The organism is Aquabacterium sp. (assembly GCF_029946005.1).
Taxonomy (GTDB): domain Bacteria; phylum Pseudomonadota; class Gammaproteobacteria; order Burkholderiales; family Burkholderiaceae_C; genus Aquabacterium.
In genome coordinates, this window is sequence record NZ_JAQSDR010000036.1 from 115,344 (window position 1) to 158,639 (window position 43,296).

Below are 43,296 nucleotides of genomic sequence, written 5' to 3' on the forward strand. Positions count from 1 at the left end.
GCGATGCTCAAGGCCCACCTGCACACGGAGCGTCAGCCTTCGTTCACGGCTTGACCATCACTGCTTGACGGCTTCGACCTGGATCACCAGCTTGATGTTGTCGGGCAAGGCGGGCACGCCGTAGCTCATGCCGAAAGCACTGCGCTGGATGGTGGTTTCAAAGTCGCCGCCGCACACTTCGCGCTTGAGGCGGGGGTTCTCGTAGCAACCATAGTTGCTGGCCGTCAGCACGGCGGGCTGGCTCTTGCCCAGCAGCGTCAGCGTGCCGGCCACCGAGGTCACCTTGTCACCGTCGAAGGTGAACTTGTCACCCGTGAAGGTCGCGGTGGGGAAGGCCTCGACGTTGAAGAAATCCTTGCTCTTGAGGTGGCCGTCAAACGGGCCGGTGCCGGTACTGATCGAGCCGGTCTCCAGCGTGATGTCAACCTTGCCAGTCTTGGCGGCCTTGTCCAGCGAGATGCTGCCGGACTTCTTGTCGAAGCGGCCCCGGTTGGTCGACGTGCCAAAGTGCTTGGCCTCAAAGGTCACGAAGGTGTGCGTGGGGTCGATGGCGTAAGTGGCGGGTTCAGCGTGAACGGCGGCGGCCGCCAGGGCGGCCGTGGCGGCCAACAGGGTCAGGGAAAGTGTCTTCATGGTCGGGTTCCTCAGGGGGTGAAAAAAGTGATCAAAGCGCGGGCACGCCTTGCAGGGTCAGCTTGAATTTGACTTGCACATCGTTGGCCACCACGGACGGGTCGGCCCAATCGCCATCGCCCACCTTGAAGTCCAGACGCTTGATGGCAAAGGTGCCGGTGGCGGTGGTCAACGCGCCAGCCTGGGTCAATTGCACGGGCACGACCAGGTCTTTGGCGTTGCCCTTGATCGCCAGCTTGCCCGCCACTTCAAAACGCCCGCCGCCCAGGGCCTTGATGGCGCTGGACTGGAAGGTGGCCTTGGGGAACTTGGCGGTGTTGAACCACTCGGGCTTGAGTAACTCGGCGTCCGAATCGGCATTGACGGCCACGCTGCCCAGGTCGATCTGAAAAGCGATCTTGCTGGCGGGCAATTGCTTGGGGTCGAACGCCACCTGGGCGGTGAAGCGCTTGAAGCGCCCGTCCAGCGGCACCCCCAGTTGCTTGGCCACGAAGGTGATCTCGCTTTGCGCAGGCACCAAGGCCTGGTCAGCACGGGCCAGTTGGGGCACGGCGGCGGTGGCCAGGGCCAAAGCGGCAGCGGTAAACAGTCGTTTCATGTCAAAAGGTCCTGGGGGTGAAGATCGGTCAGCGGCCAGGACGCATGCGCAGCAGCAGGCCATCCCGGTCAATGAAATGGTGCTTGAGGGCCGCGGCCACGTGCAGGCCAACCAAGCCAATCAAGGCAAAGGCAGAGATCTCGTGCCAGGGCTTGATGGCCTCGGCCAGGGCTTTGTCCACCGGCACGAAATCCGGCAGGGGCAGCACACCAAACCACACGATGGGATACCCGCGCGCCGAGCTGTAGGCCCAGCCAATCAGCGGCACCGCGAAAAACAGCACATACATCAGCCCATGGGTGCCGTGGTGGGCCACCTTTTGCCAGCTGGGCATGGCACGCTCGATGCTGATCGGCAACGGCGGCGGCCGGTGGCTCAGGCGCCACAGCAAGCGCAGCACCGACAGGAACAGGATGGAGACGCCCGCCCACTTGTGCCAGTTGATGAGTTTGAGCTTGGCGGGCGACATGCCCAGGCCGGTCATGTACAGCCCCACGCCAAAAGCCGTGAGGATGGCCACGGCCAGCACCCAGTGCAAGGCGATGGCAAAGCCGGTGTAGCGTCCTTGGGCGGTCATGTGCGTGGCCTTTGCGTGAGATAGGAGCCAAAGACCACAGCTTACCGTGTGGTTAATCACGGGGGTTGAACCTGGTTAACCGGCCATTTCAAGAAATTTGAACCATCACATGGCCCTTAAGCTGGCCCGGTTGCTGCCGAAATCCCCATATACAACATGTAAATCCCATGAGATCACCTGCACTCAAGTGGCTCTTCTTCCTTGCGTTCGGCGCAGACGCCAAGCAGCGCCTGCGGATCAAACGCTCGCTCATGGCCGCCACGGTTTACCTCCTGTGCATCGGCCTGCAGGTCTACGCCTACTACGTCGGCTACATGCACTTGGACGACGCCGAGCTGCTGTCGGCCGCCTGCATCGGCAACATCGTGTTCTGGTACGCCCTGCTGCGCTCAGGCATCAACCTGCGCTTCCAGGACCCGTCACTCACGCTGCCGCAGATCCTGTCGTCCTTGACGATCATCGTCGGGGCGTACTCCCTGACCGGGCCCGTGCACGGTTCGACCATGATGCTGCTGGCCCTGGTGCTGGTGTTCGGCATCTTCAACCTCAAGGCCAAGGGCGCCATGATCGCCGGGGCCTACACCGTGGTCATCATGGGCATCGCCATGGCCATCAAGGTTCAGACCGACCCAATCCACTACCCTTTCAAGCTGGAGTTCGCCCACTTCTGGATGACCGTGGCCATCGTGCCCACGATCTCTGGGCTGGCGGTGCAGCTGAGCAACATGCGCGAGAAGCTCAAAGCGCAAAAGAACGAACTGGCCGAGGCGCTGACCCGCATCCAGGTGCTGGCCACCCGCGATGAGCTGACTGGCCTGGTCAACCGCCGCCACATGCTGGACGTGCTGGGCCAGCACCAGAAGCGCCTCGAGCGCTCGGGCCACCACCGCTTCTGCCTGGCCATCCTGGACATTGACCACTTCAAGCGCGTCAACGACACCTATGGCCACGGCGTGGGCGACGAGGTGCTGCGCCACTTCGCCGAGGAAGCGCAAAAAGTCATGCGCGACACCGACGTGCTGGCACGCTGGGGCGGCGAAGAATTCTTGCTGCTGCTCAACGACACCTCGCCCGCGCTGGCCAACATCGGCCTGGAGCGCATTCGCACTCACCTGGCCTCCATCGTCATGGCGCCCAGCCAGCCCGGCCTGACCGCGACCTTCTCGGCCGGCCTGACCGGCTACTGCGACAGCGAGCGGCTGGACGTGTGCATTGAGCGCGCCGACAAGGCGCTCTACAAGGCCAAGCGCGACGGGCGCAACCGCACGGTCATCCAGGCCAGCCCGGTTGAACTGCAAGACAGCCAGGCTGCCAAGGAGAACGCCGTCCAGCCCAGCGCCTCCAACACCGTGAGCTGACGCGGGCACGAACCACCGCCCACCCATGCACCCTGCCCTGACCCGCATCGGCGACCTCGTCCTGGGCACCGAACGCAAGGTCCGCCTGCGCGTGACCTTGGCGATGATCGCCTTCTATGGCTACAGCGTCAGCTCAATGCTGCTGCTGTTCGCCATCGACATCGGCTTGGTGGCCCGTCAGCCAGGCCTGTGGCTGCTGACCTACATGTGGGTGGGCATGACCACCTTCTACGTGCTGGTGCGCACGGACTGGTCTTCGCGGCTGGGCAATCCGGGCATGGACCTGCCGCAATGCCTGTACGCCACCGCAGCCATCTTGTGGGCCTACATGATTGCTGGCGAAGTGCGCAGCTCGGTGTTGATGCTGGTGGCCCTGGTGCTGGTGTTTGGCATGTTCTCGCTGAAGGCGCGCGAGGTGGTGATCCTCGGCATCTTCACCGTCGCCAGCCTGGGCGTCATCATGGCCGGCATGGCGATGCACGACCCCAAACTGGATGCCCGCCTGGAGTTCATCCGCTTTGTGCTGGCCGCCGGTACCCTGCCCGCTGTATCCGGCGTGGCCTATTACGTCAGCCAGATGCGCGCGCGGCTCATCGAGCAAAAGGGCGAACTGGCCCACGCTTTTGCCCTGCTGCAGGAGGTCGCCTCGCGCGACGACCTGACCCGCCTGGTCAACCGCCGCCACATGCAACAGCGCATCGAAGAAGAAGCCTTGATGCAGCTGCGCAGCGGCGAGCCCTTCTGCCTGGCCCTGATCGACCTGGACCATTTCAAGCGCGTCAACGACCTGCACGGCCACGCCGTGGGCGACCAGGTGCTCAAGGAGTTTGCCGGGGCCGCCCTGCAAGCCCTGCGCCAAACCGATGTCCTGGCCCGCTGGGGTGGTGAGGAGTTCCTGCTCCTGCTGCCCAACGAACACCCCGACAGCGCCCAGGCTGCGCTCATGCGCATTGCGAAGTGCCTGCGGACTCACCAGCACAGCCCAGGTGCCAGCGGCCTGCCCGTGACCTTCTCGGCCGGCCTCACCGACCACCCCAGTGGCGAACCCCTGCGCGAAACGCTGGAGCGCGCCGATCAGGCCCTGTACGCCGCCAAGGCACAAGGCCGCAACCGCACAATCGCCCACTTCGCCACCGCCCTAACCCCTGCTCAGGCAAACACCTTGGCCGACGCCCGGCAAGTGTGAGACAGTTGGGCCTGAGCCCCGGGGTACACCACCTCCCGGGGCCCGGCTGTAAGCCCCGGTGGTGTCTGTCTTTCAGATCCATGCACAGCCCTTCAGCTCCCGCCTGCGGCGACCCCATCGTCCAACTTCTCAACCGCCTGTCCAGCGTGGACGGCCCGGGCATGTCAGGCTGGGACCTGGTCCAGGCTCAGCTGACCGAGTTGATGGTCTTCACCGGCAGCCCTTGCGGATTCATCGGTGACATCGTCGATGCGGCCTGCGGCCAACTGCAATTGCACAGCGCAGGCCCCCTGAGCTGGCCCAACGACCCTCGCCAGGCTCCCTCCACCCTTTGGGCAGCCGTGCTGGACACCGGCGCTCCGGTGGTGAACAACCAAGTGAATGCCCAGGTCATCCAGGGCGTGCAAAGTTTCATGGGCTGGCCACTGCTGCGCGGCGGCCAGGTGATCGGCATCGTCGGCCTGGCCAACCGCTCGGGCGGGTACAGCGACCTGCTCCTCCTGCAACTGCCCCCCGCGCTGGCCCTGCTCGCTGGCAGCATCGCGACTTGGCAGGCCGAGCACCGCCAACGTGAGGCGCTGACCGCCCTGGCCTTGTCGCGTGAGGCCGTGCGCAGCACCGAAGCGCAATACCGCCAGTTGTTCGATGTCGCCGGCATTGGCATCACCCGCTTGTCGTTGAACGGTCGCTTCCTCGACGTCAACCACCGCTTCACCGAGATCACCCGCCGCACGCGAGAACAGCTGCTGCAGCTGAACCACCAAGACATCACCCACCCCGAAGACCTGGCCACCGACGAAGCCCTGGAAGCCTCGGCGCTGGAAGGGCAACGTCAGCGCTACAGCCTGGAAAAGCGCTACGTGCGACCCGACGGGCAAGTGGTCTGGGTGATGCTGTCGGTCACCCTGGTGCGCGATGCGCAAGGCCTGCCCCTGCACTTCGTGACCGTGAGCGAGGACATCAGCGAGCGCCGCCAGTTCGAAGAAGCCATGAACTCGGCCAAGGCCGCCGAACGGGCCAACAAGGAAAAAACCGATTTCCTGTCGCGCATGAGCCATGAGTTGCGCACGCCGCTGAACGCCATGCTGGGTTTCGCGCAATTGCTGCGCGTCGACCCCACCAATCCGATCAACGACGTCCAGCGCAAGAAGGTCGGCCACATCGAACGCGCTGGCGCCCACCTGCTGGCGATGCTCACCGATGTGCTGGACCTGTCCCGCATCGAGGCCGGGGGCTTGCCCCTGAACCTGGCGCCGCAGCGGCTGTCAAGCGTGCTGGAAGAGGCTGTGGCCCTGGTCAGCAACCAAGTCACCCAAAGCGATGTGCAACTGCTGCTGACGCCGCCCACTGAAGACCTCTTCGTCAAGGCCGACCAGGTCCGCTTGCGCCAAATCCTGGTCAACCTGATGACCAACGCCGTCAAGTACAACAAGCCGGGCGGGCGCGTCATGATCGAGGCCCAGGGCGTGCGCTCCTACGTCGTCATCACGGTCAGCGACACCGGGCGCGGCTTGAGCCAGGAGCAGCAATCCCACCTGTTCGAGCCCTTCAACCGCCTGGGCGCCGAGCGCACGTCGGTCGAAGGCACCGGCATTGGCCTGGTCATCGTCAAGCGCTTGATCGACCTGATGCGCGGCCGCATCGAGATCAGCAGCCAGGTCGGCATCGGCTCCAGTTTCCGGGTGTGGTTGCCCGCCGCCCTCGACCCCCAACCCTCGGCGGCTGACTCAGTCCATGGGCGCCTGGGCGCCCGCTCGGGCTGGAGCGCCTTCGATGCGCTCAACCCGGGCACCCTGACCCTGCTGTACGCTGAGGACAACGTCGTCAACGTGGAGCTGGTGCGTCAGGTCATGCACATGCGGCCCAAGTGGCACATGGACGTGGCGCGCAATGGCGCCGAGGCCATCCAGATGGCGCGCGCCAGCCAGCCCGACCTGCTGCTGCTGGACATGCACCTGGGCGACATGAGCGGCCTGGACGTCTCCGATGTGCTGGCGCGCCAGGCGGAAACCGCCGGCATCCCGCGCGTGGGCCTGTCGGCCGACGCCATGCCCGATCAGATCGCCGCGGCCCGCGAGCGCGGCTTCCTGGACTACCTGACCAAGCCCCTGGACGTGTCACGGTTGCTCACCTTGCTGGACCGCTATGCCGAGCAGTTGATCGCGCAGGGCGACGAGGAAGAATCGGCCGAAGGCTGAATGGCGCCCAGCGCGTGGTCACCAGTTCAGGTCGCTGAAAAATCGCCCGCCGTGAAACACCAAAGGCGCCGCTCCGATGCGGCGATTGCAATGCGCCACCTGGCTGACGAAGATGACGTGGTCGCCCGCGTCGTGGTGGCTGCGGTGCGCGCATTCAAACACCGCCACGGCCCCGGGGATCACGGGCGCGCCGGTCAAGCCTTCGCGCCACTGCACGCCTTCAAAACGGTCGATGCCCTTGCGCGCGAAGCGCTCGGCCAGTTGCCGTTGGTCCGCCGCCAGCACATTGATGGCGTAGTGCGTGGCCGACAAAAAGGCCGACAGCGACGACGATTGCCGCGCCAAGCTCCACAACACCAGGGGTGGCGACAGCGACACCGAGTTGAAGGAATTGGCCGTGAGCCCCACCAGCACGCCTTCGGGCGTGCGGGCCGTGACGATGGTCACCCCGGTGGTGAATTGCCCCAGGGCCGCGCGAAACTCTTCGGGGGTGAAGGGCGTGCTCAAGGGCTCGGGCGTGTCGGCGGCAGCGGGGTCGGAAGGCAGGGACATCGGGGCGTTGATCGGGTCATTTGGCCAGGCAAGGCCACAGTGTAGACGCCCGGCCCGGCGCGCGTCACAGCGTGGGACGGTACATCCACACGGGCCGCCCGCCTTCCAGCGTCAAACGGGCCTGCGGCTTGAGCGGCACACCGCTGGCATCCACCGCCTCGAACTCCAGGCTGACCAACCAGGCGCCGGGCTTGAGTTCACGGCGTGCCTTCTCTACCGCGCGGGGCATGGACTCGGGGCGCTGGAACAGGTAGACCATGTCAAAGCCGGACCAATCGGCCGCCCACATGTCGGCGCGGCGCACGCTGGCCCAGGGGCAGCGCAGGCCACACACCAGGCGCCAGGGCCAGCTCCACTCGATGCCGTGCAGCTCGGCCCCCGGGTAGGCGCGGTGCAACTCGGCCAGGCCATCGCCCAGGCCACACCCGGCGTCCAGGATGCGGGCCTGGGCGGGCAAGGGGGCGTGCTTGGGCAGATCCGTCAGGGCACCGCGCGGGGTGGGGAACACCGGCGCATCGCGCCAGGCGTTGACGGGGTAGGCCAGCAGCAACAGGCCCAAAGGCGCCAACCAGGCCCAGGCGGGCAGACCGCTGCCCTGCCCCAACGCCAATGCCGACAGCGGGAAGCCACCGGCCACGAACACGCGCCGCCAAGGCGTGGTGGCCACCTTGGGCAGCAAGGTGAGCAAGGCGCCCAGGGCGGTCGGCAAAGCCAGCACCGCCCACAGGGGCGCACCCGCAAAGCGCAAGGCAAAGCACAGGCCCCAGGCCAGTGCCCAGCTCAGCAAGGCGGGCAGTGGCCAGGGCCCCATGCCGGTCGTGTCTTGGCGTGCGTGCTGACGCGTCAGGCCTGCGGGCCGCCGCGCAGCTTGTCGATCAAACCGTTGAGCTCTTCCAGGCTGCCGAACTGGATGGCCAGCTCGCCCTGCTCACCCCGCTTGGTGCGCTTCTTCACGCGGATCTCCAGTTGCGCGGTCAGCAGGTCGGACAGCTCCTCTTCCAGGCGCAGCACGTCGCGCGACTTGTCGCCCTTGATGCGCATCAGCGGCGTCTGCCGCCCTGCCCCAATCTGCTTGTTGACCAGTTTTTCCGCATCGCGCACGCTGAGCTTCTTGCCCGCGATCTCGTGCGCGGTGGTGACCTGCTGGGCCTTGTCGAGCGACAGCAGGGCGCGGGCGTGGCCCATGTCGATGTCACCGGCCATCAGCATGCCTTGCACCGCGTCGGCCAGATTCAGCAGGCGCAGCAGGTTGCTGGCGGCGCTGCGTGAGCGGCCCACCGATTGGGCGGCCTGTTCGTGGGTCATGCCGAATTCTTGCGTCAGGCGTTGCAGGCCTTGGGCTTCTTCCAGCGGGTTCAGGTCTTCGCGCTGGATGTTCTCGATCAGCGCCATCACGGCGGCCGATTCGTCGGGCACATCTTTGACCAGCACCGGCACTTCGGTCAGGCCGGCCAGCTTGGCGGCGCGCGAGCGGCGTTCACCCGCGATGATCTCGTAGCGCCCCTCGCCGATGGGCCGCACCAGGATCGGCTGCATGATGCCCTGGGTGCGGATGCTCTCGGCCAGCTCGTACAGCGAGCCCTCGTCCATGCGCGTGCGCGGCTGGTACTTGCCGGCCTGCATCAGTGACAGCTTCAAGGTCGTGGGGGGGCCTTCGGCGGCCGGAGCTGCGGGAGTGTCGCTGACTTTGGGGCCCAGCAAGGCCTCCAGGCCCAGCCCCAGGCCTTTGGATTTTTTGGTCGCCATAGCGGGGGATTGTCCGTCAGTTTCCGAGTGAACCGCGTCAGCCACTTCAACTCACCAGCCGGACACCGTCGCTTGCAGATCGCGCCAGCCGTCGGGCCAGTCGCCATGGCCGGAGGCTTCGTTGACATGGCCTGCGTCGCCCAGGTCCTGCAGCTCTGCGCCCCAATCCTGAGCGAGCACCTGGCTGCGCTCAAACGCGGCGTAGGGATCGGTGCGCGATGCCAGGACGATGGCTGGAAAAGGCAGCTGCCGCCGCACCACACTGCGCCAGCTCTGCAATTGCGGCGCGGCGGTCGCGGCATTGGGCGGCCCATCCAGGTCGGGTGGAGCCACCAGCCAAGCCCCTTTGACGCGGTGCGTGTGTTGGGAATGGGCCGCCCACGCCGCCACCAGGTGGCAGCCCAGACTGTGGGCCACCAGGATGGCAGGTCTTTGCGCCAAGCCCGGGCCGGCCAGCAAAACCTCGTCCAGGTTCATCATCCAGTCGCCTCGTTTGGGCCACACCCAGTCGTCTTGGTCCACCTTCAAGAATGGGACTTGCTGCCCGTGAAGCTGTGGCCAGCGGCTTTGCCAGTGCTTCGCCCCCGAGTCGTGCCAGCCTGGGAGGATGAAGAATGACGTCGTCATGCCCGGATTCTGGCTTGTTCAGACCAACGACTTGTTCGCCACCCGCTCGACCACTTCCTGGGCAAAGGCCACGAAGGCCTGGGCGCCCTTGGAGCTGGGGTCGAACACCACGCCCGGCACACCATAGCTGGGCGCCTCGGCCAGGCGAACATTGCGCGGGATCACGGTGTTGAACACCTTGTCGCCAAAGTGGGCCTTGAGTTGATCGCTCACTTGCTGCTGCAGCGTGATGCGCGGGTCGTACATCACCCGCAACAGGCCGATCAGTTGCAGATCACGGTTCAAGTTGGCGTGCACTTGCTTGACGGTGTTGACCAGGTCGGTCAGGCCTTCCAGTGCGAAGTATTCACACTGCATGGGCACGATCACGCCATGGGCGCAGGTCAGGCCATTGAGGGTCAACAGGCTGAGTGACGGGGGGCAGTCGATCAGCACGAAGTCATACTCTGCGGCCACGGCCTCAAGCGCGGTTTTTAGGCGCCGATCGCGCCGCTCCAGGGGCACGAGTTCGATCTCGGCACCGGCCAAATCGCGGTTGGCGCCCAACACGTCATAGCCGCCCTTGGGACTGCGCTGGCGCGCCTCGGCGATGGTCACGTCTTCCAGCAGCACGTCGTAGACGGTGTTCGCCAAGGTGCGCTTGTCCACGCCTGAGCCCATGGTGGCGTTGCCTTGCGGGTCAAGATCGACGATGAGGACGCGCTGGCCGACTTGGGCCAAGCCGGCCGCCAGGTTGACGGTGGTGGTGGTCTTGCCGACCCCGCCCTTTTGGTTGGCAATGCAGAAGATGTGCGGCATGCCGCCATTATCCCTTGCTACTGGCGCATCCAGACCAAGCACCGCTCGGCATCCAGCCCAGGAACCTGCAGTTGTTCCACGTGAAACACACTCACGCCATCAGGCAAGGCGGTGATTTCATCCACGGGATGCTTGCCTTTCATGGCCATCCACACGCCCTGTGGTGCCAGCAAATGCTGGGTCAAGGCCACGAAGTCATGCAACGAGGCGAAGGCCCGCGAAGTGATCACCTGCCAGGGTTTTGCCTTGAGGTCTTCCACGCGCGAATGCTCGGCCTTGAGGTTGGGCAGGCGCAACTCGGCCGCCACCTGTCGGACAAAGGCGGCTTTTTTGGCCACGGAGTCCACGCAGACCACCTCCAGTTGCGGCATGGTGATGGCCAGGACCACCCCAGGCAAACCGCCACCACTGCCCACGTCCAGCACGGCAGCCGACTGCCCTTGCAGGTGCCGCCAAAGCGGCGCGCGCACCACCAAGCTGTCCAGCAAATGCAGGCTCAGCACTTCGGCCGGGTTGCGCACCGCCGTCAGGTTGTAGGTCTTGCCCCATTGGCCCAGCATGCCCACATAGGCCAGCAACTGCTCAATCTGGTGGTCGGTGAGTGCCGGGGCGGCGCCCAGGTCCAGCCCCACCAAGGCACGGCGAAGTTCTGCGGCCAAGTCTGGCCCCGATCCGGGGGCGGGTGAAGGTCTGATGTGGTTATTCATGTGCACGCGGGGTCAGGTCAGGCTGGCTTCTTCGGGCACACGGCCGAAGCCTTTGAAGCGCCCTTTTTTCAGGTGAATCAGCAACAGCGAGATCGCCGCAGGCGTCACGCCGGAGATGCGCGAGGCCTGGCCCAGCGTCTCAGGCCGATGCTTGCTCAGCTTGTGGCGCACCTCGAAACTCAAGGCTGGCACCAGCTGGTAATCCAACTCGGCAGGCAATTGCAAGCTCTCAAAGTGGGCCGATCGCTCCACCTCGTCGTTCTGCTTGTTGATGTACCCAGCGTACTTGATGCTGATTTCGACCTGCTCGATCACGGCATCGGCCAGGGTCTTGCCAAGTTCGGCCTGCAGTGTGGCGCGCGATACCGGCACTGTTTCACGTGAAACAGTGCCCTGCCCTGCCGCCACCTTGTCGGCATTCAACATGGCTTGCGCTTGGTGCGCGATGGCACTCACCTCGGCCACCACATCAAAATGCACTGCCGGGCGGCGCAACAAATCGGCCAAGCTGTACTCGCGCTCCAAAGCCTTGCCCACCAGGCGCTCTGCGTCGGCGGCCAGCAAGGTGGCCGGGCGAACCCACTGGGCGCGCAGGCGCTCTGTTTCACGTGAAACAGCGTCGCGTTTGCGGTTGAAGGCCGCCCAGCGCACATCGTCCACCAGGCCCAACTCGCGGCCTGCTTCGGTCAGGCGCATGTCGGCATTGTCTTCACGCAGTTGCAGGCGGAACTCAGCCCGGCTGGTGAACATGCGGTAAGGCTCGGTCACGCCCTTGGTGATCAGGTCATCGACCAACACGCCCAGGTAGGCCTGGTCGCGGCGGGGTAACCATGGGTCTTGATCCTTAGCCTGCAAAGCCGCATTCAGGCCTGCGAACAAACCTTGCGCGCCAGCTTCTTCATAGCCGGTGGTGCCATTGATCTGGCCGGCGAAGTACAGCCCACGGATGGATTTGGTCTCAAAGCTGGACTTGAGCTCGCGCGGATCAAAATAGTCGTACTCGATGGCGTAGCCGGGGCGCAGGATGTGCGCGTTCTGCAAACCGGGCATGGACTGGAGCGCGGCCAACTGGATGTCGAAAGGCAGAGAGGTGCTGATGCCGTTCGGGTAGAACTCGTGCGTGGTCAGACCTTCGGGCTCCAGGAAAATCTGGTGCGTGTCCTTGTCGGCAAAACGATTGATCTTGTCTTCGATGCTGGGGCAATAACGCGGGCCCACCCCCTCGATCACGCCGGTGAACATGGGGCTGCGGTCAAAGCCGGAGCGGATGATGTCGTGCGTTTGCTGGTTGGTGTGCGTGATCCAGCAGGGCAACTGCGCGGGGTGCTGGTCGGCCGAGCCCAAAAAACTGAACACGGGCACGGGGCTGTGGCCGTCCATGCCATCACCGGGCTGCTCGGTCAGCTGGCTGAAGTCGATGCTGCGGCCATCGATGCGCGGCGGCGTGCCGGTCTTCAAGCGGCCTTGAGGCAGCTTCAACTCCTTCAAGCGCGCCGACAGCGACACCGCTGGCGGATCACCTGCCCGCCCAGCGCTGTAGTTTTGCAGCCCGACGTGGATCTTGCCGTCCAGGAAGGTGCCGGCCGTCAGCACCACCGTCTTGGCCCGAAAGCGGATGCCCACCTGGGTGACGGCGCCCACCACACGCTCATTCACCCCGTCCGACTCCACCATCAAGTCGTCCACCGCCTGCTGGAACAGCCAAAGGTTGGCTTGGTTCTCCAGGCGCGTGCGGATGGCGGCCTTGTACAGGATGCGGTCGGCCTGAGCGCGGGTTGCCCTCACCGCGGGCCCCTTGGAAGAGTTCAGGATGCGAAACTGAATGCCGGCCTCGTCAGTAGCAGCCGCCATGGCGCCGCCCAGCGCGTCGATCTCCTTGACCAGGTGCCCTTTGCCAATGCCGCCAATGGACGGGTTGCAACTCATCTGGCCCAGCGTCTCGATGTTGTGGCTCAGCAGCAAGGTGGCGCAGCCCATGCGGGCGGCGGCCAAGGCGGCTTCGGTGCCAGCATGGCCACCACCCACCACGATGACGTCGAATTCTTTGGGGTACAGCATGGGCCACCTCGCGCAAGTCAGGACAGTTGCCTCATTTTTGGGCAACCTGGGATTGTACTGAAATAGCCACTGACGCGGGGCATTTGCATCCCCTTGGCCAGTAGTCCGGAAATTGGGTAATCCCGAATGCCAAAGATCGGTCCCGCCCATACCATCGCATTCAACATCCCATGTTCATGGGGTGTTTTCCACAATTCAGGAGGACTCATGAAAGCATCACCCATCAAACAAGCCGTGGGCATCGTGGCCCTGGCCCTGTGCGCACAGGCGCACGCCCTGGTCGAAGCCGGTCATTGGCAGCTCTCTCCCTTCACTGGTTCGGTGGGCGACAATTTTTCCGTCAGCGTGGACCAGACGCCCGAAGGCGACTTCACGGGCGTGTTCATGAGCTACGCTGCGGGCAAGCTCAACGGCGTCACGGTGAATCTCGACGAAGGGGCGGTCATGTACGTGGTGAAAGCCGGCGACGTGTTCACTCAGGCCTCCAGCGCATTGGCCGCCAATGTGTTCAGCAACCCACCCCTCACGGTGGGCAGCGACTTCTACCTGGCCGCCAAAACCCGCAGTTACACCGACCCCGGCTTCAGCTACGACGATTCGTTCTACACCTCTTTCGGCTGGGCGCACTTCAAGGTCGATGCCTCGGGCCTGCCCAAACTGCTGGACAGCGCCATGGCTTTCCGTGAGGGCGGCATCATCGTCGGCACCTTGCAAGCCGTTCCTGAACCCGGCACCTGGGCCTTGATGGGCGTCGGCTTGGCCGCGCTGGCCTGGCGCACGCGGTCAGCCCGTCGTCAAACCAGAGCGTGAAACTAGGGGGTTTGCAAATCTAGCCCGCGTCGCTAGGATTCCCATCCAACAAGCGCTGTCATCGCGAAGAACATTAAAACAGGGCTTTTTTTCCAAAACCAGCGCGGTGACCGACAGACAATGCAGGCCATGAACTGCCGCCCAGGCTGCGCCGCGTGTTGCATTGCCCCCTCCATTTCATCGCCCATGCCGGGCTTGCCACAAGGCAAGCCCGCAGGCATGCCCTGTCCGCACCTGGCGGCTGATTGGCGTTGTCAGTTGTTTGGCCGGCCTGAGCGGCCCGCCGTGTGCGGATCGCTTCAGCCCTCAGCCGAGATGTGCGGCACCGATCGGCAGCACGCCATGCGGTGGCTCACCCGGCTGGAAGCGGACACCACCGCCTGCTGACCGGCCGTAAAACGCCAAATAAAGCTCAGCGGACGGATTTGAATGCCAGCTCGGCATCGTCATCAGCCGCCAGGGCGCCCCGGGCCATGGGCCGGCGGTCCAGCAACTCGTCAGGGGGCACGCCCGTGGGTGAGCCGGTCAGGGCCTTCATCTCGCGGCGCAGGTCTTCGGTGGTCAGGCCCCGGCCGTCAGGCGCCCAACCTGGCGGCATGAACATGTAGCCCAGCGCATCACGCACGCGCCGCGCGCGGAACACATCCTTGAAAATGCCGATCCATTCAGCGAACAAGATCTTGATCGCGCTGTTGGTCGTCACCTGCTTGACCAGGCCATAGCGGATCGGCACGCCTTCTTTTTCGGGCACGTAGGTGCCAAAGAGCCGGTCGAAGACCATGATGGTGCCGCCGTAGTTGGCGTCCAGGTATTCAACGTTGGCGGCGTGGTGCACGCGGTGGGCCGACGGCGTGTTCAGCCAGCCCTCCATCCAGCCCATCTTGTTGATCAGGTCGGTGTGGATCCAGAACTGGTAGGCCAGGTTCACGCCATACGAGATCAGCACGGCCTCCGGCGAGAAACCCAGGAAGCACTGAGGCGCGAAGAACACGAAGCCGCCCGAAATCTTGCCGGTGACCGACTGCCGGAAAGCCGCCGACAGGTTGTACTGGTTGCCCGAATGGTGGATGGCATGCGAAGCCCAGTACCAGCGCACCCGGTGGCCGGTGCGGTGCAACCAGTAATAGAAGAACTCGGTGCACAAGAACATGGCCACCCAGCCCCACCAGGTGTCCATCGGCACGGTGAACAGGCGGTGCTCATAGGCCCAGGCGCCGAAGGGCAAGGCCACGCCAATCACGACGCCCATGGGGATGGATTCCACGATGGCCCGGCACAGGTTGATGCGGATCGTGGTCCAGAACGCCTTCCAGTCGTAGGCCTCAGGCCCCCGGTTGTGCGCGATCAGCACCCCCTCAAGGGCAGTGATCGCCACGGCTGATCCGCCAAGGATCAGCATCATGGTTTTGACTGGGTCGAGGTCGAATGAGGGCAACATGTGATGCGCTTCGTCTAATGCGTGGACTACAAGTTCGGACCATACGGATTTGCCCAGAACTTGTCTTGCGGGGAAGCCCTTTTAGTCTGGCATTAACCCCGCATTTGGGGGGGCATCGACGTAGTACCAGCGCCCCCCTTCCCGGACAAAGGCGCTGATCTCGTGCAAACGGTGCGCGCGGCCACCCAGCTTGCTGCGCGCCACGAAGTCCACCGTGCCCCGGTCTTGCCCCGCCATCCCGGCCTGGCGCACCGTCAGACCCAGCCATTTCAGGCCGGGTTCGGGCGCCTCGATCCTTGGCGGGCGGGTGGAGGGATGCCAGGTGCTCAGCAAGTAATCGCGCAGGTCTTTGACAAAGGCGCTGTACCGCGAACGCATCAAAGCCTCGGGCGTGGGCGCTTGTCCGGCCAACGGACCCGCGTGGTAGCGCCCGCAGCATGCCAGGTACGTGGCGGGCAATCCGCAAGGGCAAGGCTCGGGCATCATGGTCATGGCAAAAAAGCCCTATCGTATCGGCCATGCCCCTCGCCCACACCCCGCCCCACCCCTTTCGCCTGGATGGTCGCCTGGCCCTGGTCAGCGGTTCAGCCCGCGGCCTGGGCCTGAACATGGCCCAAGCCCTGGCCCAGGCCGGCGCGCAGGTGCTGGTCAATGGCCGCCACGAAGAGTCTGTCAATGCGGCCGTCCAGGGCATCCAGGCCTTGGGCGGCCAGGCCCACCCCGCCGTGTTCGACATCAGCAACGCCGACGCGGTGGCGCGCGCGATGGACCAATTGCACCAGCGCCACGGCGCCTTGCACATCCTGGTCAACAACGTGGGCCAGCGCGACCGCCGGCCCCTGGACGATTTCGCCCTGGCCGATGTGCGCCGCCTGCTGGAGGTCAACCTGGTCGCCCCGCTGGAATTGGCCCGGCGGGCAGCCCACCTCATGCCCACGGGCCAGGGCAGCGCTGCGGGGGGTCGCATCATCAACATCACCTCGATCGCTGGCCCGATTTCGCGCGCGGGCGACGTGATTTACACCACGGCCAAAGGCGGGCTGGACGCCCTCACCCGCGCCTTGGCCGCCGAGTTGGGACCACGCGGGATCACGGTCAATGCCGTGGCACCGGGCTACTTCGCCACCGAAGCCAACCAGGCCATGGTGGACGACGCCACGGTGGCGGGCTGGCTGGGCCAACGCACCTCGCTCGGCCGCTGGGGCCGCCCGGATGAAATCGCCGGGGCGGTGGTGTTTTTGGCCTCAGGCGCCGCCAGCTACATCACCGGCCAGACCTTGGCGGTCGATGGCGGTTACCTGGCTCATTTTTAAGCGGGCCAGGTGCGCGTCGGTGTCGAACATCCGCTCGCGCAAAGTCACGTAGATTTCGCACACCCCCCGCAGGTAGACCAGGGTGGGCAGCACCAGGCCCAGTGCGAACACCACGCCCCCGCCCACAGAGGCCGCTGAGATGTACGGCACCGCATCGGCGGGCACACTGGCCACCGGCACGCCGCGCAGGCTGTGGCCGAACAGGCCGGCCATGAACAACTCGGGCGCCACATCCACATCCAGCAGCCAGATCGACAGCAAGGCCATGACGCGCCCGCCGGCAATCACCACGAAGCTGGCGCCCGCGCCCACCAGGGCTGTGACCACGCTCAAGGACGCCATCAGCACCGCCGCCTGCAGCAATTGCTCGCGGATCAGTCGCCACAAGATGCGCGGGCTTTCGAGCGACGAGGCCCCGGCCCAGACCGAGGGCCCTGCCAGCGGACCCACGATGGACGCCCCCGCCACCAAGGCCAGCCCCAGCACCACCACGGTCAGGGGCACGACCACCACGAACAGCCAGGGCCCGACCTTGGGCAAGGAACACAGCCAGAACAGCCCGAGCACCGCGCCCGCCAGCACAGCAGCCGCCAGCAAGATCACCACCAGGGACACCAGCAGACGGTGCGCAATGCCCAGCGCATCTTCCAGCGCCTGGGCCACGTCACGGTCAGGCCGACCCATGGCCCGATCCATCAGCATCAGGCCCGCGGCATTGCTGCCGTAAAACGCGATGAACAAGGCGGCGGCACCTTGTCCGATGGCCCAGGGCAACTCGCTGCGGGCCATCGAGGCTTGGGCACTGGCCACCGCCAACCCGGTCGCCGCGAAGCTGGCCAACAACACGTACATGGCGCGACCATCGCGGATCGCCTCGACACTGGCCAGGACCCGGACCAGGGCGCGCCACCAGTCAAATCGCTGGGCAAAGGACGACCCTTGCGGGTGATGAAAAGAGGTGGTGGGCATAAGTCAAATCATAGGGGCAAGCCCTTAGCCAGGATTGAGGGAGAAGCACAACAGCCGGGTCAGTGGGTTGACATATGCGCACAAATAAGGGTTGAAAACGCTTGAAAATATTGGCCAGACAATAAAGTCTCACCCATAATGTGCGAGTCTGTGTCTGGAAGCGGCACCTTCGATGGAATGGGTCCTGATGGGTTGAAGCTCCACATGGTTACTTTGAAAGGAGCTCTCTCGTGGGCAACAAACTTTACGTGGGCAATCTGGCCTACAGCGTGCGCGATCAGGATCTGCAAGATGCTTTCTCGCAATTTGGAGCAGTCAGCTCCGCCAAGGTCATGATGGACCGCGACACCGGTCGCTCCAAGGGCTTTGGTTTCGTTGAAATGGGCACCGACCCAGAAGCACAAGCTGCTGTCAATGGCATGAATGGCCAATCCCTGGCTGGCCGCGCCATCGTGGTGAACGAGGCCCGTCCTCGTGAAGAGCGTCCCAGCGGTTTCCGCAGCCCCTACGGTGGCGGCGGTAGCGGTGGTGGCGCCGGCGGCGGTGGTGGTGGCGGCGGCTACGGTGGTGGCGGCGGCGGTGGCCGTCGTGAAGGTGGTGGCGGCGGCTACGGCGGCGGCGGCGGCGGTGGTGGTGGCCGTTCCGGTGGTGGCGGCGGCGGCTACGGTGGTGGCGGCGGTGGCCGCTCCGGTGGCGGCGGCGGCTACGGCGGCGGCGGTTACTAAAAATCGCTTCGTGGCCTGAAAGGGTCACGGCGATCTGCAAAAAGGCGGTGCTTCAAGGCGTCGCCTTTTTTCATGCCCGCGCCCAATCAGCGGCGGCGCTTCTTGCGGTGTTTTTGCGCGCCCACCACGGCGTCGAACAGCCAACGCGGCATGAAGCGCAACACCGCCGCCACGACGCCCATGGGCCAGGGAATGACGCGAAAGCGCACGCCTGCTTCAATGGCCTTGAAGGCGCGGTCGGCAAAAGCGTCGGGCGTCATGAGGAAGGGCATGGGGTAGTCGTTGCCCTGGGTCAGCGGTGTGTCGATATAGCCGGGCGCGATGGTGACCACTTTCAGGCCAAAAGGCCTGAGCTCGCCCCGCAGGGTTTCGCACAGGTGGACCACGGCGGCCTTGGCCCCGCAGTAACCGGCATGGCCCGGCAAACCGCGCATGGCAGCCACGCTCGCCACCCCCACCAAGGTGCCCGAACCACGCTCGCGCATGGGCGCGATGAAGGGCTGGAATGTCGAGGCCACGCCCATCACATTGGTCTCCAGCAGGTCGCGCAGCACCGGCAGGTCTTCGGCCAGGGACAGGTCCACCCCCACACTGATGCCGGCGTTGGCAATCACGACGTCGGGCAAACCTTGCGTGCGCAGACAGTCGCTGGCGGCAGCCAGCACCTGGGCTTCATCGCGCACATCGGCGCCATGCACGGCCCAGCGGTCGGCGGGCCAGCCTTGCTGCGCAGCCCAGTCGTTCATCTGCTGGGCGCGCCGCGCCACCAGGGCCACACGCCAACCTGCTTGCACATAGCGCGCGGCGAGGGCTTGGCCGATGCCGCTGGAGGCCCCCGTGATGAAGGCCAGAGGCCGCTGCGACGCCGGGTGATCGGTCACCGGCGAGGGGGCGCGTCGTACCGCCCATGAACACGGTTGCCCAGCTCGCCCACTCGGGTGCCTTCTTCATACCGCAGGTTGCCGCCCAGGATCTGCCCCTGGGCGTGCGTGATCTTGACCGGCAACTCCGAGCTCACCACGCGCTCTCGCGTGTTGAAGCGCAGCATTTCACCTTCAATGACCACGGGCGACTGATCGACGCGCTGGCCCTTGACGGCCGCCCCGGATGCAGGCGTGGCCACCACGCGCGCGCCGCCTTGCAGCAACACGGTGTCCTGGCTGCCATTGGCCTGGCCTTGGCGGGCCACGCCCTGCACGTGCTGGCCCTGCAGGTCGCGGGCCGACAACTGCACGGCATCGATTTCAAGGCGATCGCCGTCGGCGTAGTGGCGCATGGTCTGACCGTCCAGGATGGCAATCAGGCGGCCATCCGGGTTGTAACGTTCGATCCGGGCTTTCTGCAATTCGTAGTCGGGGCTGGAGGAGGCCTTGGCCGCCGGGCGGGCACCGTCCAGCGAGGGGGCCGACTGCACCAACCACCAGGTGAAGGCAGCCAGGCCGGACAACACCACCATGGGCATGGCAGCACGGGCATGGTCCAGCGCTGTGAGCCATGGCTTGGTGCTCATGGTGCCGCACCGTCGGACGTGGTGTCCAGGGTTTCCAGGTGGCCGCGCAGCAAGGCCTCGTAGCGGCCGGTGGCCCACAACAGCAGATCACAGCACTCGCGCGCCGCGCCTTCGCCGCCCCGCAAGGTGGTCACGTGGCGGGCCACAGCTTTCACCTCGGCATGGGCATTGAGCGGTGCACAGGCAAAGCCGGCGCGCACCATCAAGGGCAGGTCGGGCCAGTCGTCGCCCATCACGGCCACATCGCGCCAGGGCAGGCCAAGCGAGGCCAGCAGCGGTTCGGCGGCGGCCAGTTTGTCGTGCGCGCCAAACACGGCATGGACCAGTCCCAGGTCCTTCAAACGGCGGCGCACGGCGGGCGAATCGCGCCCGGTGATGACGATGGGCGTGATGCCGCCTTGGGCCAGCAACTTGAGGCCATGGCCGTCCAGCGCATTGAAAGCCTTGAGCGTTTCGCCCGACTCGCTGATGAACAAAGTGCCATCGGTCAGCACGCCATCGACGTCGAAGATGGCGGCGCGGATGCCCCGGGCGAAGGGCCGCAGGTCGGCCGAGAAAGACAAGGTGGGGTTGAGAGCTCGCATGTCAGATCACCTTCGCGCGCATCAGGTCGTTGGTGGTGATGGCGCCGGTCAGCACGCCATCGGCATCGACCACCAGCAGGGTGTTGACGCGGTGGGTTTCCATCAGCGCCACGGCCTCGGCGGCCAGCACATCGTCACGGATGGTGCGCGGACCGGGCGTCATCAGTTGCTCGGCGGTGGCGCTGCGCAACTCCACGCCCGCTTCGATCTTGCGGCGCAGGTCGCCGTCGGTGAACACGCCCAGCACCTTGCCTGCGGCATCGACCACGATGGCGGCGCCCAGGCCCTTGGCGCTCATCTCTCGCATCACATCGCTGAACGCGGCTTGCGGCAGAACGCGGGGCAAGGCATCGCCTGAACGCATGACATCGCGCAAGTGCGTCAGCAACTTGCGGCCCAGGGAGCCGCCCGGGTGTGAGCGGGCAAAGTCTTCGGCCTTGAAGCCGCGCGCATCCAGCAGGGTCACGGCCAGGGCATCGCCCAGGGCCATCTGCGCGGTGGTGCTGGCGGTGGGGGCCAGGTTCAGGGGGCAGGCCTCGACCGCCACGGCGCAGTCCAGCACGATGTCGGCGTGGCGGGCCAGCGACGATTGCGGGCGCCCGGTCATGGCCAGCAGCACCACGCCTTGTCGTTTGAGCAAGGGCAACAGGGCCGTCAGCTCTTCGCTTTCGCCGGAGTTGGAGATGGCCAGCACCACATCGCCGGGCGTGACCATGCCCAGGTCGCCATGGTGGGCCTCGGCCGGGTGCACGAACATGGCCGGGGTGCCGGTGGAGGCCAGGGTGGCCACGATCTTGCGTCCCACATGGCCACTCTTGCCCATGCCCATCACCACGACCCGCCCCCGGCACGCCAACACGGCCTGCACGGCACGCGCGAAGGCCTCACCGGCTTCGCCGTTCAAACGCTCGCGCAGGCCCAGCAAGGCCTGGGACTCGATGTCGAGCGCCTGCTGGGCCATCGCGACAAAGGCTGCAGCATCAACGACCGCAGAGGGGGAGGAAAGGGACAATTGCGTCATGAATGCACCGGGTAGGATCAGAGGATTCTAGGGACAAGATGGCCTCCACGCTCGACCTCACCTTGCTGTACCTGTTTGCCGCCGTGCTGGGTGTGGTGCTGTGCCGGCTGATGAAGCTGCCACCGATGCTGGGCTACCTGGCGGTGGGCGTGGTGATCGGGCCCAATGCCCTGGCGCTGGCCAAGGATTCAGCCGGCGTGCGCCAACTGGCCGAGTTCGGCGTGGTGTTCCTGATGTTCGTGATCGGGCTGGAGTTCAACCTGCCCAAACTCAAGAGCATGCGCTCGCTGGTGTTTGGCCTGGGGTTCAGCCAGGTGGGCGTGACCATGCTGGCCACCCTGGTCGGCTATTTCGCGCTCGATGCCGTGCTGCCTTATTTCAACATCGAGCATGGGCTGCTGGGCTGGTCACTGAATTGGCAAAGCGCCGTGGCCCTGGGCGGCGCGCTGGCCATGAGCAGCACCGCCATCGTGGTCAAGATGATGGCCGAGCGGCTGGAACTGGACAGCCAGCATGGCCGTCGCGTCATGGGCATCTTGTTGTTTCAGGATCTGGCCGTGGTGCCCTTGCTGGTGCTGATCCCGGCCCTGGGTGACAGCGGTGGCGACCTGCTCAAGACCCTCGCCATCGCCGCCGCCAAGGCCACCGTGGTGCTGACCCTGCTGCTGGTGGGCGGGCAAAAAGTAATGCACTGGTGGCTGACCCTGGTGGCGCGCCGCAAGAGCGAAGAGCTGTTCATGCTCAACCTGCTGCTCGTCACCCTGGGCCTGTCGTGGCTGACCGAACACGCCGGCCTGTCGATGGCGCTGGGCGCTTTTCTGGCAGGCATGCTGATCGCTGAAACCGAATACAAACACCAGGTCGAGACCGACATCCGCCCTTTTCACGACGTGTTGCTGGGCTTGTTCTTCATCACCATCGGCATGAAGCTGGACTGGCACATCGTGGTCGACAGCTGGGCCCTGGTCATCGTGCTGACGACCTTGCCCGTGCTGTTCAAGTTCGGCCTGATCGCCGCGCTGGCGCGCCAGGTGTTTGGCGCCGACACCGGCGTGGCCCTGCGCACCGGCCTGTACCTGGCGCAAGCGGGTGAGTTTGGCTTTGTGCTGCTGTCTCTGGCCACCGACAACCACCTGCTGCCCGAGCGCGCGCAAAGCCCGGTGCTGGCCGCGATGGTGCTGTCCATGCTGGCCACGCCCTTCATGATCCTGGGCAGCAACCGACTGGTGATGAAACTGTCGTCCAGCGACTGGCTGCTGCAATCGCTGGCGATGACCAAGATTGCGTCCAAGGCCATCGGCACCGAAAAGCACGTGCTGATCTGCGGTTATGGCCGCAGTGGTCAAAACCTGGCACGCCTGCTGGACCTGGAAAAAATCCCCTACATGGCGCTGGACCTGGACCCTGACCGCGTGCAGCAGGCGGCCGCCGCAGGTCAAAGCGTGGTCTTTGGCGATGCCACCCGGCCGCAAAGCCTGGTGGCCGCTGGCCTGGCGCGGGCCAGCGTCGTGGTCATCACCTACCACAACACCCCTTCCGCCAAGAAGATCCTGCACCTGGTCAGCCAACACGCGCCCGAGGTGCCGGTGCTCGTGCGCACCTTGGACGACAGTGCGCTGGACGAACTCCAGGCTGCCGGGGCCACCGTGGTCGTGCCCGAAGCCATCGAAGGCTCGCTGATGCTGGCCTCGCAAGCCCTGGCCTTGGTGGGCGTGCCCATGCGCCGCGTGCTCCGCATGGTGCAAGAGCAGCGTCAGGCGCGCTATGGCCTGATGCGCGACTACTTCCACGGTGACGACGACGACAGCGTGGACGAACTGGAGTTGCAGCGCCTGCAATCGGTCAACCTGGGCGCCAACGCGGCCTGCGTGGGCCACACCCTGGCCCAGTCCCTGGCCGCCGAGGAGATGCGCGTGGCTGTGGTCTCGGTGCGGCGCGCCAATGGCGCGGTGGTGGCGCCCGACCATGGGCTGGTCCTGGAGGCGGGCGACACCCTGGTGCTGTCCGGTCGGCCACAAAACCTGGCGCGGGCCGAAAGTATGTTGCTCAAAGGATGAAAGCGCGGGCCAATTCCCTGGCAGCTTGGCATCAAGAGAAGGCACACTGACCGAACTAATAATCCGGAGAGCATGCCCATGGAGGCTTCGGCAACACCCCTGCAGGGCAGATCCGCCAACGCCCACCAGCGGTGGGGTGCTGTGGCCTTGCTCTGGACCGCGCTGGTGGGAGGTGGGGCCTTCTGGCTGATCCAGCAAGACATTGACGACCACCGTGTCGAACAGTTGCAAAGCTCGCGGCACCGTTTGGACAGCCTGAGCGACTCGCTCACCTTCACCTTCCAACAACTGCAGGCCCTGCCCCGAGCCCTTGGGCGACAGATCGCCGTGCACCAATTCCTGAAGGACTCGGTGGTCGAGAATTCGGCCACCTTGACCGAGGACGACCGCCCGGGGCTGCAGGCCGCGCTGTCCAAACGCAACGATGTGCGCGAGATCTCGCAACTCATGCGCCAGACCGCCGACGATTTCAACATTCACGACATCTACCTGATCGACCGCTTTGGCACCGTGGTGGCCAATGCGCGCCTGAAAGAGGCTGTCAATGTGTTGGGCGCCAACTTCAAAACAAGGCGCTACTTCAACGACACCCTCGAAAGCGGCAACGGCACGCAATTCGCCGTGGGCCGCATCACCCGCATCCCGGGCTTCTTCTTCGCCACTCGCGTGGACCAGAACGACGCGACCGCCGGCGTCATCGCCATCAAGCAGCCCCCCGAAGCCCTGCAACGCCTGTTCGACGACCCACATCGCCTGCTGTTCATCACCGACACGCAGGGCGTGGTGCTGGTGGGCAGCCACGGCATCGAAACACTCAAGCGCGCGCCCATGCAAGGGCCGATGACCATGGATCCCGTGCAGGCCGAGCGCCTGTACATGCGCAAGCTCCAGGACTTGCCATGGGCCTCGGCCCCACTGAAGGTCAGGGACCACGCCGTCACCCAGGTCACCATCGAAGGGCAACGCTACCTGGCCCAGCAACAAGCCCTGTCTTACGGCGGACTGACCGCCTGGACCTTGAGCCCGCTGGAGAATGAAAGCACCACCGTGCTGAGCTGGTTGGCCGCCGCTGCGCTGGTGCTGGTGTCCGGCTACTGGGCCATGGCCCACCTGCGCCAGCGTTCGCACCGCCTGCACGAGCTGACGCAGGCCCAGACCGCCCTGAGCAGCATGGCGCACGCCCTGCCACTGGTGGTGTTTCGCTACGAACAACCGGCCCAGGGCCGGGGACACTTCACCTTCATTGGACAAGGCCTCAAGGCAGTGCTGGGGGTGGACGCCGCCGCACTGTCAGAGGATCCCGAACTGCCCTGGCGCCTGGCCGGGCAGGCCGCCCTGCTCCCGCCCACCGACTGCATCGAGTTCCCTGTCACCCTGTCAGGCAAGAGCGGCTGGGTGCGCTGCGAAGGCACCCCCACCCGCCACGACAACGGCGACATCACCTACAACGGCTACTGGCAGGATGCCACTGAGCAAAAACAGGCCCAGGCCCGCTCGGAGGCCGTGTTCAACCACGCGCCGCTGGGCTTCCTCTTCTTTGATGAGCAGAACCAGATCACCCGGGCCAACGCCGCCGCCATCGCCATGTTCGGTGCCAGCAGCGAGCAGGCCCTGCTGGGCTTGCAGCCCTCGGCCCCACCGCTGAGCCCGCCCATTGCCAAGGACGACCTCGCCCTGCAGCAAAGCACCAGCGCCATCTTGCAGAAGATCGGCCAGCGCGAGATCTTTCGCTTTGAGTGGAAACACAACCGGCTGGACGGCGAACAGTTCGACGCCGAGATGGTCGCCATCCCCTTTGAAGACCGTGGCCAGCGCCAACTCTGCATCATCATGCAGGACATCACCCCGCGCAAACAGGCCGAGACCGCCATGCGCCAAGCCAAGTTGGCCGCCGAGGCCGCCATGCACGCCAAGTCGCGCTTCCTGGCCAACATGTCGCACGAGATCCGCACCCCCATGAACGCCGTGATGGGCATGACCCACCTGGCCTTGATGGAAGACCTGTCCGGCCGCGCCCGCAACTACGTCGAAAAGGCCCACCGTGCTGCGGGCAACCTGCTGCAAGTGCTGAACGACATCCTCGATGTGTCCAAGATCGAATCCGGCAAGCTCACCCTGGAGTCGGCCGACTTCCAGCTCGAACAGGTCATCAACAACATGGCCGACGTGCTGGGTGTGCGGGCCGAAGAAAAAGGCCTGGAGCTGCTCTTCACGGCCGACCCCGACATCCCCACCTCGCTGGTGGGTGACCCCATGCGCCTGGGCCAGATCCTCATCAACCTGGGCACCAACGCCATCAAGTTCACCGAGCGCGGCGACGTCCTGATCGGGGTCGAAGTGCGCCGCCTGGAGGCCGACCGAGTCGAGCTGCACTTCTGGGTGCGCGACAGCGGCATCGGCATGTCCTCCGAGCTGCTGGAGCGCCTGTTCCAACCCTTCACGCAAGGCGACAGCTCCACCACGCGGCAATACGGCGGCACCGGCCTGGGCCTGACCATCTCGCGCCAACTGGTCGAGATGATGGGCGGCAAAATCTGGGTCGACAGCCAGGTGGGCAAGGGCTCCACCTTCCACTTCACCACGCGCTTCGGCCTGCAATCGCAGCCCCTGCCGCGCCGCGCCCTGCTGGCCAGCGAGTTGCATGGCCGACGCGTGCTGCTGGTGGACGACAACCCCACCGCGCGTGAAGTGCTCGGCGACATGATGCGCCGCCTGGGTTTGAACGTTGAAGTGGCCAGTGATGGCGAGCAAGCGCTGATGAGCATGCGCCAAGCGCAGCAGACCGGCCTGCCCCATCACCTGCTGCTGACCGACTGGAAGATGCCAGGCATGGACGGCATCGCCTTCGCCCGCCAAGCCCTGAGCCTGCCGCCCGAGCACCGCCCCTGCGTGCTGCTGGTCACCGCCTTCGCCCGCGACGAAGCCCTGCGCGCCGCCGAAGGCGTGGGCCTGGCCGGTGTGCTGAACAAACCCGTCACGCCCTCCACCCTGCACGACAGCATCTCGCGCGCCCTGGGCCAGCACGTGGAGGTGCCCACCACCGCTCACCACACCAGCAAAGTGCTGGAAGTGGCGCAACGCCAGTTGGCGGGCGCCCGCCTGCTGCTGGTGGAAGACCAGCCCTTGAACCAGGAGCTGGCCTGCGACCTGCTGGAGCGTGCCGGCATCCAGGTCGTCACCGCGATGAACGGCCGCGAAGCACTGGACAAGCTGGAAAGTGGCGCCCAGTTCGACGGCATCCTCATGGACTGCCAGATGCCCGTGATGGACGGCTACACCGCCACCGAACGCATCCGCGCCCGGCCTGAATGGCAGAACCTGCCCATCATTGCCATGACCGCCAGCGCGATGGCCTCCGACCGCGACCGCGTGCTGCAAAGCGGCATGAACGACCACATCACCAAGCCCCTCGACCTGGGCCAGATGTTCAACATCATGGCCCGCTGGATCATCCCCGCGCACCCCGCGTCCAATCCCAAGGCCAGCCACCAGCTGCACCTTGAAAAAGCCCATGGCCTGAACCCCGAAGCCGCGCTCACCACGCTGGACACCGGCGACGGCATCGCCCGCTGCATGGGCAACCTCGACCTGTACCGCCGCCTGCTCAAAGGCTTCGACAAAACCCAGCAAGACTTTGGTCCGCTGTTCTTGCAAGCCCTGCGCGAGCAAGACCTTGAGCTCGCCTTGCGGCAGGCCCACACCCTCAAGGGCCTGGCCGGCAACATCGGTGCCATGGCCTTGCAGCACGCGGCCGGTGAACTGGAAGGCGTCTGCCAGCCTGATGCAACAGCGTCTGAGGTGGAGGTCGCCCTGGCCCAGACCCTGTCCGCCCTGAGCGCGGTGCGCATCGACATCCGTTCACTGGTCCAACCCGGCCAGACCGACACGGTGGACGCCCGCCAGACGCTGCGCGACCCGGCCATCCAGGGCCAGTGGCTGAAGCTATCCCAATTGATCAACGACAACGATGCCCAGGCGCAAGACCTGATACAGGACCTGGTCGATGGCTGGCCTCGCCTGGTGCAACTGGCCACCGTCCGCGAGTTGTGCGAGGCCCTCGGCCGCTATGACTTTGATGCGGCCGGCACGGCGCTCAGGGCCTTGCGGCAAGGGGCCTGATCCGCCGCGGGGCCACTCACTGGTCCGTCATCGCCCCACGGTCATCGGAATACAGCTCCATGACCTTGAGGATCTCAAACTGCTGCTGGAAGAAGCAGTCCAGGAGCGTGGGGTCGAAGTGCGAGCCCTTCTGGTCGGCCATGATGGCCAGGGACTCGGCGGCGGGCAGAGGCGGCTTGTAAGGCCGACGCATCATCAAGGCATCGAACACATCGGCAATCGCCACGATGCGGCCATACAGCGGGATTTGTTCGCCCTTCAAGCCCTGCGGGTAACCGGTGCCGTCCCACTTTTCATGGTGGGTGAGCGCGATGGCGCGGGCCGTGGCCAGCAACTCATTGTCGTGTCGCCCGATGATGTCAGCGCCGATCTGCGCATGCTGGCGCATCAGCACCCACTCGTCCTCGGTCAGCGGGCCGGGCTTGAGCAGGATGCGATCGGGCACGCCAATCTTGCCCAGGTCGTGCATGGCCGCAGTCTGGAACACCAGTTGAACGGCCTCCGGGCCCAACCCCGCCTGCTGCGCCACCAGGCGAGCAATGTGGCTCATGCGCACCACGTGGTTGCCCGTTTCGTTGTCCTTGAACTCGGCGGCACGGCCCAGACGGCGAATGATCTGCTGGCGCGTGGCCACCAGCTCAGCCGTGCGCTGCGCCACCATGCGCTCCAGCTCTCGTGACTGGTCGTACAGCGCCAGATGCGTGCGCACCCGCGCCTGCACCAGCGGCGGGCTGATCGGCTTGGAGATGTAATCGACCGCGCCCATGGCCAGGCCCAGGCTCTCGTCCTCGATCGTGGTCATGGCCGTCACGAAGATGATCGGGATGCGGCGGCGGTCCGGGTTGGCCTTGATGCGCTGGCACACCTCCAGACCACTCAGGTCCGGCATCATGATGTCCAGCAGGATCAGGTCTGGCGGCTCGTCTGAATAGGCGATCTTCAGGGCCTTCTCACCCGAGGTGGCCACCTTGATCCGGTACTCTTGTCCCAACACCCGCGACAGCAACTCGATGTTCTGGGGTGAATCGTCAGCCACTAAAATCGTGGGGCGGCGTAACTCTTGACTGATCAACATCCTGACCCACCTCCCTCATTTTTTTGAGGCGCTTCAGGCAGACGGCACCTGGCGCTGTAGATTGGCCCGCATGCGCATGGCCATGACACCACCGGCCGCGCGCATCACTTCCACGGCCACGCCCGGCACCCGGGCAATCAACTCTTCAAAACGCTGCAGGCGCAAGGCAAAAATCACACACCCGGTCATGGCCTCGATGTTGGCCATGCGCGGTGTGTCGGCAAACAAACCCGGCTCGCCACACATCGATCCTGGCCGCAAGATGGCAATGCGCGCCGCCCCCGGCACCCCACCGGTGACAAACACCTGCAAGGAGCCCTGCCCGAGGAAGTACACAGTGCGGTCATGGTCACCTTGCTTGACCAGCAAATCGCCCGAGCGCAATTCGTGGCGGGTCAGGTATTGGCAAAACGTCCGCCATTGCTGAGCGTCCAGACGCGGCCGAAAGACGTCTTCGGTGTTCAGTGTCTGGATGGCCTGAACCAGTTCAGTGACTTCCATCTTTTCCTCAAATTGCGCTGCAGCGCACAATCGCCCAAATTTATACGATCCGGCCGGGCTCGTGGTGGCTATTTAGCAGCAGCCCGCCATGGCCCACGCCACACAGTTCATTTACCGATGCAGAAGCGGGTGAAGATCTCACCCAGCAGGTCGTCCGCCGAAAACGCCCCGGTGATCGTGCCCAGGGCGTTATGCGCTAGGCGCAGTTCCTCGGCCAGCAAGTCCAGCGCGCCATCGGCCAGGGCCGCGTGACCTTGCGCGCCGTCCAGGTGCTCACTGGCCAAGCGCAGGGCCTGCACATGCCGCTGTCGGGCGATGAACACGCCCTCGGGCGCGGCCGTCCACCCGGCCTGCTCCAGCAACAAGCGGCGCAGGGCTTCCAAGCCATCCCCCGTCTTGGCCGACAAGGCCAGCATCCGCCCCTCAGGTTCGTGCGCCAGGGACTGCAGGTCGGCCACCCCCACGCTGTCGGCCTTGTTGAACACGTGGATCACCGGCACGCCAATCGGCAGCTTGCCCGCGATCTGCACATCGGCCGCCACATAGGCCGCGTCCTCGCTGCGGGTCAGGTCGTGCAGAAACAGCACCGCGTCGGCCTGGGCGATGGCCTCCCAGCTGCGCGCCATGCCGATGCGCTCGACCTCGTCGCTGGCCTCGTGTTCGGCGCGCAGCCCGGCGGTGTCCACCACGTGCAGCGGCACGCCTTCGATCTGGATGGTCTGGCTGACCTTGTCGCGCGTGGTGCCCGCGATCGGGGTGACGATGGCCAGCTCAGCCCCCGCCAGTGCGTTGAGCAGCGAGCTTTTGCCCGCGTTGGGTTGGCCGGCCAGCACCACCTGCAGGCCTTCGCGCAGCAAGGCGCCCTGTTTGGCCTGCTGCAACACCTGGTCCAGGGTGGCCGCCACGCGGTTCAAGCGGCCGCGCGCATCGGCTTTTTCCAAAAAGTCGATTTCTTCTTCCGGAAAATCCAGCGTCGCCTCGACCAGCATGCGCAGGTTGATTAACTGGTCGCGCAACAGCTCGATCTGTTTGGAAAACGCGCCGCCCAGGGATCGGGTGGCCGAACGCGCGGCCGCCTCGGTGCTGGCGTCGATCAGGTCGGCGATGGCCTCGGCCTGGGCTAGGTCGATCTTGTCGTTCAAAAAGGCGCGCTGGGTGAACTCGCCGGGCTCGGCCACGCGCAGGCCGGGCAGGCGTTCGCGGCCCGTCGCGCCATCCAACTCCCGGGATGCTTCCAGGCAGCGCGCCAGCAGCAACTGCAGCACCACCGGGCCGCCGTGGGCCTGCAATTCCAGCACGTCCTCACCGGTGAAGCTGTGCGGCCCCGGGAAGTAAATCGTCAGGCCGTGGTCGATGGCCTCGCCTTTCGCATCGCGGATGGGCCCGTAAGTGGCCAGCCTGGGCGTCAGTGCGCGACCGCACAAGGCTTGGGCCAAGGGCGCCAAACCCTGGCCCGACACCCGCACGATCCCCACGGCGCCCCGGCCAGGCGCGGTGGCCACCGCCACGATCGGACTGCTGCGATCCATCAACGACATGCTGCTGTTCACTTTCTTTCACCCGGGAAGAGACCGATTGTCCCCCCTGGGGAAGCCCCTCTGCGCATGAAACGCGCCGCGTCATAAACTCGGTGGGTCTATCACGAGCAGTTCATGGAGTCGTCGTGTTCAAACTCCTCGCCAGTTGGGGCTTTCTTGTCGGTTCAGTGCTCGGAGGCATCGCCGCCGTGCTGCACTTCGGCTTCGACCCCGGCCGGGTCTTCATGTACTACCTCGGGCCCTATTACCTGGTCTGCACCCTGATGCAGTACGTTTGGCCCGAGCAGCCCAACCGGTTCGAGAAGGGCGAGGTCCTGACCGACACCATCAGCAACGGTGCCATGGTGGCGGTGGGCAGCATCCAGAATTTCCTGACCCACGCCCTGATCGCCGCCACGGGTTCGGGCTTGCTGTTTCACTTCGGCGTGCTTGATGACAGCCTTGCCGCGCGCCACCTTCCCCTGGCCGTGCAGGTGCTGATCTCGTTTCTGACCTTCGACTTCATGTTCTACGTCACGCACCGCCTGGCGCACGAGGTCGACTTTTTCTGGCGCATGCACAGCGTGCACCACTGCGCGCACCGGCTGAGCGTGCTCAACGCCAGCCGAGCCCACCCGATCGACCTGATCTGGCGCCGCATCGTGCCCGCCTTCGTGGTGTTCCAGACCGGCGTCAGCCAGGAGGCCTTCATCATGAGCGGCGTGATCGGCAGCGTGCTGGCCACCATCACCCACATGAACGTGAACTTCAAGTTCGGCATCCTGAACTACGTCATCGGCACGAACGAAGTGCACCGCTGGCACCACTCCAACAACATCGACGAGGCCAAGAACTTCAGCGTCTTCATGCTGTGGGACCACCTCTTCGGCACCTTCGTGTTGCCCAAAGGCAAGAGCCGACCTGCCCACTTGGGCCTGTTCAACGAGAACTTCTACCCCCTCCACAATTTCTGGGGCCAGTTGTTCGTGCCCTGGAACTGGAAGCGCATGAAGGCCCGGCAATTGGCGGCCGAAACGGCCCAGGCCTCCCCCGCCAATCCTCGTCCGGCCAGCCCGCCATCGTCCACGACGACATCAAACACGCCGGACGGTGAAGGTGTGATCGCCTGAAATGGCCCTGGGGCGCGTCATGCGCCTGTCATGCTCAAACATGACCATGCTGGTTCACGCCCATGGGCGACAAACCAGGAGCTTGGTCATGATCCACACCCTCAACGACTGGCTGATGTTCAACAGCCAGTCGCTGTCCGACCCACCACTGTGGCCGCTGGCCCTGGCCGCCCTCTGCGCCGCCGCCATGATCCTCAGCCGCCGCATTGGCGACTGACTCGCTCACTGACTGACTGAAAACGCCCGCGCACAAAAAAGCCGCCTGGTCGCAAGACCAAGGCGGCTTTTTCAAACTCAGGGCCTTTCAGCCCCGTGCCTGCTCACTTGGCAGCCGTGGCCGCCTCGATCTTGCGGTTGATCGTCCATTGCTGGGCGATCGACAAGATGTTGTTGGTCAGCCAGTACAGCACCAGCCCTGAGGGGAAGAAGAAGAACATCACCGAGAACAGCATCGGCATGATCCACATCATCTTGGCCTGAATCGGATCCGGTGGCGTTGGGTTCAACCAAGTCTGCAGCAGGGTCGAGGCCGTCATCAGCGCAGGCAGCACGAAGAACGGATCTTTCACCGACAGGTCATGGATCCAGCCAATCCAGGGCGCGTTGCGCATCTCCACGCTGGACAGCAGCACCGAGTACAGCGAGATGAACACCGGGATCTGGATCACGATGGGCAGGCAGCCGCCAATCGGGTTGACCTTCTCTTCGCGGTAGATCTTCAGCATTTCCTGCTGCATCTGCTGCGGGTTGTCCTTCAGGCTTTCGCGCATGGCCTGAATGCGCGGGTTCAACGCCTTCATCTTGGCCATCGATTGGTAAGCCTTGGCGTTCAGCCAGTAGAAGGCCGCCTTGAGCAGCACCACCAGCGCCACGATCGCCCAGCCCCAGTTGCCGATCAGTTTGTGCAGTTGGTCCAGCAGCCAGAACAAAGGCTCGGCCAGCACGCGTTGCCAACCGTAGTCCTTCACCAGTTCCAGACCGGGCGCCAGCGCCGACAGTTTGTTTTCTTCCTGCGGGCCCACAAACAGGATCGCGTCAAAGGATTTGCTCTGGCCAGCGGCCAGGTCGCCCAGCGGGAACAACATGCCGGTGCGGTACAGATTGGGGCCGGTCTTGTCGACAAAGAAGGTGCGGGGCGCGGCATCGTTGTGCAACCAGGCCGAGGCAAAGTAATGCTGCACCATGGCCACCCAGCCGTGGGTGTCGCTCTTCTCGAACTCCGCGGTGTTCTCATTCAAGTGGGTGAAGTCCACCTTCTGGTACTTGGCCTTGGCCGAGTAAATGGCCGGGCCGGTGTAAGCCGTCGGGCCCATCAGGAAGGCGGGGCCGGCCTGCACAGGCTGCGTGCCGTCACGCGTCAACTGCAGGTAGAGCTGCGGGTGCACCGTGGCGGCCGAGCCATTCACCACCTCTTGCCTGACGCCAATGGCGTAGTCGCCGCGCTTGAAGGTGTAGGTCTTGAGCAGCTTCACCCCATCGACCGGGGCCGATTCCAGCTTGACCACCAGCGTGTCGGCGCCATTGGCCAGCGCGCGCTCGGGCGTCACGATCGTCATCGGCGTCAGGTGGTTGGGCAGGCGCTCGGCGCTGCCGGCACCGATCAGGCCGGTTTGCGCCACATAGGTGTGGTTCGCGGTCTGGTTGAGCACCACCATGTTCTTGCTGGCGTCATCCTGGTCCAGGTGCTTGAGCAGCTCAACCTTGACCACATCGCCGCCCTGCGTGTTCAAGGTGATCTTGGCCACGTCGGTGGTGAAGGTCACCAGCTCATGCGCGGCAGGTGCCGAAGCCGCGGCAGCAGCAGGGGCGGTGGCGGAGCCGCCTGTGGCGACAGCGGTGGGCAGGCTGGCCGCACCACTGCCCGCGCCCTGAGGCTCTGCGGCGGCCGTGGCTTGAGGCGCCGGTGGCGCGAACAGGGAAGGTTGGCCGGTGTGGCGCAACCAACCATCCCACATCATCAACAGTGAGACGGCAAACACCGACCACAACAGGGTGCGACGCAAATCATTCATGGGTGAGCTTGGTCTGACGGAGTGTTGGAAGAAGAAGCGAAAGAGAACAGCCCCACGCGCCGGTCAGGCACGGGGTCATGCCCGCCCGGACACCCCGGGTGACAGCGCACAAGGCGCCGCGCCGCCAGGTAAGTGCCCGCCGCCGGGCCATGGCGCTCAAGCGCCTGCACGGCGTACAGGGAACAGGTGGGGGTGAAGCGGCAAGCCGAGCCCAACCAGGGACTCAGGAAAAACCGATAGCCCTTGACCAGGGCCAGGAGCACCGCGAGTATCCCAGACCTGAGCCACCGAATTGGGCTCATGGCCGGGATTTGGCGCACAGCGCCGTCCACAGGGTGTCCAGTTCCAGGCGCACCACACGACTCAAAGCGTCGGAGGCGGCGCTGGGGAACTGCTGTCGGTCAAAAGGCGCACGCAGGCGCAGCACCCAGGCATCGGCCGGGTGCTGTTGGGCCCAGCCGCTCAGGGCCACGCCGGGGGCATGGCGGACGACGGACGCACGCGCCTGGTGGCGCAGCAAAGAGCGCGTCACTGAACGGCGCGCCAGTTTTTTGGGCAGCACCAAGCCGAGTCGCCAGCCTGGCAACTCGGTCAATGTGGAAGACTCATCCACACACACGGCATCCTCCAAGGCCAGGGCTGTTGACAACTCTGGTTCAAAGGACGTGGAAGGTGCGGCAGTGGCCGCCAACTTTGCGTCGGTGTGTGGCAAGTGGTGCAGCACAAAATGGGTTGTGCGCGCCACCGGACGGGTGCCCAGAGCCTTTTGGAAGTCGGCCGCTTTCAGGCTGGCGCTGCGCACGGCGGTCTAACAGACAAGCCAACGGGCCTGCATGCACGCATGCCGCCCAGGTGTCGGATCAGTTGCCTGGATCAGACCAGCGAACTCAGACGGCCAGACGAGCGCGGCCCTTGGCGCGGCGTGAGTTGATGACCTTGCGGCCACCCTTGGTCTTCATGCGGACCAGGAAACCGTGGGTGCGGGCGCGGCGGGTCTTGGAGGGTTGGTAAGTGCGTTTCATGATTAATCCTTCTTCTGCGATTGCTTATTTGCAGTTTTGCAATTTTTTGCCTTGGCGATGCAATTGCCGCGCAAGGATTTCCAGCCCGTGGCCGGTCGAACCCGCGATTACACCAAAACTTCAGGGATTGGTCAACGCCTCAAGCCAAGGGCCTTGGCCACTCCCTTGGACAACCCTGGGTAAAAATCTGTGGATAACCTGTGTGGTCAGGCTCTGGCCGCCCTTAGAATTGTCGGCCCACTTCAGGACTTGTCCACACCCATGAGTGCGTTTGAATCCAGCGCCGCCAGCCAACCCTCCGCCGACCTGGCCAGCCTGTGGCAACGCAGTTGCGAGCGCCTGGCCACCGAGCTGCCCGAACAGCAGTTCAACACCTGGATCCGCCCCCTGCCGCCCGCCGAAGTCAGCCTTCAAGACGGCCACACCGTGGTCAGCGTTCGCGTGGCCAACCGTTTCATGCTGGACTGGATCCGCACGCAGTACAGCGCCCGCCTCGAAAACATCGTCGGCGAGCTCACGGGTGGCCCGGTCAAAATCGACCTGGCCCTGGCAGTGCGCGCCGCGGCGCCGCGCCCCACCATGGCCATGCCCGGTCAGGGCAACCCCCATGGATTGAGCCTGCCGGCCAATGCGCAGCCCGGCGGCTACCAGGCTTACAACGGCCCTTCGGTCAACATCCCGCAGGGCCCCGCCAGCTACAGCCCCGGCCAAGGTTATCAACAGCCTCACCGCCCTCAGGAACACCAGCAGGGCCATGGCCACCGTGCCCACCCGCAGGTCATGGGCCTGAACCCCGCCCTCACCTTCGACACCCTGGTGCCCGGCCGCGCCAACCAGATGGCCCGCACAGCCGCCCTGCATGTGGCCGGCGCCCCCGGCCACATGTACAACCCGCTGTTCATCTATGGCGGCGTCGGCCTGGGCAAAACGCACTTGATGAACGCCGTGGGCAATGCCCTGCTGGCCGACAAGCCCGATGCGCGCATCCTCTACCTGCACGCAGAGCAGTTCATCTCCGACGTGGTCAAAAACTACCAGCGCAAAACCTTTGACGAACTCAAGGCCAAGTACCACAGCCTTGATCTGCTGCTGATCGATGACGTGCAGTTCTTCGCGGGCAAGGACCGCACGCAAGAAGAATTCTTCAACGCGTTCGAGGCCCTGCTAGCCAAGAAGGCGCACATCATCATGACCAGCGACACCTACCCCAAGGGCCTGGTCAACATCGACGAGCGCCTGACCTCCCGCTTCGACGCCGGCCTCACCGTGGCCATCGAGCCGCCAGAGCTGGAAATGCGCGTGGCCATCCTGATCAAGAAGGCCGAAGTCGAGGCCATCACCATGCCGGAAGACGTGGCCTTCTTCATCGCCAAAAACGTGCGCGCCAACGTGCGCGAGCTGGAGGGGGCCCTGCGCAAGGTGCTGGCCTTCTCCAAGTTCAACCACAAAGAAATCACCATCGCCCTGGCGCGCGAGGCCCTGAAAGACCTGCTGTCCATCCAGAACCGCCAGATCAGCGTCGAGAACATCCAGAAAACGGTGGCCGATTTCTACAAGATCAAGGTGGCCGACATGTACAGCAAGAAGCGCCCGGCCAGCATCGCCCGCCCGCGCCAGATCGCCATGTACCTGGCCAAGGAACTGACGCAGAAAAGCCTGCCCGAGATCGGTGAACTCTTCGGTGGCCGCGACCACACCACGGTGCTGCACGCGGTGCGCAAGATCGGTGGCGAACGCGGCAAAGACTCCGAGTTGAACCAGCAATTGCACGTGCTTGAACAGACACTCAAAGGCTGATTTAAAACGCATGCCGAAGCAGGCGAGAATGTCAAGCCAACAAGGTTGTGGATAAATAAAGGACAAACACCTGCTTATCCACAGGCCCGGGGCTTTTTCCAAAGTTGTTGTCGGTTGTCCCCAAAACGTTGCCGATGCCATCCACAGGCTTGTCATTGGTCTAAACCATTGATGGAACAAGACAAAATAGCGTTGTGCACAAAAAATGCGGCCCTCTACTACGACGACCAATTTGAAAGACTGAAATGATTGTGTTGAAAGCAGCTCAAGAAAAAGTTCTCTCAGCCCTGCAGGTGGTTGCCGGTATCGTCGAACGTCGCCATACTCTGCCCATCTTGGCCAATGTGCTGATTCGCAAAACGGGCGCATCGGTCGAATTCACCACCAGCGATCTCGAAATCCAAGTCCGCACCGCGGCCCAGCTAGACGGAGACGATGGCAACTACGCCGTCACCGTTGGGGCCAAAAAACTGATCGACATCCTCAAGAGCCTGCCCAGCGACCAACTCGTTTCCCTCACCGCCAACCAGGCCAAGCTCACCCTGCAAGCTGGCAAAAGCCGCTTCACCCTGCAGACCCTGCCCGCCGAAGACTTCCCCCTCGTGCAAGAGGCCGTTGATTTCGGACCGGCCTTCAGCGTGCCGCAAAAGACGCTCAAGAGCCTGATCGGCCAGGTCCACTTCTCGATGGCGGTGCACGACATCCGCTATTACCTCAACGGCATCCTGTTCGTCGCCGAAGGCAAGACCTTGACCCTGGTCGCCACCGACGGCCACCGACTGGCCCTGGCGCAAGCCACGCTGGAAGTCGAGATGCCCAAGCAGGAAGTCATCCTGCCGCGCAAGACGGTGCTCGAGTTGCAACGCCTGCTGAAAGACGACCCCAAGGGTGCCGAAGAAGAACAGCAGATCGAAATGCGCTTTGCCGGCAACCAGGCCAAGTTCAATTTCGGCGGTCTTGAGTTCGTGACCAAGCTGGTCGAGGGCAAGTTCCCCGACTACAACCGCGTCATCCCCAAGAACCACAAGAACCACATCACCTTGGGCCGCGCCACCTTGCTGTCCAGCCTGCAACGTGCGGCCATCCTGACGAGTGAGAAGTTCAAGGGTGTGCGCATCAACATCTCGCCCGGCACCCTGGGCATCGCCTCCAGCAATGCCGAGCAGGAAGAGGCCAAGGAAGAGCTCGAAATCGACTACGGCGGCGATGCCTTCGAGATCGGCTTCAATGTGGGCTACCTGATGGATGTGCTGGCCAACATGAGCCAGGACATGGTGACGGTGTCGCTGCACGACAGCAACAGTTCGGCTTTGATCACCAATCCGGAGATCGAAGGCTTCAAGTACGTCGTGATGCCCATGCGCATTTAAGACATTCAACGAATACCATTCAAACAGGTGATGGCAAGCCAAGGCGTTTGAAGTAGGCTTCACCCCAATCAATTGGGGAGTACCTTGTCATGAAACGCTCATTCGCCTTGTGCGCTGTATTTTTGGCTTGCTGCGGGGCCGCTTCAGCAGACGTCACCGATGTGGCGAATGCATCGACCTCGTTCTCGGGTTTGAACTACACGCTGGTGGACTTGGACCTGAGCGATGGCATCACGCCCTGGATCCAGTTCAACAACAACCATGTGTTGCAGGGCTTCAATCTCAACTATTCGAACATCCAGTTCAACAGCCAAGCCGGGAGCATTTTCAGTGCACCTGCAGGCATGATCACTGCTGACGGCCTGCAGGCTTCGAGCACGCCAGGCGCCAACACCACCAGCAGTCAGCTCAAAGCCGAGAACATCCAGAATCTGCAGTACTTGGGTTCGCCCGATCCGCAGATGGCCTACCAGGGTGCCGTGGTCATGACCACGCATGGCACGGGTGTGGATGGAGAAATGAACGTCCCGGTTCCCTTGCCCGGTGAGTTTGCGTGGACCTTGTCGCCCCATACCTTGTTGATCATTCAAGGCACCGCTCAGGCAAACGTCAGCGTCGATCTCAGCAAGCTGACTCAGGGGGCCTTGCTTCAAGACATCAGCAACAACCTGTATGGGGCAAGACTGGTGTCGTCTGCCGTGCTAACAGCCCAGTTGATGACCAACGCTTTCCTCTCGCCAGACACGGGTGATTTCATCCCTGATCAGCTTGATCAAATGGAAGTGGTGCTTGATGTTGAACAAAGCGTGAGCAGAGATGGCTTGTCCATCCCCGAAGGTGGACTTTTGTCGGACAGCGCCGAGCAGGCTTTCACCATTCAGATGTCCAACGACACCAGCCAATCCTTGGATGGCAACCTGTTCTTCGGGGCCCGCAGTGAGGCGTCCCTCTTTGCCACGGCACCCCTGGTCACCGAAGTGCCCCAGGTGCCCGGCATCCCCGAGCCTGGCACTTATGCCCTGATGGGCCTGGGACTGGGTTTGATTGCTTGGCGCGTGCCGACGCATCGCTACTGCTGATCAAAATAGGAAATTCTCCATGAAAAGCTTCTTCAACCGTGGCCTGGTGGCCGTCTTGTCGGTGTCGGTGTGCTCGGTGGCCTTGGCCTTCGACGGGGTCGCTGTCCAGGCGTCGTCCAATCTCAGCAACCTGAGCTACCAGTTGCAGGATCTGAATGCGCTCGATGGCCTCATCCCGTCGTTCACGCCATCGACCAATCCCGCAGACACCAAGACCAGGTTGTATTCGGGGGCCTACCTCGCCCCTGACTATCCGCCGTCGGTCACCTTCCCGTCCTTGCCCTTCGACAGCAGCAACGAGATCATCACCGGGCCTGATTTCACGGCCTCATCGAAATCAGGCAATGACCTGGCGGTGAAAACCAACCTGATGCTGCCGACCGTGGCAAACGCCGTGCAGACCGCGACGCAGGGCCAGAACCTGGCCGTGGCCGGGGCATCCTCAACCTCCATTTGGACACTCGGGGCCTACAGCCAGGTGACCATCCAAGGAACCATCAACTCGTCCGTCAGTTTCGACATGTCGCAGCTGCTGACCACGAATGCCCCCGCCACGGGGCGCTTGTTGGGTGAAACGAGTTACGCCTATTTTTTCAATTCGCGAGATTCAAACGGCGATTGGGCCTACCTGAGCGGCAGCAGTGGCAACCTGTACATCTACTGGGACGTTGACGATGGCACCCATTCTGGTGGGCGCGATCTCGCCGATTCCAACGCGGCGTCTGCCGACTTCGGCAAATCCTTCAGCTTCACAGCGACCAATGACAGCGCAACCGCCAAACAGGTCTTCCTGGTGTTTTCTGCGGGATCGAATGTGACCTGGTCGCCAGCGAGGGACAACCTGGGCGTGCCAGAGCCTTCTACCTACGCGCTGATGGCCTTGGACCTGGGCCTGATGGCCTGGCGCGTGCGGGCCATCCGCCAAGGCTGATTTCCCAGGGGATGACCCCTGACGACGCCCCGCAAATCAGGGGTGAAAGACGTTAAAATAGGGAGCTCGGACAACCTTGTCCGGGCTCTTTCCTTTTCTGGGCCTCCCATGAGCGACACCCCTCTGAATCCCGAGCAACAACCTGACGTCACGCCCGACCCCATCGTCGTGCCGCAAACCGAGGCGCAAATCTCGGCCGGTTATGGCGAAGGCAGCATCCAGATCCTGGAAGGCCTGGAAGCGGTGCGCAAGCGGCCCGGCATGTACATCGGCGACACGTCCGATGGCACCGGCTTGCACCACTTGGTGTTCGAGGTGGTCGACAACTCCATCGACGAGGCCCTGGCCGGTCATTGCGACGACATCGTCGTGACCATCCACACCGACAACTCCATCAGCGTGACCGACAACGGCCGCGGCATCCCCACCGGGGTGAAGATGGACGACAAGCACGAGCCCAAGCGCTCGGCCGCAGAGATCGCCCTGACCGAGCTGCACGCTGGTGGCAAATTCAACCAGAACAGCTACAAGGTGTCTGGCGGCTTGCACGGCGTGGGCGTGAGCTGCGTGAACGCCTTGAGCAAGTGGTTGCGCCTGACGGTGCGCCGCGATGGCAAGGCCCACCTGATCGAGTTCAAGCAAGGCTTCCCGCAAGACCGCCTGCTTGAAATGCGCGACGACGGCAAAGGCGGCAAGGTTGAAGTCAGCCCCTTGCGCATCACCGGCGACACCGAAAAGCGCGGCACCGAAGTGCACTTCCTACCCGACGACGAAATCTTCAACAACATCGATTTTCACTACGAGATCCTGGCCAAGCGCCTGCGCGAACTCTCGTTTTTGAACAACGGCGTGAAGATCCGCCTGGTCGACGAGCGCAACAACAAGGAAGACAACTTCGCCTACGTTGGCGGGGTCAAGGGCTTTGTTGAATACATCAACACGGGCAAGAAGATCCTCAACCCCACGGTGTTCCACGCGCAGGGCGACAAGCTGTCCGAGTTCGGCACCAATGTGGGCGTGGAAGTGGCCATGCAGTGGAACGAGAGCTACAACGAGAACGTGCTCTGCTTCACCAACAACATCCCCCAGCGGGATGGCGGCACCCACCTGACCGGCCTGCGCGCCGCGATGACCCGCGTCATCAACAAGTACATCGAAGACAACGACCTGGCCAAAAAGGCCAAGGTGGAAGTGGCTGGCGACGATATGCGCGAAGGCTTGGCTTGCGTGGTGTCGGTGAAGGTGCCCGAGCCCAAGTTCAGCAGCCAGACCAAAGACAAGCTGGTGAGCAGCGAAGTGCGCGCCCCGGTGGAAGACATCGTGAGCCGCCTGCTGACCGACTTCCTGCTTGAGAACCCGATCGACGCCAAGATCATTTGCGGCAAGATCGTGGAAGCGGCGCGTGCGCGTGAAGCGGCCCGCAAGGCCCGTGAAATGACGCGCCGCAAGGGCGTGCTCGACGGCATGGGCCTGCCCGGCAAGCTGGCCGACTGCCAAGAAAAAGACCCGGCGATGTGCGAAATCTACATCGTCGAGGGTGACTCCGCCGGAGGCTCTGCCAAGCAGGGCCGCGACCGCAAGTTCCAGGCGATCTTGCCCCTGCGCGGCAAGATCCTGAACGTCGAAAAAGCCCGCTACGAAAAGCTGTTGACCAGCAATGAAATCATCACGCTGATCACGGCCCTGGGCACCGGCATTGGCAAGGGTGGCGGCACGGACGACTTCAACCCGGACAAGCTGCGCTACCACCGCATCATCATCATGACCGACGCCGACGTGGACGGCGCCCACATCCGCACCCTGCTGCTGACCTTCTTCTTCCGGCAGATGCCTGAGCTGGTGGAGCGTGGCCACATCTACATCGCGCAACCGCCGCTGTACAAGGTCAAGCATGGCAAGCACGAGCAGTACCTGAAAGACGCGCACGACCTGGACACCTACCTGATGAAGGTGGCGCTGGACACGGCCTTGATCGAACCCGGCGCGGGCAAGCCCGCCATCAGTGGTGAGCCGCTGGTGGAACTGGCCAAGGCCTATGTGCTGGCCAACGACGTGGTCAAGCGCCTGAGCAAGTGGATGGACGTGGACGCCCTGCGCGCCATGGCCAACGGCCTGACCTTGAACCTCGACACCCTGGAGCAAGCCGAGGCCAGCGCCGTGGCTTTGAAAGCCGGGCTGCATGATGCCGAAGTGACCGCCGAGTTCGACGAGCGCACCGACAAGCACGTGCTGCGCATCAGCCGCATTTACCACGGCAACGTGAAGAGCAGCATCATCACGGCCGACTTCATGCATGGCGCGGATTACGCGGCCCTGAGCACGGCGGGCACGACCTTCAATGGTCTGCTGGGCGCCGATTCGGTGGTGAAGCGCGGTGAAGGCGAGCGCCAGAAGGAAGCGCGCGTGAAGGACTTCCGCGAAGCGATGGCCTGGTTGATCACGCAAGCCGAGAACACCGTGGGCCGCCAGCGCTACAAGGGGCTGGGCGAGATGAACCCATCGCAGTTGTGGGAGACCACGATGGACCCCACCGTACGGCGTTTGCTGCGCGTGCAGATTGAAGACGCGATTGAGGCTGATCGGGTGTTTGTGATGCTGATGGGCGATGAGGTTGAGCCGCGCAGGGAGTTCATTGAGAGCAATGCGCTGCGGGCGGCGAATATTGATGTGTGACGTGTCGGGTGACACGGAAAGTGAAAACTGTGCCAAGTTAGTGAAAAACTACTGACGCAGTTGGTGAAAAGACCCAACAGACCTTGAAAGTTGAAACGCCCGGCATATCCGGGCGTTTTGTTTCGTGGGTATATAGCAGAGACCCTGAGCTGAGAGTCATCTGCCTGTTGCGAATGGCCGGTTTGCAGCGGAGGGAGACAGTTGCCTCCGGGCAGTGAACTCACGGTGACCGCCAGCAAGCCGACCTTTGGTCCGGCAGCTAGCACTAGCATCAGTGTCAGCAATGCGCGGGACAGTTGCCGTCCGTCGAGCCTTGAACGGTAGGGCGGAGTCGATTGGGCGTTTCAGCATTGCAAGTGGGTTACTACCAGCTCATACGCCGTGCGTACAGCTTAAAGTTTTCGGCGAAGAGTTGAAGAAAACGACGGCTTCCCTTAGCGAAGCCTGCCTTCAAAAGGTCAGAAGTCAGCGACTCATCCTCAAGCTCCTGGAACAGCGTTCGTGCCCCTGTGCTGTGCCAGCCTACTCGGCCAACCGGCATCCAGGCAAGCGAGCCTGTCAGAAATTTTGTGTGTGAGGCATAGCATGTCGATAAGGAGCATGAA

General features: G+C 64.1%; 41 protein-coding genes (1 of these 41 cut by a window edge). 17 read left to right on the top strand and 24 right to left on the bottom strand.

Annotated features, from left to right (window positions below; genetic code table 11):
* On the top strand, nt 1-54 hold the final stretch of the coding sequence (locus tag PSV38_RS17395; protein WP_300549631.1) for an ATP-binding protein. 1,815 nt of this gene lie to the left of the window's left edge; the window shows 54 of its 1,869 coding nt (coding positions 1,816-1,869); its start codon lies off the left edge, out of view; the stop codon is at nt 52-54.
* Nucleotides 55-57: 3 nt separating this feature from the next.
* Here the strand turns inward: PSV38_RS17395 and PSV38_RS17400 are convergent, their stop codons facing one another.
* Genes PSV38_RS17400 through PSV38_RS17410 form a run of 3 tightly spaced genes read right to left on the bottom strand, consistent with a single transcriptional unit; the run spans nt 58 to nt 1,808 of the window.
* On the bottom strand, nt 58-633 hold the full coding sequence (locus PSV38_RS17400; RefSeq protein ID WP_300549634.1) for a YceI family protein: 576 nt from the start codon (nt 631-633) through the stop codon (nt 58-60).
* A 31-nt stretch (nt 634-664) separates the two neighbouring features.
* The gene (locus PSV38_RS17405; protein WP_300549636.1) at nt 665-1,231 is read right to left on the bottom strand and encodes a YceI family protein; all 567 of its coding nucleotides are present in this window, start codon (nt 1,229-1,231) and stop codon (nt 665-667) included.
* A gap of 28 nt (nt 1,232-1,259) precedes the next feature.
* Entirely contained in the window at nt 1,260-1,808 is a 549-nt protein-coding gene (locus PSV38_RS17410) for a cytochrome b (RefSeq protein WP_300549638.1), read from the bottom strand.
* A gap of 167 nt (nt 1,809-1,975) precedes the next feature.
* Here PSV38_RS17410 and PSV38_RS17415 point away from each other — a divergent pair, with 167 nt between their 5' ends.
* The 3 genes from PSV38_RS17415 to PSV38_RS17425 all read left to right on the top strand — a co-directional run bounded on the left by PSV38_RS17415 (nt 1,976) and on the right by PSV38_RS17425 (nt 6,550).
* Nucleotides 1,976-3,166 (top strand): diguanylate cyclase, encoded by a 1,191-nt coding sequence (locus tag PSV38_RS17415; protein WP_300549640.1) that lies wholly within the window; start codon nt 1,976-1,978, stop codon nt 3,164-3,166.
* Between the two features lie 25 nt (nt 3,167-3,191).
* The gene (locus tag PSV38_RS17420) at nt 3,192-4,352 is read left to right on the top strand and encodes a diguanylate cyclase (RefSeq protein WP_300549642.1); all 1,161 of its coding nucleotides are present in this window, start codon (nt 3,192-3,194) and stop codon (nt 4,350-4,352) included.
* An 80-nt stretch (nt 4,353-4,432) separates the two neighbouring features.
* Nucleotides 4,433-6,550 carry an ATP-binding protein gene (locus PSV38_RS17425; protein WP_300549644.1) on the top strand — a complete coding sequence of 706 codons (2,118 nt, stop codon included), beginning with the start codon at nt 4,433-4,435 and terminating at the stop codon, nt 6,548-6,550.
* Between the two features lie 18 nt (nt 6,551-6,568).
* On the opposite strand, the gene PSV38_RS17430 is transcribed toward PSV38_RS17425, so the two are convergent.
* From PSV38_RS17430 to mnmG, 7 genes are all read right to left on the bottom strand, one after another.
* Complete coding sequence (locus PSV38_RS17430) at nt 6,569-7,102, bottom strand: flavin reductase family protein (protein WP_300549646.1); 534 nt, start codon at nt 7,100-7,102, stop codon at nt 6,569-6,571.
* 64 nt (nt 7,103-7,166) lie between these two features.
* Entirely contained in the window at nt 7,167-7,913 is a 747-nt protein-coding gene (locus tag PSV38_RS17435) for a class I SAM-dependent methyltransferase (protein WP_300549648.1), read from the bottom strand.
* 32 nt (nt 7,914-7,945) lie between these two features.
* Complete coding sequence (locus PSV38_RS17440; protein ID WP_300549649.1) at nt 7,946-8,848, bottom strand: ParB/RepB/Spo0J family partition protein; 903 nt, start codon at nt 8,846-8,848, stop codon at nt 7,946-7,948.
* A gap of 51 nt (nt 8,849-8,899) precedes the next feature.
* Entirely contained in the window at nt 8,900-9,475 is a 576-nt protein-coding gene (locus tag PSV38_RS17445) for an alpha/beta hydrolase (RefSeq protein WP_300549651.1), read from the bottom strand.
* Nucleotides 9,476-9,493: 18 nt separating this feature from the next.
* Nucleotides 9,494-10,273 (bottom strand): ParA family protein, encoded by a 780-nt coding sequence (locus PSV38_RS17450; protein WP_300549653.1) that lies wholly within the window; start codon nt 10,271-10,273, stop codon nt 9,494-9,496.
* 17 nt (nt 10,274-10,290) lie between these two features.
* The gene (gene rsmG, locus PSV38_RS17455; RefSeq protein WP_300549654.1) at nt 10,291-10,932 is read right to left on the bottom strand and encodes a 16S rRNA (guanine(527)-N(7))-methyltransferase RsmG; all 642 of its coding nucleotides are present in this window, start codon (nt 10,930-10,932) and stop codon (nt 10,291-10,293) included.
* Nucleotides 10,933-10,992: 60 nt separating this feature from the next.
* Nucleotides 10,993-13,038, bottom strand: coding sequence for a tRNA uridine-5-carboxymethylaminomethyl(34) synthesis enzyme MnmG (gene mnmG, locus PSV38_RS17460; RefSeq protein ID WP_300549656.1), 2,046 nt, complete (start codon nt 13,036-13,038; stop codon nt 10,993-10,995).
* A gap of 207 nt (nt 13,039-13,245) precedes the next feature.
* On the opposite strand from mnmG, the gene PSV38_RS17465 reads away from it, so the two are divergent.
* Complete coding sequence (locus PSV38_RS17465) at nt 13,246-13,848, top strand: PEP-CTERM sorting domain-containing protein (protein WP_300549658.1); 603 nt, start codon at nt 13,246-13,248, stop codon at nt 13,846-13,848.
* Nucleotides 13,849-13,977: 129 nt separating this feature from the next.
* On the top strand, nt 13,978-14,235 hold the full coding sequence (locus PSV38_RS17470; RefSeq protein ID WP_300549659.1) for a YkgJ family cysteine cluster protein: 258 nt from the start codon (nt 13,978-13,980) through the stop codon (nt 14,233-14,235).
* A gap of 25 nt (nt 14,236-14,260) precedes the next feature.
* Here PSV38_RS17470 and PSV38_RS17475 read toward each other — a convergent pair whose 3' ends face one another.
* Together PSV38_RS17475 and PSV38_RS17480 are read right to left on the bottom strand one after the other, a co-directional pair.
* Nucleotides 14,261-15,286, bottom strand: a complete 1,026-nt coding sequence (locus PSV38_RS17475) for a sterol desaturase family protein (RefSeq protein WP_300549661.1) — start codon at nt 15,284-15,286, stop codon at nt 14,261-14,263.
* Nucleotides 15,287-15,367: 81 nt separating this feature from the next.
* Nucleotides 15,368-15,772 carry a YchJ family metal-binding protein gene (locus PSV38_RS17480; protein ID WP_300549713.1) on the bottom strand — a complete coding sequence of 135 codons (405 nt, stop codon included), beginning with the start codon at nt 15,770-15,772 and terminating at the stop codon, nt 15,368-15,370.
* A 32-nt stretch (nt 15,773-15,804) separates the two neighbouring features.
* Between PSV38_RS17480 and PSV38_RS17485 the strand changes: the two genes are divergently transcribed.
* On the top strand, nt 15,805-16,599 hold the full coding sequence (locus PSV38_RS17485) for an SDR family oxidoreductase (protein ID WP_300549663.1): 795 nt from the start codon (nt 15,805-15,807) through the stop codon (nt 16,597-16,599).
* Here PSV38_RS17485 and PSV38_RS17490 read toward each other — a convergent pair.
* A complete protein-coding gene (locus tag PSV38_RS17490) occupies nt 16,531-17,568 on the bottom strand; it encodes a hypothetical protein (protein WP_300549664.1) in 1,038 nt (345 codons plus the stop codon). The genes PSV38_RS17485 and PSV38_RS17490 overlap by 69 nt on opposite strands.
* Before the next feature lie 230 nt (nt 17,569-17,798).
* On the opposite strand from PSV38_RS17490, the gene PSV38_RS17495 reads away from it, so the two are divergent.
* Nucleotides 17,799-18,293 carry an RNA-binding protein gene (locus tag PSV38_RS17495; protein WP_300549667.1) on the top strand — a complete coding sequence of 165 codons (495 nt, stop codon included), beginning with the start codon at nt 17,799-17,801 and terminating at the stop codon, nt 18,291-18,293.
* A gap of 86 nt (nt 18,294-18,379) precedes the next feature.
* On the opposite strand, the gene PSV38_RS17500 is transcribed toward PSV38_RS17495, so the two are convergent.
* The 4 genes from PSV38_RS17500 to PSV38_RS17515 are packed head-to-tail and all read right to left on the bottom strand — an operon-like array spanning nt 18,380 to nt 21,408.
* Nucleotides 18,380-19,174, bottom strand: a complete 795-nt coding sequence (locus tag PSV38_RS17500) for an SDR family oxidoreductase (protein ID WP_300549668.1) — start codon at nt 19,172-19,174, stop codon at nt 18,380-18,382.
* Nucleotides 19,171-19,803 (bottom strand): LPS export ABC transporter periplasmic protein LptC, encoded by a 633-nt coding sequence (gene lptC / locus PSV38_RS17505; RefSeq protein WP_300549670.1) that lies wholly within the window; start codon nt 19,801-19,803, stop codon nt 19,171-19,173. The genes PSV38_RS17500 and lptC overlap by 4 nt, the downstream gene beginning before the upstream one ends.
* Nucleotides 19,800-20,387 (bottom strand): HAD hydrolase family protein, encoded by a 588-nt coding sequence (locus PSV38_RS17510; RefSeq protein WP_300549672.1) that lies wholly within the window; start codon nt 20,385-20,387, stop codon nt 19,800-19,802. Before PSV38_RS17510 ends, lptC begins: the two co-directional genes overlap by 4 nt.
* A 1-nt stretch (nt 20,388) precedes the next feature.
* Nucleotides 20,389-21,408 (bottom strand): KpsF/GutQ family sugar-phosphate isomerase, encoded by a 1,020-nt coding sequence (locus PSV38_RS17515; protein ID WP_300549674.1) that lies wholly within the window; start codon nt 21,406-21,408, stop codon nt 20,389-20,391.
* Between the two features lie 38 nt (nt 21,409-21,446).
* Here PSV38_RS17515 and PSV38_RS17520 point away from each other — a divergent pair, with 38 nt between their 5' ends.
* Nucleotides 21,447-23,465 carry a monovalent cation:proton antiporter family protein gene (locus tag PSV38_RS17520; protein WP_300549676.1) on the top strand — a complete coding sequence of 673 codons (2,019 nt, stop codon included), beginning with the start codon at nt 21,447-21,449 and terminating at the stop codon, nt 23,463-23,465.
* A 78-nt stretch (nt 23,466-23,543) separates the two neighbouring features.
* Complete coding sequence (locus PSV38_RS17525; RefSeq protein ID WP_300549679.1) at nt 23,544-27,584, top strand: response regulator; 4,041 nt, start codon at nt 23,544-23,546, stop codon at nt 27,582-27,584.
* A gap of 16 nt (nt 27,585-27,600) precedes the next feature.
* Here the strand turns inward: PSV38_RS17525 and PSV38_RS17530 are convergent, their stop codons facing one another.
* The 3 genes from PSV38_RS17530 to mnmE all read right to left on the bottom strand — a co-directional run bounded on the left by PSV38_RS17530 (nt 27,601) and on the right by mnmE (nt 30,689).
* Nucleotides 27,601-28,659, bottom strand: coding sequence for a two-component system response regulator (locus PSV38_RS17530; RefSeq protein WP_300549681.1), 1,059 nt, complete (start codon nt 28,657-28,659; stop codon nt 27,601-27,603).
* Between the two features lie 33 nt (nt 28,660-28,692).
* Complete coding sequence (locus tag PSV38_RS17535) at nt 28,693-29,160, bottom strand: cyclic nucleotide-binding domain-containing protein (RefSeq protein WP_300549683.1); 468 nt, start codon at nt 29,158-29,160, stop codon at nt 28,693-28,695.
* 107 nt (nt 29,161-29,267) lie between these two features.
* A complete protein-coding gene (gene mnmE, locus PSV38_RS17540; protein ID WP_300549716.1) occupies nt 29,268-30,689 on the bottom strand; it encodes a tRNA uridine-5-carboxymethylaminomethyl(34) synthesis GTPase MnmE in 1,422 nt (473 codons plus the stop codon).
* Nucleotides 30,690-30,823: 134 nt separating this feature from the next.
* Here mnmE and PSV38_RS17545 point away from each other — a divergent pair, with 134 nt between their 5' ends.
* Nucleotides 30,824-31,807 (top strand): sterol desaturase family protein, encoded by a 984-nt coding sequence (locus PSV38_RS17545; RefSeq protein ID WP_300549685.1) that lies wholly within the window; start codon nt 30,824-30,826, stop codon nt 31,805-31,807.
* 88 nt (nt 31,808-31,895) lie between these two features.
* A complete protein-coding gene (locus PSV38_RS17550) occupies nt 31,896-32,024 on the top strand; it encodes a hypothetical protein (RefSeq protein WP_300549687.1) in 129 nt (42 codons plus the stop codon).
* Between the two features lie 103 nt (nt 32,025-32,127).
* On the opposite strand, the gene yidC is transcribed toward PSV38_RS17550, so the two are convergent.
* The 4 genes from yidC to rpmH all read right to left on the bottom strand — a co-directional run bounded on the left by yidC (nt 32,128) and on the right by rpmH (nt 34,841).
* On the bottom strand, nt 32,128-33,819 hold the full coding sequence (gene yidC / locus PSV38_RS17555; protein WP_300549688.1) for a membrane protein insertase YidC: 1,692 nt from the start codon (nt 33,817-33,819) through the stop codon (nt 32,128-32,130).
* On the bottom strand, nt 33,816-34,121 hold the full coding sequence (yidD, locus tag PSV38_RS17560; protein WP_300549690.1) for a membrane protein insertion efficiency factor YidD: 306 nt from the start codon (nt 34,119-34,121) through the stop codon (nt 33,816-33,818). Before yidD ends, yidC begins: the two co-directional genes overlap by 4 nt.
* A complete protein-coding gene (locus PSV38_RS17565; RefSeq protein ID WP_300549691.1) occupies nt 34,118-34,621 on the bottom strand; it encodes a ribonuclease P protein component in 504 nt (167 codons plus the stop codon). Before PSV38_RS17565 ends, yidD begins: the two co-directional genes overlap by 4 nt.
* An 85-nt stretch (nt 34,622-34,706) precedes the next feature.
* Entirely contained in the window at nt 34,707-34,841 is a 135-nt protein-coding gene (gene rpmH / locus PSV38_RS17570) for a 50S ribosomal protein L34 (RefSeq protein ID WP_290661081.1), read from the bottom strand.
* 261 nt (nt 34,842-35,102) lie between these two features.
* Between rpmH and dnaA the strand changes: the two genes are divergently transcribed.
* The 5 genes from dnaA (at nt 35,103) to gyrB (ending at nt 42,691) form a co-directional block, all read left to right on the top strand.
* Entirely contained in the window at nt 35,103-36,638 is a 1,536-nt protein-coding gene (dnaA, locus tag PSV38_RS17575) for a chromosomal replication initiator protein DnaA (RefSeq protein WP_300549694.1), read from the top strand.
* A 245-nt stretch (nt 36,639-36,883) separates the two neighbouring features.
* Nucleotides 36,884-38,008, top strand: coding sequence for a DNA polymerase III subunit beta (gene dnaN / locus PSV38_RS17580; RefSeq protein ID WP_300549696.1), 1,125 nt, complete (start codon nt 36,884-36,886; stop codon nt 38,006-38,008).
* A gap of 89 nt (nt 38,009-38,097) precedes the next feature.
* Entirely contained in the window at nt 38,098-39,087 is a 990-nt protein-coding gene (locus tag PSV38_RS17585) for a PEP-CTERM sorting domain-containing protein (protein WP_300549698.1), read from the top strand.
* Between the two features lie 19 nt (nt 39,088-39,106).
* A complete protein-coding gene (locus PSV38_RS17590) occupies nt 39,107-40,018 on the top strand; it encodes a PEP-CTERM sorting domain-containing protein (RefSeq protein WP_300549699.1) in 912 nt (303 codons plus the stop codon).
* 108 nt (nt 40,019-40,126) lie between these two features.
* Nucleotides 40,127-42,691, top strand: a complete 2,565-nt coding sequence (gene gyrB / locus PSV38_RS17595) for a DNA topoisomerase (ATP-hydrolyzing) subunit B (RefSeq protein WP_300549700.1) — start codon at nt 40,127-40,129, stop codon at nt 42,689-42,691.
* Nucleotides 42,692-43,296 lie beyond the last annotated feature (605 nt).

What these genes read in the sequence shown, in the direction of transcription:
- PSV38_RS17550 (WP_300549687.1), top strand. Translation starts at nt 31,896, where the DNA reads ATGATCCACACCCTCAACGACTGGCTGATGTTCAACAGCCAGTCGCTG.
- PSV38_RS17590 (WP_300549699.1), top strand. Translation starts at nt 39,107, where the DNA reads ATGAAAAGCTTCTTCAACCGTGGCCTGGTGGCCGTCTTGTCGGTGTCG.
- PSV38_RS17475 (WP_300549661.1), bottom strand. Translation starts at nt 15,286, where the DNA reads ATGTTGCCCTCATTCGACCTCGACCCAGTCAAAACCATGATGCTGATC.
- PSV38_RS17420 (WP_300549642.1), top strand. Translation starts at nt 3,192, where the DNA reads ATGCACCCTGCCCTGACCCGCATCGGCGACCTCGTCCTGGGCACCGAA.
- PSV38_RS17530 (WP_300549681.1), bottom strand. Translation starts at nt 28,659, where the DNA reads ATGTTGATCAGTCAAGAGTTACGCCGCCCCACGATTTTAGTGGCTGAC.
- dnaA (WP_300549694.1), top strand. Translation starts at nt 35,103, where the DNA reads ATGAGTGCGTTTGAATCCAGCGCCGCCAGCCAACCCTCCGCCGACCTG.
- PSV38_RS17445 (WP_300549651.1), bottom strand. Translation starts at nt 9,475, where the DNA reads ATGACGACGTCATTCTTCATCCTCCCAGGCTGGCACGACTCGGGGGCG.
- PSV38_RS17515 (WP_300549674.1), bottom strand. Translation starts at nt 21,408, where the DNA reads ATGACGCAATTGTCCCTTTCCTCCCCCTCTGCGGTCGTTGATGCTGCA.
- PSV38_RS17490 (WP_300549664.1), bottom strand. Translation starts at nt 17,568, where the DNA reads ATGCCCACCACCTCTTTTCATCACCCGCAAGGGTCGTCCTTTGCCCAG.
- yidC (WP_300549688.1), bottom strand. Translation starts at nt 33,819, where the DNA reads ATGAATGATTTGCGTCGCACCCTGTTGTGGTCGGTGTTTGCCGTCTCA.
- PSV38_RS17415 (WP_300549640.1), top strand. Translation starts at nt 1,976, where the DNA reads ATGAGATCACCTGCACTCAAGTGGCTCTTCTTCCTTGCGTTCGGCGCA.
- yidD (WP_300549690.1), bottom strand. Translation starts at nt 34,121, where the DNA reads ATGAGCCCAATTCGGTGGCTCAGGTCTGGGATACTCGCGGTGCTCCTG.
- mnmG (WP_300549656.1), bottom strand. Translation starts at nt 13,038, where the DNA reads ATGCTGTACCCCAAAGAATTCGACGTCATCGTGGTGGGTGGTGGCCAT.
- mnmE (WP_300549716.1), bottom strand. Translation starts at nt 30,689, where the DNA reads ATGGATCGCAGCAGTCCGATCGTGGCGGTGGCCACCGCGCCTGGCCGG.
- PSV38_RS17525 (WP_300549679.1), top strand. Translation starts at nt 23,544, where the DNA reads ATGGAGGCTTCGGCAACACCCCTGCAGGGCAGATCCGCCAACGCCCAC.
- PSV38_RS17485 (WP_300549663.1), top strand. Translation starts at nt 15,805, where the DNA reads ATGCCCCTCGCCCACACCCCGCCCCACCCCTTTCGCCTGGATGGTCGC.
- PSV38_RS17400 (WP_300549634.1), bottom strand. Translation starts at nt 633, where the DNA reads ATGAAGACACTTTCCCTGACCCTGTTGGCCGCCACGGCCGCCCTGGCG.
- PSV38_RS17585 (WP_300549698.1), top strand. Translation starts at nt 38,098, where the DNA reads ATGAAACGCTCATTCGCCTTGTGCGCTGTATTTTTGGCTTGCTGCGGG.
- lptC (WP_300549670.1), bottom strand. Translation starts at nt 19,803, where the DNA reads ATGAGCACCAAGCCATGGCTCACAGCGCTGGACCATGCCCGTGCTGCC.
- dnaN (WP_300549696.1), top strand. Translation starts at nt 36,884, where the DNA reads ATGATTGTGTTGAAAGCAGCTCAAGAAAAAGTTCTCTCAGCCCTGCAG.
- PSV38_RS17480 (WP_300549713.1), bottom strand. Translation starts at nt 15,772, where the DNA reads ATGATGCCCGAGCCTTGCCCTTGCGGATTGCCCGCCACGTACCTGGCA.
- PSV38_RS17470 (WP_300549659.1), top strand. Translation starts at nt 13,978, where the DNA reads ATGAACTGCCGCCCAGGCTGCGCCGCGTGTTGCATTGCCCCCTCCATT.
- PSV38_RS17510 (WP_300549672.1), bottom strand. Translation starts at nt 20,387, where the DNA reads ATGCGAGCTCTCAACCCCACCTTGTCTTTCTCGGCCGACCTGCGGCCC.
- PSV38_RS17435 (WP_300549648.1), bottom strand. Translation starts at nt 7,913, where the DNA reads ATGGGGCCCTGGCCACTGCCCGCCTTGCTGAGCTGGGCACTGGCCTGG.
- PSV38_RS17430 (WP_300549646.1), bottom strand. Translation starts at nt 7,102, where the DNA reads ATGTCCCTGCCTTCCGACCCCGCTGCCGCCGACACGCCCGAGCCCTTG.
- PSV38_RS17405 (WP_300549636.1), bottom strand. Translation starts at nt 1,231, where the DNA reads ATGAAACGACTGTTTACCGCTGCCGCTTTGGCCCTGGCCACCGCCGCC.
- PSV38_RS17465 (WP_300549658.1), top strand. Translation starts at nt 13,246, where the DNA reads ATGAAAGCATCACCCATCAAACAAGCCGTGGGCATCGTGGCCCTGGCC.
- PSV38_RS17440 (WP_300549649.1), bottom strand. Translation starts at nt 8,848, where the DNA reads ATGGCGACCAAAAAATCCAAAGGCCTGGGGCTGGGCCTGGAGGCCTTG.
- PSV38_RS17410 (WP_300549638.1), bottom strand. Translation starts at nt 1,808, where the DNA reads ATGACCGCCCAAGGACGCTACACCGGCTTTGCCATCGCCTTGCACTGG.
- gyrB (WP_300549700.1), top strand. Translation starts at nt 40,127, where the DNA reads ATGAGCGACACCCCTCTGAATCCCGAGCAACAACCTGACGTCACGCCC.
- PSV38_RS17450 (WP_300549653.1), bottom strand. Translation starts at nt 10,273, where the DNA reads ATGCCGCACATCTTCTGCATTGCCAACCAAAAGGGCGGGGTCGGCAAG.
- PSV38_RS17425 (WP_300549644.1), top strand. Translation starts at nt 4,433, where the DNA reads ATGCACAGCCCTTCAGCTCCCGCCTGCGGCGACCCCATCGTCCAACTT.
- PSV38_RS17535 (WP_300549683.1), bottom strand. Translation starts at nt 29,160, where the DNA reads ATGGAAGTCACTGAACTGGTTCAGGCCATCCAGACACTGAACACCGAA.
- rpmH (WP_290661081.1), bottom strand. Translation starts at nt 34,841, where the DNA reads ATGAAACGCACTTACCAACCCTCCAAGACCCGCCGCGCCCGCACCCAC.
- PSV38_RS17520 (WP_300549676.1), top strand. Translation starts at nt 21,447, where the DNA reads ATGGCCTCCACGCTCGACCTCACCTTGCTGTACCTGTTTGCCGCCGTG.